A 57,671-nucleotide genomic window follows, 5' to 3' on the forward strand; every position below is an offset into this window, starting at 1 on the left:
TGGCCCGGCTATATCGAACGGGGCGAGACCGATCCGAAATTCGACTGGGTGACCAAGTTCGAGGAGCAGAGCGGCTGCAAGGTCAACGTCAAGACCGCCAACACGTCCGACGAGATGGTGGCGCTGATGAACGAAGGCGGGTTCGACCTCGTGACGGCTTCGGGTGACGCCTCGCTGCGCCTCGTCGCGGGCAAACGCGTCCAGCCGATCAATCCCGAACTGATCCCGTCGTGGAAGGATATCGACCCCCGGCTGGAGAGCGCGCCTTGGCACACGGTCGACGGCGTGCATTACGGCACGCCCTACATGTGGGGGCCCAACGTGCTGATGTACAATACGGAGGTCTTCAAGGAGGCGCCGACTTCGTGGAACGTCGTGTTCGAGGAGATGGACCTGCCGGACGGCAAGCCCAACAAGGGCCGCATCCAGGCCTATGACGGGCCGATCCACATCGCCGACGCGGCGCTCTACCTGATGACCCACAAGCCGGACCTGGGCATCAAGACGCCGTACGAGCTCAACGAGGATCAGTACAAGGCGGCGCTCGACCTGCTGCGCGTGCAGCGCACGCTGGCCGGCCGCTACTGGCACGACGCGTTCATCCAGATCGACGACTTCAAGAACGAGGGCGTGGTGGCGTCGGGCTCCTGGCCTTTCCAGGTAAACCTCCTGCAGGCGGACGGCGCGCCGGTGGCGTCGGTGATCCCGCAGGAAGGCGTGACGGGTTGGGCCGACACGACCATGATGCACGCCGATTCCGCCAATCCCAACTGCGCCTATATGTGGATGGAGCACACGCTGTCGTCCAACCTGCCGTCGGACCTGTCGGTGTGGTTCGGTGCCAACCCGCCGGTTCTGGCCGCCTGCACGGACGGGCGGGGCATGCAGACGGCGGAAGGCTGCACAAAGAACGGCCTCGACGATTTCGAGAAGGTCCGGTTCTGGACGACGCCCGTCACCAACTGCGCAAGCCAGGGCGAATGCGTGCCCTACTATCGATGGGTGTCGGACTATATCGGCGTGATCGGCGGGCGCTGAGCGAGCGCCTGATCCGGGTCCGTATTTCTTCGCGACACGCCTATCCTCTCCCCCGCAGCAGGGGAGAGGATGCCCGCGGGCGGGCGAGGATGAGCGCGCCCGCTTCATTCGGAAAAACATGACGCACCACATGACAGCCGTTTCTTTCCAGAAAGTCTCGCGCCATTTCGGTGCGGTTCGCGCGGTCGACGAGGTCGATCTCGAAATCCGCCCCGGTGAGTTCTTCGCCATGCTGGGGCCGTCCGGTTCGGGCAAGACCACCTGCCTGAGGCTGATCGCGGGCTTCGACCAGCCGACGGCGGGCCACATCGAAATCTTCGGCGAGACGGCGGAGGGCGTGCCGCCCTACCGGCGCAACGTGAACACCGTGTTTCAGGACTACGCGCTGTTTCCGCATCTGAATGTGGCGGACAATGTCGCCTACGGGCTGATGGTGCGCGGCGTGCCGAGGGCCGAACGGATGCGCGAGGCCGCGTCTGCGCTGGAACTGGTGAAACTGCCGGGCTACGGCGCGCGCAAGCCGAGCCAGCTTTCGGGCGGACAGCGCCAGCGCGTCGCGCTGGCACGCGCGCTGGTCAACCGGCCGAAGGTGCTGCTGCTCGACGAGCCGCTGGGGGCGCTCGATCTGAAACTGCGCGAGCAGATGCAGGAAGAGCTGAAATCGCTGCAAAAGGCGCTGGGCGTCACCTTCGTCTTCGTCACCCACGACCAGGGCGAGGCGCTGTCGATGGCCGACCGGATCGCCGTCTTCAGCGAGGGCAGGGTGATGCAGGTCGGCACGCCCGAGGAAATCTACAAGCGGCCGCGCTCGCGCTTCGTGGCCGATTTCGTCGGCTCCTCCAACGTGCTGCCCCCGGATTTCGTGGCGCGGCACGGCGGGGCCGTGGGGTGGGCCAGCCTGCGGCCCGAAGCGGTGCGGTTGAGCGAGCATGAGGGCATCGGCGCCACCATCGTATCGCGCAGCTTCCTCGGCGCCTCGACCCGCCTTTCGCTGATGGTGGGCGGCCAGCGGCTTCACGCGACGGTGCCTGCCGGCACATCGCTTCCCGACGACGGCAGCCCGGTGCGGCTCGCCTTCGACCGGGCCGATCTTCACCTGCTGGACGATCAGCCATGACGATGGCCGCGACCACCGTTACGATGCGGCCCTCTCGCGGCGGCGTGTTCGGCCACCTTTCGGACGTGCTGTGGCGCAACCCGCGCCTGACGCTTTTCCTGATGCTCACGCCTCCGCTTCTATGGCTAGGCATCATCTATCTGGGCTCGCTGTTCGCGCTGCTGCTCCAGAGCTTCTTTTCGATCGACGAGTATTCCGGCCTCATCAACCGCGAGTTCACGCTCAAGACCTACGCCGAACTGCTGCATCCCTCCAACCTCGACATTATCCTGCGCACGCTGGTGATGTCGGCGACGGTGACGGTGGGGGCGGCCGTCGTCGCATTTCCGATCGCCTACTACGCAGCGCGCTACGCGCGCGGCAAATGGAAGGCGTTGTTCTATCTCGGCATCATGCTGCCCCTATGGTCGAGCTATCTCGTCAAGGTCTATGCCTGGAAGCTGATCCTCGCGCGCGAGGGCATCCTCAACTGGCTGTTCGCCAAGGCGCATCTGACGTGGCTCCTTGATGCGTGGCTCGCGCTGCCGATCGTTGGCGGCAACTCGCTTTCCGTCAGCCATACAGGCACGTTTCTCGTCTTCCTCTATGTGTGGCTGCCTTACATGATCCTGCCGATACAGGCCGCGCTGGAGCGCGTACCGGCCAATCTGGTCGAGGCGTCGGCCGATCTTGGCGCATCGCCGCGCCAGACCTTTACGAAGGTGTTGCTGCCGCTGGCTCTGCCGGGCGTGATCGCCGGCTCGATCTTCACCTTCTCGCTCACAATGGGCGATTACATCATCCCGCAGATCGTCGGCACGTCCCGCCGCTTCATCGGGCAAGCGGTCTACGCGCATCAGGGAACGGCCGGCAACATCCCGCTGGCGGCCGCCTTCACCGTGGTGCCCATCGTCGTCATGGGCTTCTACCTGTGGTTCGCCAAGCGCAGGGGAGCGTTCGATGCGGTCTGATCGCAACCAGAGCGCCCCGGTGGGGCTGAAGATCGCAGCAGCGGCGGGGCTCCTGTTCCTGCACCTGCCGATCCTGCTGATTTTCGTCTACGCGTTCACCACGGAGGAGCGCACCTATCAGTGGCCGCCGCCCGGCTTTACACTCAAATGGTTCGCGGTGACGTGGAACCGGCCCGACGTGTGGGAAGCGCTTATCCTGTCAGTCAAGGTCGCCTCGATCTCGACCGTGATCGCGCTGGTGCTGGGAACGCTTTGCGCGGCGGCGGTCTCGGGCTCGCGCTTCTTCGGCCGCGAGGCGATATCGCTGCTGGTGATACTGCCCATCGCGCTGCCCGGCATCATCACCGGCATCGCGCTGCGCTCCGCCTTCAGCCTTGCCGAAATCCCGTTCTCGTTCTGGACGATCATATTGGGGCACGCGACGTTCTGCGTGGTGATCGTCTACAACAACGCCATCGCTCGCTTCAGGCGCACGTCCGGTTCGTTGATGGAGGCGTCGATGGACCTTGGCGCCGACGGGTTCCAGACCTTCCGCTATGTGATACTGCCCAATATCGGCACGGCTCTTCTGGCCGGGGGGATGCTCGCCTTCGCGCTGTCGTTCGACGAGGTCATCGTCACGACGTTTACCGCGGGCCAGCAGCAGACGCTGCCGATCTGGATGCTGGAGGAACTCGTTCGCCCGCGCCAACGGCCGGTCACCAACGTCGTCGCGATGGTGGTGGTGATCGTGACCTTCCTGCCCATCCTCGTGGCCTACTACCTCACCCGTGACGGCGATCAGGTCGCCGGTGGCGGCAAATGAATCTTCAGGAGGAAACCATGCATACCGACATGCTGATCGGCTCGAAATTCGACAGGGGAACGGAAGCCGAAGAGGCGATCCTCAATCCGAGGACGGGTAAAAAAATCCTCGACCTGCCCGAGGCCTCCCATGGCCAGATCGAGGCGGCCGTGAATGCGGCGAGCACCGCCTTCGGTTCGTGGTCGAGAACGACGCCCGGCGAGCGTTCCGGCTACCTGCTGAAGATCGCCGAGCGCATCGAGGCCGAAGCGGAAGAATTCGCCCGGCTGGAGGCTCTGAACTGCGGCAAGCCGATCAACGCCGTGTTGAACGACGAAATCCCCGCCATCGTCGATTGCTACCGATTCTTCGCCGGTGCGGTGCGCACCATGCCGGGCGCCATCGCCGGCGAATATCTGGCGGGCCACACGTCGATGATCCGCCGCGACCCCATCGGCGTGGTGGCCTCGATCGCGCCCTGGAACTATCCGCTGATGATGATGGCGTGGAAGCTCGCGCCGGCCATCGCCGGCGGCAATACGGTCGTGTTCAAGCCCTCCGAACAGACGCCGTTGACCGCGCTGAAGCTGGCGCGCATTCTTGCCGACGTGCTGCCTGAAGGTGTGGTGAACGTCGTGCTCGGTCGTGGCGAGACGGTGGGCAATGCGCTCATCAACCATCCCGCCGTCAACATGATCTCGATCACAGGCGACGTGGCGACCGGCAAGAAGGTGTTGCAGGCGGCCGCCAAGTCGGTGAAGCGCACGCATCTCGAACTTGGCGGCAAGGCTCCCGTTGTGGTTTTCGACGACGCCGACCTGGACGCCGTGGTCAACGGGCTTCGCGCTTTCGGCTACTACAACGCAGGACAGGATTGCACTGCTGCGTGCCGCATCTATGCCGGGCCCAAAATCTACGAGAAGCTGGTGGCCGACCTGACCTCGGCCGTCTCGACCATCAAATATGCGCAGGCCGACGACACCGAGAACGAGATCGGCCCGCTGATCTCGCGCCGTCAGCAGGAACGTGTCGCAAGTTTCGTGGAACGCGCGGCCGAGCAGAAGCACATCGAGATTACCACCGGCGGCAAGCCGGGGGAGGGCGGCGGTTTCTACTATCAGCCAACGGTCGTGGCCGGGGCCTTGCAGGAAGACGAGATCGTACGGCGCGAAGTGTTCGGCCCGGTCGTCTCCGTCACGCGATTCTCCGATGTCGACGAAGCCGTCAGCTGGGCCAACGACAGCGACTACGGCCTCGCCTCTTCAGTGTGGACCAAAGACGTCGGCCGGGCGATGGCGACGGCAGCGCGGCTTCAATATGGCTGCACGTGGATCAATACCCATTTCATGCTGGTCAACGAGATGCCGCATGGCGGGCTCAAGCAGTCGGGCTATGGCAAGGACATGTCGCTCTACGCGCTGGAGGATTACACGGCCGTACGCCATGTGATGATCGCGCACGGATAGGCAATGGGCCGCTTTGCTTTCGGTGAGGCATCGGGCAAAGTCCCCCGGCTTGCCGGGAGGAATCGAGAACTTTGCCGATGCCGGAGGAAATCGAGGAATTCGACCACATCGTGATCGGTGCGGGGTCGGCCGGCTGCGTGCTGGCCAACCGTCTCTCCGCCGATCCTCGGGTGCGGGTTCTGTTGATCGAAGCGGGCGGATCGGACCGCTATCACTGGATCCACATTCCCGTCGGCTACCTCTATTGCATCGGAAATCCGCGCACCGACTGGATGTACCGCACGATCGAGGAAAAGGGTCTGGGCGGCCGCTCCATCGCCTATCCCCGCGGCAAGGTGATGGGCGGGTGCTCATCCATCAACGGCATGATCTACATGCGAGGCCAGGCGGCAGACTATGACGGCTGGGCGCAGATGGGTGCGACCGGCTGGAGCTGGGACGAGGTGCTGCCCGTCTTCATGCGCTCCGAACGCTACCACACCGAGGCCGACGCCCACGGGCGCGACGGCGAGATGCTGGTGGAGCGCCAGCGCCTGCACTGGCCCATCCTCGACGCGGTGCGCGAGGCGGCCGAAGAGATAGGCATTCCCAAGACGGACGACTTCAACCGGGGCGACAATGAGGGTTCAGGCTATTTCGAGGTGACGCAGAAGGGCGGCCTGCGCTGGAGCGCCGCGCGCGCGTTCCTGCCCGCTGCGGTAAGACGACGGCCCAACCTGCGCATCCTGACCCACGCGCAGGTGACGCGACTGGCTATCGACGGTGCGCGGGTCGGCCAGGTCGAGATCGAGCAGCAAGGGCGGCGGATACTCGCCAGCGCGCTAGGCGAGGTCGTGCTGGCAGCCGGCGCGATCGGCACACCGCAGATCATGATGCTGTCTGGCCTCGGGCCGGGGCAGCATCTGCGCGACATGGGCATCAAGGTCGAACGCGACCTGCCGGGCGTCGGCGGCAATTTGCAGGACCATCTCCAGATACGCACGTCGTTTCGCATCACCGGCGCGCGCACGCTCAACGACATGCAGGCCAGCATGTTGGGCAAGCTGCGGATCGGGGCGGAGTATGCCCTGCGCCGCTCGGGGCCGATGGCCATGGCGCCCAGCCAACTCGGCATCTTCACGCGGTCTCATTCGCGCTACGAGACGCCCAATATCGAGTTCCACGTCCAGCCGCTTTCGCTGGACGCTTTCGGGCAGCCGCTGCATGCCTATCCGGCCGTTACCGTGTCGGTGTGCAATCTGCGGCCCAACAGCCGAGGGACGATAAGGCTCGCCTCGCGCAACCATCGCGATGCGCCGCTGATCGCGCCAAACTACCTTTCGGACACGGAGGACCGCGACGTGGCTGTGGCATCCATAAGGCTGGCGCGCAGGCTGATGGCGAGCCGGCGCATGGCGGGCTACGGGCCGAGCGAGGTTGCGCCCGGCACGCATATCGACAGCGATCAGGAGTTGGAGAACGCGGCAGGGCGCATCGCCACGACGATCTTCCATCCCGTGGGGACCGCGCGGATGGGGCGTGCCGACGACCGCGCCGCCGTCGTCGATGCGCGGCTGAAGGTGCGCGGCTTCGACAACCTCACGATTGCAGACGCGTCGGTGATGCCGAAGATCGTTTCGGGAAATACCCACGCGCCGGTGGTGATGATCGCGGAGCGCGCCGTGGGGTTCATACGCTCCTGATCGTCAGACGTTCGCCCAGCCGTCCTGTTCGCCGGCGCGGAAGACGGCGTCGATTGCGCGCTGGTTCAGCACCGAATCCTCGAGCGTGAAGACGCGGTCGTCGCCCCCGCGCGCAGCCCGCACGAAGGCCTCGGCTTCGAGCCTGTATTGCTGGGTGCCGGGAAAGCGGAACGACGTCACCTCGCTGTGGGCTGCATTGTGCAGGTCGATGCGGTGATCGTCGTAGAGGCCTGCATTGAACGGTGCGCGCACCTCGATGAAGCCCTTGTCGCCGTGAAAGACCATCGACTGGCGGTTGGCCAGTTGGGTGGAGACGTAGAAAGTGAGGTCGAACGCACCGAAATCGGCATGGATGGTGGAGTATGTGTCCGTGCCGAAAGTCGGGTCACGCTGCACGTTCGCCTGGATGCGCTGCGGCTCCATACCGCTAACGAAGCGCGTGGCCACGGTGGGATAGACGCCGATGTCGGGCAGGGCACCGCCGCCGAGCTCGGGGATGTTGCGCATGTTGGCCGGATCGACATTGTAATAGGAAAACGCGCCCTGCACGTGGCGCAGCGTGCCGATCGCGCCCGCCTGGACAAGCTCGCGCACCTTGATCCACTGCGGATGATAGACGACCATGAACGCTTCGCAGACCAGCACGCCATTGCGGTCGCGCGCTGCAATCACGGGGTGGATATCCTCGGCCTTCAGCGCCAGCGGCTTTTCCACCAAAACGTGCTTGCCGGCGTCGGCGGCAGCGATCGCCCATTCCACGTGCTGCGAGGTGGGCAGCGGGATGTAGACGCCGTCGATGGCGTCGCTCGCGAGCATCGCTTCGTACGATCCGAAAGCCAGCGGTGCGCCGCAGCGCTCGGCCAGATCGCGCGCCCTGGCCTCGTCGCGGCTTGCGATCGCGTGAACCAGGCCGTTGTCGGACTGCTGGATCGCGGGGATCATCTGCTCGCGTGCGATCTTGGCGGTAGAGAGGATTCCCCAACGAAACATGCTCTGCTTCTCCTACAAAATTCCCGTGGTAACCGGGTCAGTGGCCTATCGAAGCGACCATAGCTTGCGCGGCAGGGAAAAGTGAAGCTGGGACGCCAATGCTGCGATCTGAGCGGGCCACGTGTCGAGCGTAGGCATGACGAAACCACGACATGTCACCGCGCTTGCCAAGGCCGTGTGGTTGTCGTGTGGTTGCTAAAATCGGCTTGGACCGGTCTTTGCTCATCGAATGGCGTGAAATTTTCAGATAGGTCTAAGTCAGTGCCGCTCGAAGTCCAAGCTATGCCAGCGCAATCTGAATCTTGACCTCGCCTTTTGGCGCTTGGCTGGCCAGTTCGAAGGCCTCTACGCTCTGCGCGAACGGGAAGGTGCGGGTTATCAATGGCTTGACGTCGATCGTGCCCGAACTCATCAGCCGCAGGCACGCCGGGAAGACGTGGGCGTAGCGGAAGACGTGTTCGATGCGCGCTTCGCGCATCTGGGCGAGAGCCACGTCGTAGCGGATCGGCGCGCCGGGGATGCCGACCATGACGATAGTGCCGCCCGGGCATACCAGCGAGAAGACTCCCTCGGCCGCACGGTCGTTGCCTGAGCATTCGTAGACCACATCCGCGCCCCATCCGCCGGTCTCTGCCGCGATTGCCGTCGGTAAATCGATGGAGCGGACATTGACCGTTGCAATGGGGCCGAGACGCACTGCGAGGGCGAGCTTGGCGTCATCGACATCCGCGACGATCACCTTGCCTGCGCCGACCGCAATCGCGGCAAGGGCGGTGACCAGACCGATCGGCCCGGCGCCGATGATGACGGCGACGTGGCCGGCGGCGGCTCTGGCCTTGTTGACCGCATGGACGCCGACCGCCAGCGGTTCGACCATCGAGGCCTCGGCAAAGCTGACATTGTCGGGCACTTTGAAGGTGAAGGCTGCGGGATGCACCACGGTGCGGCGCAGCACGCCGTGCACCGGGGGCGTCGCCCAGAAGCGCACTGCCGGATCGAGATTGTACAGTCCGAGACGGGTGGCGTGCGAATCGGCACGCGGTATGCCGGGTTCCATGCAGACGCGGTCGCCGACGGCGAGGTCATCGACTTCACTGCCCGTTTCAATGACGACGCCGGACGCCTCGTGACCAAGGATCATCGGTTGCCTCACCACGAACTGGCCGATGGCGCCATGGGTGAAGTAGTGAACATCCGAGCCACAGATGCCCACGGTATGGATCGCCACGCGAACGTCGCGCGGGCCGAGCGGCTCGGTCACGTCTAAATCGCGCAGCGAGAGCCGGCCCTTCTCCTCAAGTACAAGCGCACGGCGGTCGAGCATGAGATCCTTGGCTGCGGCGTTCAAGGGTGCGGCTCCCGTTTGGCGGCCGGCCCAGCATATCCATTCCGGTCGCCGCTGGGGAGTGCCACAACGTTCACCGCGGCAGCCTGTAGGCGATTATGGCATCGCCCGCCTTGGTGCCGAGCGAGCCGTGCCCTCCGGCAACGACCACGACGTACTGCGCACCGTCTTCTCCAAGATAGCTCATCGGCGTGGCCTGCCCGCCTGCCGGCAGGCGCGATTCCCAGAGCGTCGTGCCGCTGGTGAGATCATAGGCGCGGACGAAATAGTCGATGGTGCCGGACAGGAAGGCGACGCCACCTGCCGTCACAAGCGGACCGCCCAGATTGGGCACGCCCATGGTGAACGGCAGCGGCACGGGGGCGCGATCGCGCACGGTGCCGTTCTTGTGCTGCCATGCGACTTCGCCGGTGCGCAGGTCGGCTCCCGCGACGTAGCCCCATGGCGGAGCGTTGCACGGCATGCCAAGCGGCGATGTGAACGGTCCCATCTCGACCGCGTAGGGCGCGCCGAAATTTTCATTGAGGCCGATGGTGTCGGGCTCCGAGACAAGGTGGGTCTCGTCATCCTCACGCGGCACCATGGTGACGGTGAAGGCCATGTAGGTGGGCGTGGCGAAGACGGCCTGCCGGACCGGATCGACTGCGACACCGCCCCAGTTGAACACGCCGAAATTGCCGGGATGGATGAGCGTGCCTTCGACGGAAGGCGGCGTGTAGATGCCTTCATGTCGATAGGAGTGGAACGCGACGCGGCACCAGAGCTGGTCGAATAGGGTTGCGCCCCACATGTCGGCTGGCCGCAGCCGGGGCGGTCGGAAGCTGAGGGCCGAGCGCGGCTGCGTTTCCGCCGTCCAGTCGCCCGGCACGGCGCCCTGCGGGGCGGGCACCTCGGCGACAGGCAGGACGGGCTCGCCGGTGCGACGATCCAGAACGAAGATGTCGCCCTGTTTGGTAGGCGCGACGAGAGCCGGAACACTGCCTTCCGGCATGTCGAGATCGATCAGGCTAGGCTGGGCAGGGACATCATAGTCCCACAGATCGTGATTGACCGTGCGAAACACCCAGGCGAGTTCGCCCGTCGCGATATCGAGCGCGATGACGGAAGCCGAGAACCGCTCGACGTTTTCGTCACGGTCGCCGCCGTACTGGTCGGGCGGCTGGTTGCCGATGGGCGCGTAGACGAGGCCGAGTTCCGGATCGGCCGACAGGATCGACCAGGCATTGGGCGAGTTGGGCGTGTAGGTTTCGTCCGGCCCGATCGGCTCGGTGCGGTCGGGATTGCCGGTGTCGAAGTTCCACAGGAGGTTGCCGGTGTTGACATCATATCCACGGATGACGCCGGACGGGTCCTGCGTCGAGACATTGTCGTTCACAGCGCCGCCCACGACGATGACGTCGTTGGCAATCACCACAGGGGATGTGGAATAGTAGAAACCTTCCTGCACGTTGGGCATGTTGCGCCACAGGCTGATCGCCCCGTTGTCAGCGAAGTCGGTGCAAATCTGGCCGCTTTCGGCATCGAGCGCGATGAGGCGTGCATCGGCGGTGGGGATGAATATGCGACGCGCGCAAGTGTCGCCTGCCTGCGCGTTCGGGTTTTCATGGAATGAGACCCCGCGGCACGTCTGGTGCTGCCTGCTCTGGCTCAGCGGTATTTCGGGGTCGAAGACCCAGCGTTCCTCCCCGGTGGTAGCGTCGAGCGCGATGACCCAGTGATGCGGGGTGCACAGGTAGAGCGTGTCATCGATCTTCAGCGGCGTGACCTGATAGGTCGTCTCTTCAGGATCGCCCTCGCGGCGCATGTCGCCCGTGTTGTACTGCCAGGCGACTTCGAGGTTGGCGACGTTCTGCGGGGTGATCTGGTCGAGAGGTGAATAGCGCTGGCCGGCCAGCGAATTGCCGTAATGATGCCACTCGCCCTCCGGCACTCCGAAGTCAGGGGCTGCCACCTCGGCGACATCGGCGTTGAGGCTTCCGTTTCGATAATGCGGGTCGTTGAAAACGGCGTAGAGCGCCACGCCACCAGCCAGCACTAGCGTCAGCGCGAGAGGGCCGGCCGTAGCAAGCCATCGAGGCCTTATGCCGCCTCGGTCCAGCGTCAGCGCGACCCAGGGAACGAGCAGCCATGCACCGGCGGCGACGATGATCCAGCCGCGAGGGGCGAGTTGCCACCAGTCAAACCCGACTTCCCACCACGCCCATCCCATCGCAGCCACAACGAGAACGGCATAGGCCCAGAGTGCTGCAGGGTTTCGCAAGAGCAGGAGGGCTGCGACAAGCCCGTAGGCGAGCCCGATCAGCGCATAGGCCCATGTGTCGCCCTCCACGATCAGCCAGACGCCGCCGAAGACCAACACTGTTGCGAAAAGCAGAAACACTGCAGCCGTGATGACGCGAGCCATGACCCCTCCGGAATGTTGCATCGAGGGCGCAACGGGAGAGCGGCGCGAAGGTTCCTGTATGCGCGGCTCGCTTCGGAACGATCAGTTGCGCGGCACGTTGCTGCTGTTTCAACGGACGACTACAGATGGCGCCCCGCAGTTTCTGGAAAGGCTATCTTCGGCTTTCGCTTGTCACCTGCCGGGTGGCGATGATGCCGGCCACTTCCACACGCAAGAAGGTGCGGTTTCACACGATCAATCGTGCGACCGGAAACCGTATCGAAAGCCGCTACGTCGACGAGACGACCGGAAAGCCGGTGCGTGAACAGGACCAGCGAAAAGGCTACCCGATCGCCGAAGACAGGCTGATCGTGCTGGAAGACGAGGAACTGGACGCGGTGGCGCTGGAAAGCACCCGTACGATCGACATCGACATGTTCGTGCCGCGCGACGACATCGCGTGGATATGGCTCGACAAGCCTCACTACCTGACGCCCGACGACAAGATCGCGGAGGAAGCGTTTTCGGTAATCCGCGATGCGATGGCTGCGACCGGCACGGTTGGGATCGCGCGGCTCGTGCTCTACCGTCGTGAGCGGGCAGTGATGCTGGAGCCGCGTGGCAACGGTATAGTCGTCTGGACGCTGCGCTACGGCGACGAAGTGCGGGAAGCGGAGGACTATTTCGGTGGCATCGACGATGCCAGGCCGGACAGCAAGGCGCTGTCGCTCGTCGGCAAGCTCATCGATGAGCGCACGACCGACTGGAAACCTTCCATGGTGGAAGATCCGGTGCAGAAGCGGCTCAAGGCGATCATCGCCGCCAAGAAGCGCAAGCAGAAGCCCGCGCAGTCGCGCGCCAAGGCGAAGGACGAGGGGCCGAGCGACACGCCGGACAATGTGGTTTCGATCATGGATGCGCTGCGCAAGAGCGTCGAGGCTGAAAAGAAGGGCGGCAAGTCGCGATAGCGAGGCCTAGCGCTTCTTGCGGCCGTTGTTCGCCGTCGCGACTTTCAGCGGTGCCTCGGCCTTGCGAAAATCTCCCCACGGATCGGCCTTGAGATTGTCGAGCCGAGTCATCGCGTTTGCGACCGTGAAATGGCTGGACTCGATCGACGGGTCGAGCTCATCCCACGCAAGCGGCATGGCTACCGTCGCGCCCTTGCGAGCGCGGGTGGAGTAGGGGGCAATCGCAGTGTTGTTGCGCCCGTTGCGCAGGTAGTCGACGTATATCCGGCCTTTGCGCTCGGCCTTCGTCGCCTTGGCGATGAAGAGACCAGGGTCATCGCCCTCCATCGCATCGGCAATGGCGCGCGCGAATGCCTTCACCTCATCCCAGCCAGCTTTGGGCTTGAGTGGGGCCACGACGTGCAGGCCTTTGCCGCCCGTCGTCTTGACGAAAGGTTCGAGACCCGCGTCGGCGAGGCGCCGGCGAACCTCGCGCGCGGCCTCCAGCATCGTTGCCCACTTCACGCCATCGCCCGGGTCGAGGTCGATCACGACCTGATCGGGCTTCTCCAGATCATCGAGCGATGCCTGCCACGGGTGGATTTCGAGCGCCGCGCCCTGCACCAGCCCGATCAAGCCGTCGAGCGTGTCGATGGCTATCAGGGTGTTATCGTCCTCGTCCTGCGGATCGACGACCGTCAAAATTTCGTCGCTCATCCCCTTCCACCCATGTTTCTGGAAGAAGCATTGCTGCGCGGTCCCGCCCGGGCAGCGCATCAACGCGAGCGGGCGAGACACGACATGTGGCGCCATTAAGCGCCAGACTTGCGTGTAGTAGTTGGCGAGGCCTTCCTTGGTGACCCCGGCATCCTTCCAGTAGACGCGGTCCGGGTGCGTCAGCTTGACCTTGCTCGCAGTCGTGCCCGCCATGGATTTCGGGGCCTTTGCAGCTTCGCCCGCGTCGCCTTCGCGCACCACCTCCCTGGCGGGCTTATCTTCTCGAAGGCCACGGAATGCAGCATGGCGCAACAGCCCCTCACCGGTCCAGGCGCGAAACTCGACCTCGGCGACCAGTTCTGGTTTGACGAAATGGACGCCGCGCCGCGCGGTGGCATCCAGCCTGCCGTCGAAAGGCGAGGTCTTGCGCTCAAGCTTTTGCAATCGCTCGAAAAGGTCTTCGGCAACCATGCGACTGAAACCAGTTCCGACACGACCGACGTGGCGGAGCTTGCCATCCTCGAACACGCCGAGAACGAGAGAGCCTATGGAATCACGAGCTGTAGACGACGGGACATATCCGCCAATGACGAATTCCTGCCGGTCCGCGCACTTGGATTTGATCCAGTCGCGGTTTCGCCCGGATTGGTATTTTGCGTTGGCTTTCTTCGAGATGACGCCTTCGAGGCTGAGCCGGCATGCGTGCCGCAGCACCATCTCGCCGTCTTCTTCGAAATGCTCGCTGTAGCGCAACGGGCCGCCGCCATCGCGCACCAGCGTCTCCAGCGCCGCCTTGCGCTCGAGCAGCCCAACGTTTCGCATGTCCTTGCCGTCGAGATGGAGGAGGTCGAATGCGAAGAAGACGAAGCGGTCCGAGCGGCCTTCGCTGAGATCGGCTTGCAGTGCGGAGAAGTCGGACGCGCCGCTCGATCCTTCGACAACCAGCTCGCCGTCGATAACGGCTTCCTTCGCGGGGAGTGCGGCGAGGGCCTTGGGCACCTCGGTGCCGAACTTATGGGTCCAGTCCAGCCCGCTGCGTGTCAGCAGTTTCACCTTGCCATCTGCAAGATGCGCCTGCAGGCGATAGCCGTCGAACTTGATTTCGTGGATCCAGCCGGAGCCCGTCGGAGCCTGCGGCTTCAGGGTAGCCAGCTGAGGCGGGATGAAATCGGGCATCGCGGCCTTCTTTGCACCCTTGGGAGCGGAGACGGACTTCTTCTCGATCTTGCCGGTTTTGGACGACCAGCCAGGCTCCTCTCCCGCCACGTCCTTTATATGTCGCCCTGTCTTTACGGATTCGGGCCGCTCTTCGAGGATGTCCGGGTCGTCTTCCTCGCGGGCGTGTTCGTCGTCACCCTTGATCAGGAGCCAGTTGTCCCGCTTTTCCCGGGCCCGCCTAGCCATGCGAATGAGATGCCAGCGCCCCGACAGCTTCTCTCCGACCAGTTCGAACTCGAGGTGGCCTTTCGCAAGGCCCTTCTTTACGTCGCCTAACGGCGTCCACGTCCCGCGATCCCAAACGATGACGGTGCCGCCGCCATACTCGCCCTTGGGGATGGTGCCCTCGAAGTCGCCGTAGTCGAGGGGATGATCCTCGACATGGACCGCCAGCCGCTTTTCCGACGGCACGAGGCTCGGCCCGCGGGTGACGGCCCAGCTTTTCAGTAGGCCATCCATCTCCAGCCGGAAGTCGTAGTGCAGCCGGGTGGCATCGTGCTTCTGGATAACGAAGCTGTTGCCGGAGGCCTTTTTTCGAGTCGTTCCCTTGGGTTCGGGCGTCTTCTTGAAGTCTCGCTTGCGGTGATATGTCTCGAGTGCCATCGCGTCAGCCCGCCTCGCGTTTTGGCGAACCTGAGGAGGACGGCTTCTTTGCCTTGCCGCGCCTCGACTTCGCTTCGGCGGCCGCACTCTCGCGCAGCGCCTCCATGAGGTCGATCACCTTGCCGGTGCGCTGCTTCTTCGGCTTTTCGATCTCGCGGCCCTCGGCCTTGGCCTTGACCAGTTCTGCCAGAGCGGCGTCGTAGCGGTCGTCGAAGGCTGCCGGATCGAAATCGCCCTTCTTGGTGTCGATGATGTGCTTGGCTAGATCGAGCATCTCGCCCTTGATCTTCATCTTCGGCACGTTGGCGAACGCATCCTCGGCGGAGCGAACCTCGTAGTCGAAGTTCAGCGTGTTCGCCAGGAGACCACAGCCGCGTGGGCGGATGAGCACGCTGCGCACCCGACGAAACAGAACTGCTCGCGCCAGTGCGGCCACCTTCTTCTTGCGCATCCCCTCGCGGATCACCGCGAACGCGGCCTCGGCGGCCTCGTCGGCCGGCGTCAGGAAATAGGGTTTGTCGAAATAGGCGGTGTCGATCTCGTTGCAGGGGACGAAATTCTCGATCGACAGCGTCTTGTCGCCCTCCGGCACGGCGGCGGCGATCTCGTCCGGCTCGAGGATCACATAGCTGTTCTTCGCCGTTTCGTAACCCTTCACCTGATCGTCGCGATCGACGGGCTTGCCCGTCTGCTCATCGACATATTCGCGCCGGACGCGGTTTCCCGTCTTTCGGTTGACGATGTGGAAGGAGACACGCTCGGACGTGGTAGCCGCCGAATATAGCGCTACCGCACATGACAGTTCCCCCACGCTGAGGTGACCCTTCCAGATTGCACGTGTCGCCACCGATGGCTCCTACATCCGATCGCTTCAGCAGTCGGTTCCGTCCTGCTCGTCTTCTTCAGGCGCGGTCGCCACGGTTGCGGCATCTTCGTCCGGCTCGGCCGCCGGGGCCTGCGGACCTTCGATGGCGGTCTCACCGCTGATCGGGTCGAGGCCCGAAGCGACTTGCGGATGGTCATGCTGCGGCGATGAATCAAGCTCCTCGGACTGGCTGGTGCCGATGTTCGAGCCGCCGAGGCCTCCGGTGAAGCCGGTCGATCCAGATCCGCCGGGAGCCGTGCCGGCATCCGGGCCTGCAACAGGCTGGGTCTCGGACGTCGATTGCGACGCGGATTCTCCTGCGCCGGCATTTTGCGCAGCGTTGGCATCGTCGGCGTCCTCGCCGGACAGCGCGGCCTGCATATCGTCGGTATCGCCGGAAGGGGCTACGCCCGACAAGTCCACACAGTCGCCTCGCTCGGGCTGCACCTCGTCCTGTTGGGTCGGGGCCGCCTGTGCAGGCTGCTCCGTCGCTACTGGGGGTGGCGTCTGGGCGTAGACGAGTGGCGCCGTCATCATCGCTCCCGCCAGCGGGAGCGCAAACAGAATGCGTTTCATGTCATCCTCCGGTCGGTGGAGGCTAGAACACCTGAGACGCGGATTCGTTGCTAGACAACCTCGACCCGTGCGGCGCCAGCCTCGACCGAACCGACGATGGACGCCCGCGGATAGCCCGCCTGCCGGATGCGCGCCAGGAGAGTTTCGGCGTTGGCGGCATCGACCGACACAAGCAGCCCGCCCGAGGTCTGCGGGTCGGTGAGCAGGTGACGCTGCCACTCGGGCATATCAGCGGGCTGCTTGACGCCGTCCCCGTAGCTCTTCCAGTTGCGATGAGACGCGCCGGTGACAAAACCCGCCTGCGACAGGCTGGCCGCTTCGGTCAACAACGGCAGGGCGTCGAGTTGAAGCCGGATGGTCGCGCCAGCACCACGCGCCATCTCAAGCGAGTGCCCGAGAATGCCAAATCCGGTGACGTCCGTGAGCGCGCCGACGCTGGCATCCGCGCCGAGGTCCGAGCCGATGCGGTTGAGCTGCGTCGTCGAAGCGATCATTTCGTCATAGGCGGCTTCGGAAAGCTGGCCCTTCTTGATCGCAGCCGAATATATGCCGATACCGATGCCCTTCGTCAGAATGAGCCGGTCGCCGGGGCGGGCCACCGAGTTGCGCTTCACTTGGTTGGTCGGGCAGGTGCCTATGACGGCGAGGCCGTAGACCGGCTCGGGGCAGTCTATCGAATGGCCGCCGGCAACCGGTATCCCCGCCTGCGCGCAAATTGCAGCGCCACCGGCCAAAATTTGCCTTATGTCGGCCGGGTCCATCTTGTCGATGGGCATGCCCACGATGGCGAGCGCGAAAATGGGCGTTCCACCCATGGCATATACATCCGAGATCGCATTGGTCGCCGCGATGCGCCCGAAGGTTTCCGGGTCGTCCACCATGGGCATGAAGAAGTCGGTGGTGGCGATGATGGAGGTCTTGCCGTCGAGGTCCCATACGGCCGCATCGTCGGCCGTTTCCGTGCCGACGAGCAGGTTGGCGAACGGACCGGCCTTGGGCATCTCGCTCAAAAGATCGTGAAGGACGGCCGGCGCAAGCTTGCAGCCGCAGCCTCCGCCATGGGCAAGACTCGTCAGACGAGGCTTTTCAACGGGCGCGTGCATTGGAATCTCCCTTGTCAGGTCCGGCTTTGGCAATAGTTACCCGCATCAGCAACAACGTACAGTCGAATGCGGCGTTTCTTAAACTTGATTATGAGCGTCATCTTTTTGATCTTGTTTAATATAACATGAAATAAAGACTCATGTTTTACTTCTTTGACAGCGTATGGGTGCAACTGTAGCATTGCCTGCGAGTCCGATCAGGCGTGAGCGGGCAAGATGGTCAGAGGGAGGTCTCTGGATGAATATGGAAATCTCTCGGCGAAGCTTCCTGAAAGGAGCGGGCGCGGGCGTCGCAGTGACGACGATCGGCGCTTTCGGCTTCGGGGAAGCGGAAGCCGCTTTCGTGGAAGGGCTCAGGCCCTACAAGCTTGCCGGCACAACCGAGACGCGCAACACCTGCCCTTACTGCTCGGTGGCCTGCGGCGTCGTGATCTATTCGAAGGGCGACATCGAGCAGGGGACGGCCGAGGCCATCCACCTCGAAGGCGATGTCGATCATCCGACGAATCGCGGCACGCTTTGCCCGAAGGGTTCGGCGTTGCTCGACTTCATCAAGGCCGATACCCGCCTGATGAAGCCCAAAGTTCGCCGCGCCGGCTCCAACACCTTCGAGGAAATCTCCTGGGATGAGGCGCTGGACGGCATCGTGCGTCACATGAAGGACGATCGCGACGCCAACTTCATCGAGCGCAACATGGATGGCGTTCCGGTGAATCGCTGGACGACGACGGGCTTCCTGGCCGCGTCGGCCACGACCAACGAAACCGCGTTTCTGACTTACAAGGCCGTTCGTTCGGCCGGCATGGTGGCTTTCGACAACCAAGCGAGAGTCTGACACGGCCCCACGGTGTCCAGTCTGGGCCCAACATTCGGTCGTGGTGCAATGACAAATTCGTGGACCGACATTCGGAACACGGACCTGGTCGTAATCATGGGCGGCAATGCCGCCGAAGCGCATCCTTGCGGCTTCAAATGGGTCACGGAGGCGAAAGCCAATCGTGGCGCAAAGCTCATCGTCGTCGATCCGCGCTATACGCGCTCGGCCTCGGTGGCGGATTATTACGCGCCGATCCGGCAGGGCTCGGACATCGCGTTCCTTCTGGGCGTCATCAAATACTGCATCGACAACGACAAGGTGCAGTGGGACTACGTCAACGCGTTCACCAATGCCGCCTACCTCGTGAAGGAAGGCTTCACCTATCAGGACGGCCTGTTTACCGGTTACGACGCCGAAAAGCGTGAGTACGACCGCGCCACCTGGGACTACCAGATCGGCGAGGACGGCTACGTCCTCATGGACGAGACGCTTCAGGACCCGCGTTGCGTCTGGAACCTGCTGAAAGAGCATATCGCCATCTACACGCCTGAGATGGTGGAGCGAATCTGTGGCACCCCCAAGGACAAGTTCCTGAAGGTCGCCGAGATGATCTCGGAATGCTCGACGCCGACGAAGACGATGACGTCGATGTATGCGCTAGGCTGGACCCAACACTCCAAGGGCTCGCAGAACATCCGCTCCATGGCGATGCTGCAGCTCATTCTGGGCAACATCGGCGTGCGCGGCGGCGGCATGAATGCGCTGCGTGGGCACTCCAATATCCAGGGCCTGACCGACATCGGACTGATGTCGAACCTGATTCCCGGATATCTCAACATCCCGACGGAGCGTGAGGTCGATTATGCGACCTACATAGGCTCGCGCGGCTTCAAGCCGCTCCGGCCCAATCAGGTGAGCTACTGGCAGAACTATCCGAAGTTCTTCATCTCCTTCATGAAAGCGATGTGGGGCTCGGCGGCGACGCCGCAAAACGAGTTCGCCTACCACTACCTGCCGAAACTCGACCTGCCGGCCTATGACGTGCTGCGGGCTTTCGAGATGATGGATCAGGGGCAGATGCACGGTTATTTCTGCCAGGGCTTCAACCCGCTCCTGTCCTTCCCCGATCGCGGCAAGATCACCCGGTCGCTGTCGAAGCTGAAGTATCTGGTGGTCATGGACCCGCTGGAGACGGAGACGGCACGGTTCTGGGAGAACCACGGCGAGTTCAACGACGTGGATTCGGCATCGATCCAGACAGAGGTGTATCAGCTGCCGACGAGCTGCTTTGCAGAGGATGAAGGCGCGCTCGTCAACTCGGGCCGCTGGCTGCAATGGCACTGGCCGGCGCAGAACCTGCCGGGCGAGGCCAAGCACGACACCTGGATCATGGCGCAAATTCACCTGCGTCTGAAGAAGCTCTACCAGGAGGAGGGTGGCAAGTTCGCCGACCCGATCCTGAACCTGCACTGGCCCTATGCCGATCCAGGTGAGCCGACGGCGGACGAGATCGCACGCGAACTCAACGGTTACGCCGTGGAGACGCTGCGTGATCCCAACGACCCGACCAAGGTGCTCGTGGAAGCGGGGCAGCAGGTTCCGGGCTTTGCCGCCCTGCGTGACGACGGATCTACGGCTGCCGGCTGCTGGATTTATTCCGGCTGCTACAACCAGAATGGCAACAACATGGCGCGGCGGGACAATTCCGACCCCGACGCGACCGGCGCCTATCTCAACTGGGCGTTCTCTTGGCCGGCAAACAGGCGCATCCTGTACAACCGCGCGTCCGCCGATCTGGATGGCAAGGCGTGGGATCCCGAGCGCAAGCTGATCGAGTGGGACGGAGAGAAGTGGGCTGGCTATGACGTGCCGGATATCCCGCCGACCTCCAACCCACGCGAGGTAGGGCCGTTCATCATGAACCCGGAGGGGCAGTCGCGGCTGTTCAGCCGAGGCATGATGCGGGACGGGCCATTCCCTGCGCACTACGAGCCGTTCGAGTCGCCGGTCGTGAACGTTGTCGCGCCGGCGATCCGGGGCAATCCCGTTGCCCGCGTGTTCGAAAGCGACCGGGAGAGCTTCGGCGACGCAGACGAATTCCCCTATGCGGCGACCTCCTACCGGCTGACCGAGCACTTCCACTACTGGACGAAGCACGTCTGGGTGAACGCCGTTCTCCAGCCGGAATTCTTCGTCGAGATCTCGGAAGCGCTCGCAGAAGAGAAGGGCATCGAGAAGGGAGGCTGGTGCCGGGTCTGGAACAAGCGCGGCTCGGTCCATGCCAAGGCGGTGGTGACCAAGCGTATCCAAACGCTGATGTGCGACGGCAAGCCGGTGCATATCGTCGGCATTCCACTGCACTGGGGCTTCACGGGCGCGGCCAAGAACGGCATGGGCCCTAACTCGCTGACCCCGTTCGTGGGTGACGCAAACATCGAGACGCCCGAGTTCAAGGCGTTTCTCGTCAACATCGAGCCGTCCAACGGTCCGGCAACGGCATAAGGGAGGATTGAAAGATGACCATCAACGTCAATCCGCCCGTCGCTGCCGACACCACGATGCAGATGGGACCGCAGGACTACATTCGGCGGTCCGCATCCTCGGTGCCGGCCCCTGCGCGACAGCTCGAGCCGGTAGCCAAGCTCATCGACGTGTCGAAATGCATCGGCTGCAAGGCCTGCCAGTCGGCGTGTCTCGAATGGAACGATCTGCGCGAGGAGGTGGGCGTCAATACGGGGGTTTACGACAACCCGCACGACCTGACGCCCAACACCTTCACGCTGATGCGTTTCACCGAGTGGGTGAACCCGGAGACCGACAATCTCGAATGGCTGATCCGCAAGGACGGCTGCATGCATTGCGCCGATCCGGGTTGCCTCAAGGCATGTCCGGCCCCCGGCGCGATCGTGCAGTATTCCAACGGCGTCGTCGACTTCGTGAAGGAGAACTGCATCGGCTGCGGCTATTGCGTGAAGGGGTGCCCGTTCGACATTCCGCGCATCTCCAAGGTCGATAACCGCTCCTACAAGTGTACGCTTTGCTCCGACCGTATCGCGGTGGGCCAGGGGCCGGCCTGTGCCAAGGCATGCCCGACCAAGGCCATCGTGTTCGGCACCAAGGAGGAGATGAAGGCGCATGCGGCGGAGCGCATCGAGGATCTGAAGTCGCGCGGCTACAGCAATGCCGGACTCTACGACCCGCCGGGCGTTGGCGGAACGCATGTGATGTACGTGCTGCATCATGCCGACAAGCCGTCGATCTATGCCGGTCTGCCCGACGATCCGCGCATCTCGCCGCTGGTCGAGGCGTGGAAGGGCGTGACCAAATATGCCGGCCTCGCCCTTATGGGCTTTGCGGCCGCCGCCGGCTTCGTGCATATGGCGGTATCGGGGCGCAACCGCGTCACGGTGGAGGACGACGAGGAGGCGCGCCGGCTGGCGGAGCGGGCTCCGGGTGCAGCTCCGCTTGACCCGAGCAAGGAGCCCTCGGCATGACCGACGGTACCATGCATGGCCACAACCGGCCCGCACCGCACGTGACCAAGGCCGATATCGACCGAGGCGACCGGCTTCATGTCGGTCGCGAGGTTATCGTCGACCGCTATACGAAATGGGCACGCCTCAACCACTGGGTCACGGCGATCAGCCTGATCCTGCTGGCTCTTTCCGGGCTGGCGCTGTTTCACCCATCGCTGTTCTGGCTGACAAACCTGTTCGGCGGCGGGCAAATGACGCGGATGCTTCATCCGTGGTTCGGCGTGGTGCTGTTCTTCTCGTTTGCAGGATTGTTCATCCGGTTCTTCCGTCTCAACCTGCCCGCACGCGAGGATGCACAGTGGGCGGCGCGCATCGGCGACGTGCTCAAGGGCAATGAAGAAAAGCTTCCCGAAGTCGGCAAATACAATGCCGGCCAGAAGTTCGTCTTCTGGGCGATGTCGGTGCTGATCATGATACTGATCGCCTCCGGCCTCGGCATCTGGGAAGAATACTTCACCCAGTACCTCACGATCGAGCAGTTGCGCATCGCCGTGCTGGTTCATTCGATCGCAGCTGTCGCCATCATCTGCGTGTGGATTATCCACGTCTATGCAGCCTTCTGGGTGCAGGGCACGCTCAGCGCGATGACCCGCGGCACCGTCAGCGGCGGCTGGGCATGGCGACATCACCGCAAGTGGCTGCGTGCGCTGGCGGCATACGGCAAGCGGGACGACCGTCCGGACGAACCCAAGAGCTGACCTCAACCCGGGTAGCCTTGCGGCGAGGTCACCCCGAAATTCCCACTTGCGGTGGGCCGGCTTTCCGGCTCACCGCAAAACTGTCTAGAATGCCGCGTGGCCCGTGCGGCTCGTGGAGGAGCGAATGCCCCGCAAAATTCCCGTACCGGGAGATATCACGGCGATCGGCGAAGTCCGCACGCCGCCTTTCGCCCGCGTGCCGGACCCGGTGCGCCTTTTCGAACGGCGGTCAAATCGCTTTCGCCAGCTTTCCGGCCCTGACGGCATCGGACCCTATCTCGGCTTTCTCGCCGGGATCGCAGAGGCGCAGAAGCAGCTTGCCGAGACGTTGCCGGCTCCTGCGACGCTTGACGAAGCCAGGATGGAACGAGCCGCCGAGCACGCGATGCCGCCGCTCGATCGCAATGCCTTCCGGCCAGACGCCGCTTTCGGCTCGCTGAGCGATGAGCTTTTCGGCGCGCTGCAAAAGGTCGGCAAACCGGCCGCCGCGCAGGCTGCACTCTCGGCGGTGAACACTGCTTCGGAAGACCGCATCGCCGCCATGGTCGCCGACCTGATGGCGGATTCCGTGCCTGCCGAGGCGATGGCGGAATATGCGTACGTCGCCGCCGCGCTGCAGCTTCACTTCGTTCGCGCGGCCTCGACGCTGGCGGAACGGCAACTCAAGCCGGTGGGCGACGGAGCCTGCCCGGCATGCGGCGGGCCGCCGGTCAGTTCGCTCATTGTCGGCTGGCCGCAGGCTGGCGGGTCCAGGTTCTGCTCCTGCGCCCTATGCGGCACGCTATGGCATCATGTGCGCATCAAATGCGCCATCTGCTCTTCCACCAAGGGTATCCGCTACAAGGAGATCGAGGACGGGCCGGGCACGATCAAGGCCGAAACATGCGACGAGTGCGGGTGCTACGTCAAAATCATGAACCAGCAAAAGGATGTTTCGCTGGACCCGTTCGCCGACGATGTCGGCAGTCTCGGCATCGACCTTTTGATGCGCGACACCAAATACCGTCGCGGAGCGTTCAACCCGTTCCTCTTGGGATATTGAGGCCGCGACCCCATGAACGAAAGCTTCCGCGCCATCCCTTCGGTCGACACCGTGCTGAAATCGGCAGCCGGGCTGGCGGCGATCGACGCATATGGCCGGACTGAAGCGACCGCGCGCATCCGGCTGGTGCTCGACGCGGAGCGCAAGTCCGCGCGCGAAGGCCGTTCGCTACGCGATGCCGAAGCGGTCGGCGCGCTCGCGCTTTCGCAACTCGAAGCATCTTCGGTCGGTTCGTTGCGGCCCGTCTTCAACCTGACAGGCACGGTGCTGCACACCAATCTGGGACGGGCCTTGCTGGCCGATGCTGCCGTCGAGGCTGCCGCCGAAGCGATGCGCTCCGCCGTAGCGCTGGAGTTCGAGCTCGAAACCGGCAAGCGGGGCGAGCGCGACGACCATCTCCGTTCGCTGATCTGCGACCTCACCGGCGCGGAAGATGCGACGGTGGTCAACAACAACGCCGCGGCCGTTCTGCTGACCCTCAACACGCTTGCGGGCCATGGCGGCGGCGCGATCGTCTCGCGCGGCGAGCTCATCGAGATCGGCGGCGCGTTCCGCATGCCCGACATCATGGCGCGAGCCGGGGCCAAGCTGATGGAGGTCGGCACGACCAACCGGACGCACGAGAAAGACTACAAGGCCGCGCTGTCGCAGGAAGGCGTGGCGCTCGTGCTCAAGGTGCACACTTCCAACTATCGGGTGGAAGGTTTTACCAAGGAGGTAGAGGCCCAGACACTGGCGAAACTTTCGGCTGCTGCGGGCGTGCCGCTGGTCAATGACCTCGGATCGGGCACGCTGGTCGACCTGACCAGATGGGGGTTGCGGCCGGAGCCGACGGTGGGCGAAGCCGTGCGCGAGGAGGCCGATATCGTCACGTTCTCGGGCGACAAGCTGCTCGGCGGTCCGCAGGCCGGTTTCATCGTCGGGCGCAAAGACCTCATCTCTGCGATCAACCGCAACCCGATGAAAAGGGCGCTGCGTGTCGACAAGATCAGGCTTGCCGCGCTGGAGGCGACGCTGAAGCTCTATCGAGACCCGGACCGGCTTGCCGAGCGCCTGCCGACGCTGCGGTTGCTAGCGCGCAAGCGTGACGAGATCGCCGCGATGGCAAATGCGCTCAAGCCTCATGCCGTGCGCGCTGCGGGGGGGCTGTTCCAGGTCGAGGTGGTGGATTGCGCGAGCCAGATAGGGTCGGGTGCGCTGCCGCTCGATACGCTTGCTTCGGTAGGCCTGTCGTTCCGCCCGGTCGATGGCAGCGGTAGCGCCATCGACCGGTTGGCAACCGCTCTGCGTGGTCTGCCGGTTCCGGTCGTGGGGCGCATTGCCGACGGCGCTCTGATCCTCGACCTTCGTTGTCTGGAGGATACCGCGGCGTTCGCCGCCAATCTCGACAGGCTCTCCGATGGGCTGGCTTGATCGGCTCAAACGTGGCGCCGCGCCGGGCGATCCGATGGCGGCGGCGTTGGCCGCTGCGCGTGCCGGCGATTATGCGACCGCGCTGTCGATATGGGAGCCGATGGCGCGGGCCGGCAATGCCCGGGCACAAAACAACATAGCGGCATGTTTTTCGGGCGGGCACGGCGTGAACGAAAATGCCGAACTGGCGGCCCAGTGGCTTGCGCTATCGGCGGCATCCGGCGATCCGGTCGGGCAGCGCAATCTGGCCACCCTGCATTTTCGTGGCGAGGGTGTCGCCCAGGACGATGACGAGGCCATACGGCTCTACAGGCTGGCTGCCGGCCAGGGCGATGCTACCGCGCAGGACATGCTTTCCTGGATGCTGGCGGAGCAGGGGGCATACGAGGAGGCCCGCGCCTTTGCCGAGAAAGCTGCTGCGCAGGGAATAGCTGCGTCGATGACGCGGCTGGGCAATCTCTACTACAATGCCCTCGGTGTGGGCCGGGATGCCGTGCTGGCGGTGCAATGGTGGGAGAAGGCGGCCCCGCTCGGCGATGCCGACGCTCAGGCCATGCTGGGCGCAGCCTACCTGACGAGCGGTGGTGTCGCCGCCGATCCGCTGACGGCGATGACGTGGCTGCTGCGGGCGCGCAAGGGCGGCTCCGTTCTTGCGCACAAGTTCATAGCGGCGGCCACCGCGCAGCTTTCACCGGAGCAGCGCGAAGAGGCGGAAAGGCAAGCTGCCCAGCCGCTGCAGCACGCCGGTCTGCCATGATCGTCGGCACCGCAGGACATATCGATCACGGCAAGAGCGCGCTTGTGCGGGCGCTGACCGGCGTGGAGACCGATCGCCTCAAGGAAGAGAAGGCGCGGGGTATCTCCATCGACCTCGGCTTTGCCTATCGGACGCTGGCCAATGGGGCTCGGGTCGGGTTCATCGACGTGCCTGGCCACGAGCGTTTCATTCACACGATGCTCGCGGGAGCTGGCGGCATCGACTTTGCGCTGCTGGTCGTGGCGGCTGACGATGGGGTGATGCCGCAGACGCGCGAGCATCTGGCAATCCTGGACCTGCTGGGCGTGACGCGTGGTGTCGTCGGCATCACCAAGGCGGACCTGGCAAGCGAAGAAAGACTGCTCGCGGTCGAGATTGAGGTCGAAACGCTGGTGGCCGGCACGTCGCTGGCGGGGGCCGATGTGTTGTGCGTGTCGAGCCTCACCGGAGCGGGCATCGCGGCGCTGGAGGAGAGGCTGGCGGACGAGGCGCTTGCCGTGGGCAGGCATAACGCCGACGGACGGTTCAGGCTGGCGGTCGATCGATCCTTCATCCTGCAGGGTGCCGGCACGGTGGTGACGGGAACGGTGCTGTCGGGCAAGATCGGCATCGGTGATGTAGTGACGATCAGCCCCAGCGGTCTTTCGGCGCGCGTGCGCTCGATCCATGCGCAGAACGAAAAAGCCGAGCGCGGACGGGCGGGCGACCGGTGCGCGCTCAACCTTGCCGGCGAGGCTATCGGCCGTGACGTCATCTCGCGGGGCGACATGGTGGTCGATCCGGCGCTGCATGCACCCACGCAGCGGATCGATGCCGAGCTCGACGTACTGGCGGGTGAGCCGCGCCCTGTCGGGCAATGGTTTCCGGTGCACCTGCATCACGCCGCGGCAGAAGTACCGGCCCGGATCGTGTTGCTTGGCGACCAGCCGTTGCAGCCTGGGGACAAGGCTCTCGTCCAACTTGTGCTCGACCGGCCGATAGCCGCTGCCGTGGGGGACCGGTTCGTAGTGCGCGACACGTCCGCCCAGCGTACCATCGGCGGTGGCCGCTTCCTCGACCTGCGTGCACCGGCACGGCGCAGGCGCTCGCCCGAGCGGCAGGCGCAGTTGCGGGCGCTCGCAATGAGTGGCCCGGCGGATGCGCTTTCCGCCCTTCTTGAAACGCCGCCATTTCACGTCGATCTTGACCGGTTCGCACGCGATCGGGGGCTGAGCGAGGAACAGACGGCGACGCTCGCGCAAAACGTCATACGCATTCCACCCGACACCGGAGCGGTCGCCATGACGCCCGCGCGCTGGTTGCGGCTGCGCCAGCGCATTCTGGCAGACCTTCAGGCCTATCACGACCAAAACCCGGATCAGCCCGGCATCGGCCTCGAAAGGCTGCGCATGATGGGAGAGGTGAGGCCGCCCGCCCCGGTCTTCAAGCTGATGCTTCAGGGGCTGCAACGGCAAGGCGAAGTCTCTCTGGACGGTGCCTGGGTGCGACTGCCGGATCATGTCGTGCGCTTTGCGCCGGACGAGGAAACGATCTGGCAGGAGGTGCAACCGCACCTGACGGGTACGGAGCGGTTTCGCCCTCCGCGAACGCGCGATTTCGCGGTGATGTTCGATCTGGACGAGCAGAAGATGCGCGCGATCCTCAAACGGGCTAGCCGGATGGGGCTGGTTCACGAGGTGGCGCACGACGCGTTCTTTGCCCGGCGCGTGGTTGCCGAGATCGTGGAAATCCTTCGCGACGTGGCTACCCACAAGCCGAAGGGAGAGTTTGTCGCGGCCGATCTGCGTGACCGGTTGGAAAACGGCCGCAAGGTCTCTATTGAGATACTGGAGTTCCTCGATCGCCATGGGGTCACACTGCGGCGGGGCGTCCTGCGGCGGTTGAACCCACACCGTCTGGACCTGTTCGGTGCGTCGGCGGCAACCGATATTGGAAGAGAAGCGTCCCCGGTGGGGCGTCCGGACTTCAAATCCGGGTGGGGCCGTGAGACGGTCCCAGGTGGGTTCGACTCCCACTCTCCTCCGCCAGCTTCACGGAAGAACGCATGAGCGAAGACCATCCCTTCATCGCCGGGCTGTGCGACGACGCGCGCAAGTGCGAGGAAGCCGAGAGCGAGTTTCGCCGCACGATGAACACGCGGGTGGCCGAACTTGCCGAGGCGCGGGCGTTCGCCAACCGCCGCATGAACGTGATGCGGTCGCTGTTCGAGACCGTCTCGCGTGCCGGGGAGGAGGACGTCGCGGTCGCGGATGCCGTTTCTGCGCTCAGAAACCGGCTCGGCTGGCGCGACGACAGCGATGCCCGCACCGAAGTTCTTGCCGAATATTCCAAGGTCGCGCAGGCAGCCTTCGCTGCAACGCATGTGGACGCTGAGGGTGACGGAGAGGGAGAGCCGCGCGACGTCTCGGCAGCATTGGCGGATTTCGAGGCCTGGTATCTCGAAGCGCGTGCAAAGCCGTTCTGGGTGCTGTTCGAGCACTACATGCCGGAGACCCAGCTTGTCGATTTCTGACGCCCGCCCGAGCCGGTTCGATGGATGGTTGCCGGCCGAATATGCCGAACGCGGCGATTTCACGGTGCTGGTCGTGCTCGTCGCCATTCAAGGCGCATCGATCGAACTTCTGCGCTCCACCTTTATGAACGTCATTGGTAATGAAACCCGCTGGCGCGACGTACGCGATCTTTTCGAAAGTGCGGGCGTGAAATGGGACGGGGCAGCCTTCTTCCCGGTCAGCGCGTTCTTTGCCGGGCCGGTTGAGAACGAGATCGCGCGTTCCGAACTGCGCGATCTGGAAGCACGCCTTCGCGAGGATCGGCGCGTCCTCAACGAGGGTCATTTCTTCGACCGAAAGGGGAGGCGCATGAAGGTCGAGGAGATCGTTCACTAACTGGAGCTGCGCCTAAGCGATGGTCGCCTCGATGCGCTCCTTGCCCTCCATGATGACCGCTACGACGGCCTTCGCCGCACCGTCCGGATCGTTACTCTCGATCGCTTCGGCGATCATCAGATGCTTCGCGGCCGCGTTATCCTGCCGCGCACGCTCGCCATAGGGAGAGCTGATGCGGAAGCTGGTTACCAGCGCCGCCTCGATCAGCGCGCCGACAGAATACATGAAGGGGTTCTTCGAGCCTTCGAGCAGCGCCATATGGAAATCCAGATCGGCAAGCGCGAATGCTTCCATCGAGTCCGCCTCGGCCATCTTTCCGGCCTGCAAGCGCATGCGACCGATGTCGTCCCCGGTTGCGCGGGTGCAGGCGAGGCGCGCGGCGAACGGCTCGAACGACATGCGCATCTCGGACAGGTAGCCGAGAAAGTCTCGATCCGCGCCCTTCTCCAAATGCCAGCGCAGCACGTCGGAATCGAAGTAGTTCCAGGTCGAGCGGTCGGTGACGCGCGTGCCGATCCGCGCCTTGGCAACGATGAGGCCCTTGGCAGCGAGCGTCTTCATCGCCTCGCGCAGGACGGTGCGCGAAACGCCGAAGCGCACGGCAAGCTCCGCATCGCCCGGCAGGATCACGCCCTCGCCATAGGTGCCGGAGACGATTGCCGTACCGATGCCGTCCACCACAAGCGCGTGACTGTTGCGGACGGATTGACCCGAGATGGCGGCCTTCAGCATCGCATTCAACGTCCGCCGGCGGTGCCGGCACTACGCCCGGTGAGACCGACCAGACCCTTTTGCAACACGATGAAGCCCAGGAGGAGAGCGCCGATCACGATCTTCGTCCACCAGCTCGAAAGCGTCCCGTCGAAGGTGATGTAGGTCTGGATCAATCCCATGATGAGCACGCCAATCAACGTTCCTGCCACGAAGCCGCTTCCGCCGGTCAGCAGGGTTCCGCCGATCACGACGGCCGCGATCGCATCCAGTTCCACCCCCACGGTGGCCAGGGAGTAGCCCGCGGAGGTGTAGAAGGAGAAGACGATGCCCGAAAGTCCCGCCAGAAGTCCCGAAAGAGCGTAGATGAGGACGGTGGTGCGCGCAACCGGCACGCCCATGAGCCGGGCCGTCTGCACACCGCCGCCGAGCGCGAAGACGTTGGTGCCGAAGCGGGTGCGATGTGCGAGCAGGATGCCGGCGAGGAACACCAGCAGCATCATTCCGCCGATGAGCGTCAGCCTTCCCTTGCCGGGCATCAGCCAGTAGGTGCTCTGGACCCATTCGTAGAACGGGTGGACGATCGGCACGGAATCGACGGACAAGACATAGGCCATCCCGCGCGCCAGGAACATGCCGGCCAGCGTGACGATGAAGGGCGGCATCTGCAAGGCGTGTATGGTGAGCCCCATCGCCGCGCCGAACAGCGTGGTAATCGACAGCAGCAGTGCGAAGACGGGCAGGGGGTGCATGCTCGTGTCGCGCAGCATCACGGCGATGAAGACGCCGGAAAAGGCTATGACGGAGCCTACAGACAGGTCTATGCCGCCTGACAGAATGACGAATGTCATGCCCACGGCCACGATGCCGAGGAAGGCGTTGTCGGTCAGCAGATTTCCGATCACACGCGTCGACAGCATCGCCGGAAACTGGATGTAGCAGATCGCGTAGGCGATGAGGAAAATCACCACCGTTGCATAGAAGGGCAGCATGCGCGCGTTCATGGTGATCGCCTCGCGAAGCTGAACAGCACGCCCGCGCCGTGAATCGCAGGCGACTGCACGACCAGGATGACCAGCACGATCACGGCCTTGATGACGAGGTTGAATTCGGGCGGGAACCCAGCGACCAGAATGCCCGTGTTCACGGACTGTATGATGATCGCGCCGATCAGCGACGCGACCAGGGAGAAGCCGCCGCCCAGAAGCGAGTTGCCGCCGATCACGACGGCGAGAATTGCGTCCAGCTCGAGAAACAGGCCGGCATTGTTGGCATCCGCTCCACGAATGTCTGCCGCGACGATGATGCCGGCCATCGCCGCGCATAGGCCAGAAACCATGTAGACGGTGACGAGCAGCAGCCGTGCGTTCACCCCCGCGAGCATGCTGGCCCGGCGGTTGACGCCGACGGCCTCGATCAGCATTCCGAGTGCGGTGCGCCGCACCAGCAGCGTGACCAGCGCGCCCATCGAGAGCCAGATCACGACCGGCGTCGGCAGACCGAGCAAGTTGCCGGAGCCAAGGAACGCAAGACCGTCATTGGTGAACGTAAGGATGGTGCCTTCCGTGACGAGCTGGGCGATGCCGCGGCCTGCCACCATCAGGATAAGCGTCGCGACGATCGGCTGAATGCCGACGACTGCCACGAGCACGCCGTTCCACAAACCGCAGGCCAGGCCCGCGCCCAGCGCCATCAACAGCGTGGCCGGCAAGCCGTAGCCGGCGGTGATGGCGCTTGCGGCGATTGCTCCGCAGATGGCCATGACCGCGCCGACCGACAGATCGATGCCGCCCGTGGCGATCACCAGCGTCATGCCGATGGCCAGCAGCGCCACCGGCGCGCCGCGATTGAGAATGTCGATAGGGCTGCCGTAAAGACGCCCGTTGGCAAAAGAGAGGTCGAAGAAGCCGGGAAAGACGAAGCCTATCAGCAGGAGCACGACTGCCAGCGTCGCGATCTGGGGCGCCACACGCCTGAGGAACCGCATCGTGCCGTTCATTGCGCAGCCTCTAGGTTTGTCGGCCTTGCGATGGCGCTGACGATACGATCCGTGGTGATGTCCTGCCCCACGAGCGCCGCGACATGCGCGCGGTCGCGAACGACGATGACGCGGTGGCTGTAGGCGACCAGTTCATCGAGCTCCGACGATATCACCAGAAGCGACATGCCGTTGGCACACAGTTCCTCGATCATGCGAATGATCTCGGCATGTGCGCCGACATCAATGCCGCGCGTGGGCTCGTCAAGGATAAGAAATTCGGGATTGGTTGCGAGCCAGCGCGCGAGCAGCACCTTCTGCTGGTTGCCGCCCGACAACTGACCGATGGGCTTTTCCGCATCCGGGGTGCGTATGTCGAGCCTGCGAATGTAGTCGTCGGCCATCTCGCGCTGCCGGCGGCGCGGGATGCGGCGCGACCAGCCGATGCGGGCCTGCAGCGCCAGCACGATGTTCTCGCGCACGCTCATGTCGGCGATAATGCCGCTGGTCTTTCGGTCCTCCGGCGAGAAACCGAAACCGGCGGCGATCGCATCGCGCGGGGAGGCGAGCCGCAGCACCTTGCCGTTCTTCGTTACCGAACCGCTGTCCTTCGGCGCGGCGGCGAACATGAGTTCGGCGGTCTCGGTTCGCCCCGATCCCAGCAAGCCCGCCACGCCGACGACCTCGCCACGATGAACGTCCAGATCGAACGGCGCGATGGCGCCGCTGCGCCCTGTGCCCGAGAAACGGATACGCGGCTCGGCGGCATAGTCGATCCCGGTGCGACCGTGGTCTCGCGTCTCTTCGGCAAGCTCGCGACCCAGCATCATGTTGACGAGTTGCAGACGGTCGAGCCCTGCGACATCGCGCACGCCGACAAGCCGGCCGTTGCGCAGGACCGTGAGGCGGTCCGAGATCTCAAAAACCTGATCCAGGAAGTGGGAGATGAAGACGATCCCGAGGCCCTCCCGCCTCAGGCCGCGTATCACGTCGAACAGCATTCGAACCTCGTCGCGATCGAGGCTGGCGGTCGGTTCGTCGAGGATCAGCACCTTGCCGGACAGGGAGACGGCGCGGGCTATGGCCACGATCTGCTGGATGGCGACGGAGTAGGTGTCGAGGTTGCGGGCGACGTCGATGTCCAGCCCGTAGCGGCTGAGCATTTCGCGCCCCTCACCATTCATGGCCTTGCGGGCAATGAAGCCGAACCGCCGTGGCTGACGACCGAGCAACAGGTTTTCGGCGACCGTCAAGTTGGGAAGCAGGTTCACTTCCTGATAGACGGTCCCGATGCCGAGGCTCTGCGCGTCCAGCGTGTTGTGCGGATCGATGCTTGCGCCGTCGAGTCGGATATCGCCCGCATCGCGACGATAGGCGCCGGTAAGGCACTTTATGAGTGTCGACTTGCCAGCGCCGTTTTCGCCAAGCAGCGCGTGGACCTCGCCGGCGTGCAGCTCGAAATCAACGCCGTCCAGCGCCCTTGTGCCCGGGAATGTCTTTGTGAGCCCGCTGGCGGTCAGCAGGGTGGAGGCTTGGCCTGACGTCACGATCCCGCCCGGTGTTTCATTGTGAGGGCCGCCGAAGCAGCATCAACACGGCCGGCAGCGGTCGCTGCCGGCCACGTCGTGAATGTCAGTAGCCGAGGCCCTTCTTCTCCTCGTAGACCTTCATCGGATCATCCTTCTGGGTGTAGAGCTTGGACTCCGTCTGGATGAATTTCGGCGGCACGGTGCCTCCGTCCATGAAGGCCGCGAGCGCGTCGAAGGCCGGGCCGGCCATGTTGGGGGTCAGTTCCACGGTGGCGTTGGCTTCGCCTGCGGCCATGGCCTGGAAGATGTCCGGCACGGCGTCGATCGACACGACGAGAATGTCCGAACCAGGCTTGAGGCCCGCTTCCTTGATAGCCTGGATGGCGCCCACCGCCATGTCGTCGTTGTGGGCATAAAGCGCGCAGATGTTCTTGCCGCCGTTCTCGGCCTTCAGGAAGCTTTCCATGACTTCCTTGCCTTTGGCGCGGGTGAAGTCGCCCGTCTGGCTGCGCACGATCTTGATGTTGTCGTGCCCGGCAATGCCTTCCTCGAATCCGGCCTTGCGCTTGATGGCGGGAGACGAACCGGTAGTGCCCTGAAGTTCGACGACATTGCATTCCTTGTCGCCCACCTCACCCACCAGCCACTCGCCTGCAACGACGCCTTCGTGGTGGAGGTCGGATCCGACCGCGGTGAGATAGAGGTCGTCGGATGAATCGACCTGACGGTCGAGCAGCACGACGGGAATGTCGGATTCCTGCGCTTCCTTGAGCACGGCGTCCCAGCCGGTCGCGACGACCGGCGCGAGAAGGATCGCGTCGACGCCCTGCGCGATGAAGGAGCGGATCGCGCGGATCTGGTTTTCCTGTTTCTGCTGGGCGTCGGCGAATTTTAGGTCGATGCCGCGCTTTTCCGCCTCCTGGCGGGTGAGCGTGGTCTCGGCGGCACGCCAGCCGGATTCCGAGCCGATCTGCGAGAACCCGATGGTCTGGGCCACAACGGCGGACGAAAAGAAGGTCATGGACGCGAGAATGCTCGCGCCAAGCAGCGTCTTGGCAAACATGAATTCCTCCCAAATGAGGGCGATGGAGCCCATGAATTAAAAAATCATACTATATGACTTTTGTAAACGGGGTTGTGGCATGAGGATCAACCCCGGGTTGCCTGCTCCCGCGGCAGGCGCGCCGCAATCTGCTGGTGGACGATGCGCGCGGTGGGCGACAGGTCGCGTCCGGAAGGGCGAAGAAGCGAGTAGGGCGCGACGACCATGTCGTCGGCCACCGGCAGCTTTACGATCCGCCCGTCGAGCCCTTCCTCGCTGCCGAAGAAGGTCGCGGCAGACCGTGCGATCGGTGCGATGGCGTTCGACTGAGCGATCAGGGCGAGCGTCATCAGCGTGGAGGACGTGCTGATGACGCGGGCGGGCAGCGATACCCGCCGGCTCATCAGGTAGGATTCCACCGTCTGGCGCATCAGCCCGCCCAGCGGCTGGAGCACCCAGTCGAACTCGACGCATTCCTCGATGCTGGGGCTCTTGCGGCGGGTGAGGGGATGTCCCGCACGAACGATCAGCGCAACCGGTTCCGGGCCGATCGGCTCGGGGACAAAAGCGCTCGCGTCGATCGTGCCGGGGATGCGGCCGATATAGAAGTCGAGCTCGTCGGCCAGCATCAGCGGCGCGAGCTTGTCGCTGGTATCGACCACGACGTTGACATTGATATGCGGGTGGGTGAGCCGTGTCTGCCGCAGCACCGGAAGTACGTGTTCGAGGGCTGCGCCTGTCACCGCGCCGATGGAAACGAAGCCGCGCCTGCCAGCGTCGAGTTCTTCGACCTCGCGGGATGCGGCGTCCAGATCGCCCAGCATGCGCCGCGCAAGCGTCGCCAGATGGCTACCCGCCTCGGTAAAGACGATGCCGCGGGCATGCCGTCGGTAAAGCTCAGCTCCCGCAATGCGCTCGACCTCGGCCAGCAGACGGGACGCCGCCGGCTGCGATATGGCGAGGTGGGCGGCGGCGGCGCTGATTTGTCCGGTGACGTCGAGGGCTGACAGAAGCCGCAGGTGGCTGAGCTTGAGCCCGCGCCGGATGAAGCGGTCGCGTGCCGTTTCCTTCAATCCCGCCATTCTGAAGGTTCCTCCTTCGTTCGTATACCATTATTGATATGTCGTTCGGCCGAATGTCAATTTGACTGTCATATCGCAGCGGGCCTACCCCTAAGGAATGCCGGCGGAGGAGATGTCGGTCTTCAGGGAGGATTTTCATGCGAATGCTCAAGCTTGCTATGGGCGCGGCTGCGCTTGGCGCCATGCTGCTCACTTCGTCCGCCTTTGCGCAGGATAAGGGTACCGTCGGCATCGCCATGCCGACCAAATCGTCGGCGCGCTGGATTTCAGACGGCAACTCGATGGTCGAGCAGTTCGAGGCGGCCGGCTACGGCACCGATCTGCAGTATGCGGAAGACGATATCCCCAACCAGCTCGCCCAGATCGAGAACATGATCACCAAGGGCGTCAACGTGCTGGTGATCGCCGCCATCGACGGGACGACGCTGTCGAACGCGCTCGCCAATGCGGCAGCCGCCGACATCAAGGTCATCGCCTACGACCGCCTCATCCGCGACAGCGAGAACGTCGACTACTATGCCACCTTCGACAACTTCAAGGTTGGCGTGCAGCAGGCCGAGACGCTGGTGGACGGGCTCAAGGAACGCTTCGGCGACGTGAAGCCGTGGAACGTGGAACTGTTCGGCGGCTCGCCCGACGACAACAACGCCTTCTTCTTCTACGACGGCGCGATGTCGGTGCTGCAGCCGATGATCGACGCAGGCGACATCGTCATCAAGTCGGGCCAGACCGGCATGGACAAGGTCGGCACGCTTCGCTGGGACGGCTCCGTGGCGCAGGCGCGCATGGATAACCTCCTGTCCGCCAACTACACCGATGATCAGGTGCACGGCGTACTGTCGCCCTATGACGGCCTGTCGATAGGCATCATCTCGTCGCTCAAGGGCGTAGGCTACGGTTCCGGCGATCTGGAAATGCCGATCGTGAGCGGCCAGGATGCCGAAGTTCCGTCGGTCAAGGCGATCCTGCGCGGAGACCAGTACTCCACCATCTTCAAGGACACCCGCGAACTGGCCCGCGTCACGGTCGGCATGGTGGACGCCGTGCTGGGCGGCGGCGAGCCGGAGATCAACGACACCGAAACCTACGACAACGGCGTCAAGGTCATCCCGTCCTACCTGCTCGAGCCGGTCAAGGTGACCGAGGCGAACTGGAAGGAAGTGCTGGTCGACAGCGGCTACTACAAGGCGGAAGAGATCGAATAGCTCCTCCCGAGCGGGCCGGCATCGCCAATGGTGCCGGCCTCTTTCGAAACTCGCCTCACAGCGAACAGGCCCGGGATATTTCCGTGGACACGATTCTGGAGATGCGCGGCATCACCAAGGCTTTTCCCGGCGTGAAGGCGCTGGACAATGTGAGCCTTGCGGTGCGGCGCGGCGAAATTCACGCGCTCGTCGGCGAGAACGGCGCCGGCAAGTCGACGTTGATGAAGGTGCTCTCAGGGGTCTATCCGGCAGGCCAGTACGAGGGCGACATCATCTTCGAAGGCGAGACGAAAGCCTTCTACGGGATCGAGGATTCCGAGCGCGACGGCATCATCATCATCCATCAGGAGCTGGCGCTGGTTCCGCTGCTTTCGATCGCCGAGAACATCTTCCTCGGCAATGAGCGGGCCAGGGGTGGCGTCATCGACTGGGAGGAAACCAGCCGGCGCACCGCCGAGTTGCTCGCCCGCGTCGGCCTGAAGGAGCGCCCCGAAACCAAGGTCGCACATCTGGGCATCGGCAAACAGCAACTGGTCGAGATCGCCAAGGCGCTCAGCAAGGAAGTGCGGTTGCTTATTCTCGACGAGCCGACGTCCTCGCTCAACGAAAGCGACAGCGACGTGCTGCTCGACCTGCTCAAGGAATTTCGTGCCGCCGGCATCTCGTCGATCCTGATTTCGCACAAGCTCAATGAAATCGCGAAGGTGGCCGACACGATCACGGTTCTGCGCGACGGAACGTCGGTCTCGACGATGGACTGCTCGGGCGGTGTTCAGGAGGACGATGTCATCCGAGACATGGTCGGCAGGCCGCTTGCCGACCGCTATCCGCCACGCAAGCCCAAGGTCGGGGATACGATCTTCGAGGTTCGCAACTGGACCGTTCGTCATCCGATCGACACCCACCGCAACGTCGTCGATCGCGCCAGCCTGACGCTGCGCGAGGGCGAGGTGCTGGGTATTGCCGGTCTCATGGGAGCTGGGCGCACGGAACTGGCGATGAGCCTGTTCGGGCGTTCCTATGGAACATGGGTCGATGGAGAAGCCATCCTGCGCGGCCAGAAGGTCGATCTCTCGACCGTTCCGCGCGCCATCGATGCCGGGCTGGCCTATGCGACGGAGGACCGCAAGTCCTACGGGCTGGTGCTCGACCAGTCGATCCGCCGAAACGTGCCTCTCGCCAATCTGGAGGCGATAGCCGATCGCGGAGTGGTGGACCGGCGGCGCGAGAGCGAGGTGGCGGAAGATTACCGCCAGCGCATCCGCATCCGCTCGTCATCCATCGAGCAGCCCACGGTCAATCTGTCGGGCGGCAACCAGCAGAAGGTCGTTCTGTCCAAGTGGCTTTTCGCAGGGCCGGACATTCTCATCCTCGACGAGCCCACGCGCGGCATCGATGTGGGCGCGAAGTTCGAGATCTACACGATCATCCGCGACCTCGCGGCAGCGGGAAAATCGCTGATCGTCATTTCGTCCGAGCTTCCGGAGCTGCTGGGGATCACCGACCGGCTCTACGTCATGAACCGTGGCCGCATCGTCGGCGAACTGCCAACGGCGGATGCAACGCAGGAGAAGATCATGTCGATGATTATCAGGTCCGACAGGAAGGCCGAAGGTGCGACCCATGGCTGACGCGGCCGCCGAAATCGACAGGGCGGGAGGGGGCCAGTCGGTCGTGACCTTCCTGCGCAACAATCTGCGCGAATATGGAATCCTGATCGCTCTGGTGGCCATCATGGCGTTCTTCCAGTTTGCGACGGGGGGCATCCTGCTGCGGCCGGTGAACCTCACAAACCTGATCCTCCAGAACAGCTACATCGTCATCATGGCGGTCGGCATGCTGCTGGTCATCGTTTCCGGCCATATCGACCTGTCGGTCGGCTCCGTGATGGGGTTCGTGGGCGCGGTGGCGGCCGTGATGATCGTGCAGTGGCAGATGAACTTCGTGCTTGCCGCCATCCTCTGCCTAGCGGTCGGGGCGGTCATCGGCGCGGCGCAGGGGTACTGGATCGCCTATCACAAGATACCGTCGTTCATCGTCACGCTGGCCGGCATGCTGGTCTTCAAGGGGCTGAGCCTGTGGCTTCTGGCCGGCCAGTCGGTCGGGCCGTTTCCGCCGACGTTCCAGCTCATAGCGTCGGGGTTCGTCCCGGATTTCCTAGGCTCGGGCAAGCCGAACATGCTGTCCCTCGTCGCTGGGGTGGCACTCGCTTGCCTCATCCTCTTTCTTGCAATCCGCACGCGTCGGCGGGAGCAGGCCAAGGGAACCGTTGAAGAGCCGTTCGCGTTCTTCGCCGTCAAGCACGGCGCTATCTTCATCGCACTGGTCTACATGAGCTGGCTGATGGCGTCGTTCCGCGGCCTGCCGAACGTGTTCATCGTGATGGCGCTGCTCATCGCGATCTACTCCTTCGTCGCCAACCGGATGACGATCGGCCGCCGCATCTATGCCATTGGCGGCAATGAAAAGGCGGCAAAGCTCTCGGGCATCCGCACCGAGCGTCTCGTATTCCTCACCTTCGCCAATATGGGCATGCTGGCTGCGCTGGCCGGCCTCATCTTCGCGGCGCGATTGAACACCGCCACCCCCAAGGCCGGGCTGGGCTTCGAGCTCGACGTCATCGCAGCCGTCTTCATCGGCGGTGCGTCGATGGCCGGCGGGGTCGGCACCATCGTGGGCGCAGTCATCGGCGCCTTCATCATGGGCGTGATGAACAACGGCATGTCGATCCTGGGCATCGGCATCGACTACCAGCAGGTCATCAAAGGGCTGGTGCTGCTCGCCGCGGTCATCTTCGACGTCTACAACAAAAACAAGGTATGACGATGCTTCTTTCGCAAATCCGCAATCAGGACGGTTCGATTACCGTTGTCGCCCGTGAAGGCAAGGAAGCCTATGCCGTGCGCGGCGCAACCAGCGTCTACGACCTCGCGCTCGACTGCATCCGCTCGGGCCGCAACGACCTGGCCGCGCATGTGACGGCGCTCGGCCTCGGGCCGGCGCTCGATCTGGACGGCGCCTATGACGAGGGGCGGCTGCTGCCGCCTATCACGCATCCGGACCCTGCCCATCTGCACCTTACCGGCACAGGCCTGACCCATCTGGGTTCGGCGGCGACGCGCGACGCGATGCACCAGAAGGCCGCCGCGCAGGAGGAGGAAAAGCTGACCGATTCCATGCGCATGTTCCGCATGGGGCTCGATGGTGGCAAGCCTGCCAACGGTGCGCCGGGTGTCCAGCCCGAGTGGTTCTACAAGGGTAACGGCTACAGCGTGGCCGCGCCAGGTGGCGTGCTGAAATCGCCGGTCTTCGCAGATGATGCCGGCGAAGAGCCCGAAATAGCCGGGGTCTACGTCATCGGCGATGACGGAACACCCTTCCGTCTTGGCTTTGCATTGTCCAACGAGTTCTCCGACCACGTGATGGAACGGCAGAACTATCTTTACCTGGCCCATTCAAAGCTGCGCCCGGCCTCCTTCGGGCCGGAACTACGCATCGGTGCGCTGCCCGACGATATCAGGGGCACGTCGCGTATCCGGCGCGATGGCGAAACCATCTTCGAAAAGCCGTTCCTTTCGGGCGAAGCGAACATGTCTCATTCCATCGCCAATCTCGAACATCACCATTTCAAGTATGAGGTGTTCCGGCAGGCGGGCGACGTGCATGTGCACATGTTCGGCACGGCCACGCTTTCCTTTGCCGACGGCGTAAGCACGCGTCCGGGCGACGAATTCGAGATCGAAGCTGCCGCCTTCGGCCTCCCGCTGCGCAACCGGCTGGCGGTAGACGGTGGCGCGCGAGATCGTCGGGTGCAGATCCACGCCCTCTGAGAAAGACCATAGCATGTCGTTCCGCAAGGCCGAGTGGCCAAGAAAGCTTCGTTCCCACGAGTGGTACGGAGGGTCATCACGCGACCACATCTATCACCGCTCCTGGATGAAAAATCAGGGCCTGCCGGCCGACCTGTTCGACGGGCGGCCAGTGATCGGCATCTGCAACACGTGGTCGGAGTTGACGCCGTGCAATGCGCATCTGCGCGACCTCGCCCAGCGCGTGAAGCACGGCATCTACGAGGCGGGCGGCCTGCCGGTGGAGTTTCCGGTTTTCTCGACCGGCGAAAGCTCGCTGCGGCCAACGGCGATGATGTATCGCAACCTCGCCGCCATGGAGGTGGAGGAAGCGCTGCGCGCCAATCCGCTCGACGGCGTGGTGCTGCTGGTCGGCTGCGACAAGACCACGCCGGCGCTGCTGATGGGGGCGGCCAGCGTCGATATCCCGGCCATCGCGGTTTCGGGCGGCCCTATGCTGAACGGCTGGTTCCGCGGCCGGCGGGTGGGGTCCGGCACGGCGCTGTGGCAGATGTCGGAGGAGATCAAGGCCGGCACGATGACGGGGGAGGAGTTCCTCGATGCCGAGCAGGCCATGTCGCGCAGTCCCGGCTCGTGCAACACGATGGGTACGGCGTCGACAATGGCGTCGATGGCCGAGGCGCTGGGCATGGCGCTTTCGGGCAACGCGGCAATCCCGGCTGTCGATTCGCGCCGACGCGTGATGGCGCACCTGACGGGGCGGCGGATCGTGCAGATGGTGAAGGACGACCTCAAGCCATCCGACATCCTCACGCGGGAGGCGTTCGAGAACGCGATCCGCGTCAACGGCGCCATCGGCGGTTCCACCAACGCCGTGATCCATCTGCTGGCGATTGCGGGCCGCGCCGGCGTCGATCTGACGCTCGACGACTGGGACAGGCTGGGGCGCGACGTGCCGACCATCGTCAACCTGATGCCGTCGGGCAAATATCTGATGGAGGAGTTCTTCTACGCGGGTGGTTTGCCGGTGGTCATCAAGCGGCTGGGCGAAGCAGGCATGTTGCATCGCGATGCGCTGACCGCGTCCGGCGAAAGCCAGTGGGATGAGGTCAAGGATGCGGTCAACTGGAACGAAGAGGTCATACTGCCGGTTGAAAAGGCGCTGACGCGACAGGGCGGCGTTGCCGTGCTCAAGGGAAACCTGGCACCCAAGGGTGCGGTGCTGAAGCCTTCTGCGGCCAGCCCGCATCTGCTGAAACATCGCGGCCGCGCCGTCGTGTTCGAAGACATCGACGACTACAAGCGCAAGATCAACGACGATGCGCTCGACATCGACGAGACCTGCATCATGGTGATGAAGAACTGCGGTCCGCGCGGCTATCCCGGCATGGCCGAGGTCGGCAATATGGGCCTGCCGCCAAAAGTGCTGAAGAAGGGCATCAACGACATGATCCGCATTTCGGATGCACGCATGTCGGGCACCGCCTACGGCACGGTGCTGCTTCACGTGTCGCCGGAGGCGGCTGTCGGCGGGCCGTTGGCGATCGTACGCGACGGCGACATGATCGAACTGGACGTCGAGGCGCGCCGGCTGCATCTCGACGTGCCCGATGACGAGATCATGCAAAGGCTTGCGGCCTGGAAGCCGCCCGTCGCCGTGCCTGCAAGCGGCTATGCGAGGCTCTTCGCCACCCATGTCGAGGGAGCCGATACCGGCGCGGATTTCGACTTCCTCAAAGGTTCTCGTGGAAAGGCAGTTCCTCGTGACAGTCACTGAGCCGGTCGCCATCGCCATTGTCGGTGTCGGCAAGATCGCGCGAGACCAGCATCTGCCGTCCATCGCGTCCAACGCCCGTTTCCGGCTGGCTGCGACCGCGAGCCGGCACGGCGGCGTCGATGGCGTGGAGAATTTCGAGACCATAGATACGCTGCTTTCCGCGCGAAGCGACGTCCAGGCTGTCGCGCTTTGTCAGCCCCCGCAGGTGCGGTTCGAGGCGGCGGCCAAGGCCATTCGTGCCGGGCGCCACGTGCTGCTGGAGAAGCCGCCGGGCGCGACGATTGCCGAAGTCGAGACGCTGGTTGCGATGGCTCGATCGCAGGGCGTTTCGCTGTTTGCCACTTGGCATTCGCGCTTTGCAACTGGGGTGGAGCCTACGCGCGAGTGGCTGAAGGGCAAGACCGTCCGCCGCGTTGCCGTCACGTGGAAGGAGGATGTGCGCCGCTGGCATCCAGGACAGGCATGGATATGGGAGCCCGGTGGGCTTGGCGTTTTCGATCCGGGCATCAACGCGTTGTCCATCGTCACAGCCATCCTGCCACCCGTGCACGTCACACGCGCCACGCTGGAATTTCCCGAAGGCCGCGATGCGCCGATTGCCGCTCAACTGACGTTCGCAGGCGAGAGTGGGTTCTCGGCGACCGCCGATTTCGACTGGCGACAGACCGGCCCGCAAACGTGGGATATCGAGGTCGAGACCGACGAGGGCAGACTTGTCCTGTCGAAGGGCGGGGCGGAAATGTTGGTGGACGGCAAGGCCGTGCTGGCCGACTCCGACCAGGAATATGCCGGCATATATCGCCGCTTTGCGGAACTGATCGAGGCGGGCGAAAGCGACATCGATCTTTCGCCGCTCGTCCATGTGGCCGATGCCTTCATGCTGGGACGACGCAGCGTGGTGGAGCCTTTCGAGGACTGAGCTGGCACTCACCTCGCCATTTCGGTTGAACTTTTGTCATCCTGCTGTCATACGGATCGGCAATATACAGCCTGATATCCGGATTGGCAGATATATGGACAAGAGATCGTCACTCGCAGCGCTCGCCGCACTGGGCCAGGAAACCCGGCTCGACATATTCAGGTTGCTGGTGCGCGCTGGCGCGGAAGGTGTGCCCGCCGGCGAGGTCGCAACAAGACTTGGCGCAGTTCAGAACACTGTCTCGTCGCATCTCAAAGTGCTGTCGCAAGCGGGGCTCATAAGGCCGGAGCGCGACGGCAGGGTCGTGCGCTACGTCGCTGACATGACCGGTTTCCGAGATCTGCTCGCCTACCTGATGGAAGATTGCTGCAACGGCGCGCCGGAGCTTTGCCGCCCGGTGATCGACGCCGTGACCTGCCGCTGCTGAGCACGCAGCCGCGATATCAGAGGCTATGGAGAAGATGTCGATGAGCGACCGCACCTATAATGCCCTGTTCCTTTGCACGGGAAATTCCGCCCGATCGATACTTGCCGAAGCGATCCTGAACCGGATGGGACAGGGACGTTTCCGGGCCTATTCGGCCGGGTCGCAGCCGAAGGGTGAAGTGCATCCCTTTGCGCTTGACCTCCTGAAAAGCCTCAACCACGACACGTCATTCGCGCGCTCCAAGAGCTGGGAAGAGTTCGCCGCTGAGAACGCGCCGGTTATGGATTTCGTGTTCACCGTTTGCGACAGCGCAGCCAACGAAGCCTGCCCCGTGTGGCCCGGCCAACCGATGACCGCGCACTGGGGCGTACCCGACCCTGCGGCGGCGCAAGGCACAGATGCCGAGAAGCATTTGGCCTTCGCCGAAGCCTACCGGATGCTCAACAACCGGATTTCGATCTTCACCGCATTGCCCATCGCGTCACTGGACCGGCTGACGCTGCAGTCCCGCCTGCGCGACATAGGCCGCGACATGCCGAAGGCGGGCTGAGCATGCAGGTTGATCGGCCGCGCCGGCTCGTCGCCGAGGCTCTCGGTACCTGTATCTTGGTTGCCACCGTTGTCGGCTCGGGCATCATGGCCGACCGTCTCACCGACGACATGGCCTTGGCTCTGCTGGGCAATACGCTCCCGACGGGCGCAATACTCGTCGTGCTCATCACCATCCTCGGGCCGTTGTCGGGTGCGCATTTCAACCCCGCTGTCACGCTGGCGTTTGTGCTCAGGCGCGAGATCGAGGCGGGTGACGCGGTTTCCTATACGGTCGTACAAGTCGCCGGCGGCATCTGCGGCGCCCTGTTGGCGCACGCCATGTTCGAACTGCCGATCTTGCAGGCTTCCACGACAGTACGGACCGGGGCGGCCCAGTGGTTGGCTGAGGCGGTCGCCGCATTCGGGCTGGTCTTCACCATTCTTGCGGGGCTGCGGTTCCGGGGCGATGCCATCCCGTGGCTGGTGGGACTCTACATTACCGCCGCCTACTGGTTCACCGCTTCGACCTCGTTTGCAAACCCTGCAGTAGCCATCGCACGCGCCTTCACCGACACATTTGCCGGTATCCGCCCGACCGACCTTCCGGGCTTCATCGCCGCTGAACTGATCGGCGCGATCGTAGCGGTAGCGCTGGCGGGGTGGTTGCTTGCAGAGCCCAGAAACACACTCGAGACGAGACCTGCCGAATGACCATCACCATCTACCACAATCCCGACTGCGGAACGTCGCGCAACACGCTCGCCATGATCCGCCAATCCGGTGAAGAGCCTCAGGTTATCGAGTACCTGAAGAACCCGCCATCCCGGCAGCGACTGGTTGCGTTGATCGAGGCGATGGGAATTTCGCCTTGCGCTTTGTTGCGCGAGAAGGGCACGCCCTATGCGGAACTGGGGTTAGGAGACGGCAAATGGAGCGATGACGAGATCGTCGATCTCATGCTGGCGCATCCGATCCTCATCAATCGCCCGATTGTCGAGACCCCGCTTGGCACCAAGCTTTGCCGTCCGTCCGAAGCGGTGCTCGATATTCTGCCCAACCCGGAAATCGGCCCGTTCACCAAGGACGACGGCGAAGTGGTGATCGACGCGGACGGACGGCGGGTTCGTTAAATTCGACAATCGTCGAAATAATGTTGACTCGTCCGCCGGCGCCTAATATCCATATTTCCAACAAAGTGGAATAAAAACTAGGCAGCGACGGGAACTGGAAGACCATGACCGACAGAACCTCCACTTTCGACGCATTGCCCAACATCGACGGTACCCAGTTCCGTTCGGTCGATGAGGGCGCTCTCTTCGATGCTCCCCGTGCGTCACACCCCCCGCGCATCCTGATGCTCTACGGCTCACTGCGCGAACGGTCCTATTCGCGCCTGGCGACAGAGGAAGCGGCGAGGATATTGCGCCGGCTCGGCGCCGAGGTCCGCATTTTCAACCCCGCCGGCCTGCCGCTGCCGGACTCGACTTCTGCCGATGATCCCAAGGTCAAGGAACTGCGGGAACTTTCAATGTGGTCGGAGGGGCAGGTCTGGTGCTCGCCGGAGCGCCACGGTTCGATGACCGGGATCATGAAGGCGCAGATCGATTGGCTGCCGCTGTCGCTTGGCGGCGTGCGACCGACGCAAGGACGAACGCTGGCCGTGATGCAGGTCTCTGGTGGCTCGCAAAGCTTCAACGCCGTCAACCAGCTGCGCGTGCTTGGCCGCTGGATGCGGATGTTCACCATTCCCAACCAGTCATCCGTTGCGAAAGCTTTCAACGAATTCGATGCCGAGGGGCGGATGAGGCCGTCGTCCTATTACAACCGCATAGTCGATGTGATGGAGGAACTGATGAAGTTCACGCTTCTCCTTCGCGATCGGGCCGACTACTTGACCGACCGCTATTCCGAGCGTGTGGAAAGTGCCGAACAGGTTTCGCGGCGGGTCAACCAGAAATCACAGTGAGTTTTGGGCGCATTCCCAATTTCGATGATTATCGAATTTGATTGACCGCATTTCTCGGGCCCAATACCATTTTGGAATGAAACTCGAACAGGCAGCGCTGCAGCTTGAAGCGCTCGGCAATCCGACGCGGCTCAACATCTATCGCATTCTGGTGCGGGCGGGCGCGGCGGGATTGCCGGTCGGCAGCATTCAGGAAAGGCTTGGCGTTCCTGCATCCACGCTGTCGCACCATTGCAAGCGGCTCATCGAGACGGGGCTGGTCAGTCAGCAGCGACGGGCGACGACGCTCATCTGCCGGGCCGAATATCCCACCATGCAGGCCCTGATCGGCTACCTTGCCGATGAGTGCTGCACGGAGGCGAGGGCGGCTCCCGACTAGATATGGCGCTTCACCGACACAGGGTCGCGCGAGGTGCCGTGTAGATGGCGTTATAGAGTGCCCTTCCAGGCCAGAAGGTCGAATATCACTCCGACGTCTTCCGTCTTTTCCAGCGACCATACGAGGTCGAAGACGGCTTGTGACCGGGCTTCGTCGATAAGGCCTTCCGCGCAGTCGCGGAACTTGTCTTCGAGTTCGCGATCTGACAGCGGGTTGTGGGGGCTGCCACGGTAGTTCTCGTCGGCCCACCGTTCGATGAGGCGACCGTCAGTCGTCGTGACCTCGATGCGCGAGCGGATGCGGTCCCAGCCCATGTCCTCGATAGATTGGTCGAACTCTGTCTCGATGCGCGCCTGCATCTCTTGGGACGCGGTGGAAGAGACAAACTCGTCGGTAAACTCCGCCTTGCCGGCACGCCCCGCTAGGATGATTGCGGTTAGCAGGAAGGCGAAGGAGAACTTGCCTTCAAGCTCCGTGCGCGCGATCCGGAAGCGAATGGGGCCGAGCACGTTGCTGCCGGCCTTGAGCTTGACCGCCTTGATGTCCCCCGGCTTCAGTCCGTTCTCGCGCATCAGGAACAGCATCGCGTCCATGCTTGGATGAGTGAGCACGCCGGACGGGTAGGGCTTGATGGAGACGCCTGGGCTTTCCATCGTATGCGGCCTGCCGAACCTGTCGCGGACAAGCGCGGGTTCTCCGCCCGGTCCGGCGATGGCGAGGTAACCCCAGCGGCCGTCCAGCGCTTCCGCATTGGCGGAAAAGCCGTGGCGAACGAGGAGTGCTGCCGTGATGCCGTTTTCGGCTGCGCGGCCGACATGCATCGGCTTCGTCATCGTGCCGAAGCCCGCCCGAATGCCGGATGCCATCGAGGCCGCCACGCCAAGCGTGCGGGCAACGCCTTCCTCGTCCATGCCCAGCATCTTTGCCGCCGCGGCGGCGGCGGCGAACGTCCCTATCGTCCCGGAAGTGTGGAAGCCGCGCATGTAGTGCTCGGGGTTGATGGCCTCCGCAACCTTGCAGCCAACCTCGAAACCGGCGGTGAAGGCGGTGAGAAATTGCCTGCCGTCGACCGCCCTGCCAGTCTCGCCTGATACAAGGTTGGATAGGGTGAGCGCCGCGACCAAAGGGGGCATGGTAGGATGCATCAGAAGGCCATAGGGGCGTCCCGGACCTTCGGCCAGCTGCGTGTCGTCCCAATCCATTGCGTGGCCGGCGGTTGCGCTCCAAAGTGCCGCGAGATGGGCCGGTACTTTTTGGTCTGCCACGCCGATCAGCCTTGCCTGCGGCGTCCCGCCCAGACTGTCGATGTAGCTTGCCAGCGGTGCCATGCCGGGCTGCTCGGAGCCCGCAAGCGCCACCGCCAGCCCGTCAAGAACGCAGCGTTTTGCAATACGCAGCGTCTCATCGTTCAGGTCCTCGAAGCGCAGTCCTGCGACGAAGGCGGATGCAGACCTTGTGAGGCCTGCGAGATGGGCGAACGGGTCTTCAGGCTTTCGTGCGGTCTCGGTCAAGGTTTCCTCCCTCGTTGATTTTGAGGCCGACCGCAGCGACCTCAGGTCGCGGTGGCTTCACGCATGGCCTTGATGAGCGCGGAGTTCTGCTCGAAACCGATGCCCGGTGCGTCTGGCAGGCCTACCCGGCCGTTTTCGACCCTGATACCGTCGGCGAAACCGCAGAACGGCTTGAAGACCTCCGGGTAGGATTCGTTGCCGCCGAGCTTGAGGCCGGCCGCGATGTTCAGCGAAAGCTGATGGCCTCCATGCGGCACGCAGTTGCGGCTCGAGAAGCCTTCCTTGCCGATGGCCTCCAGCGTGCGCAGATACTCGACGAGGCCGTAGGAAAGCGCGCAATCGAATTGGAGCCAGTCGCGGTCAGGCCGCATGCCGCCGTAGCGCGCGAGGTTGCGGGCGTCCTGATGCGAGAACAGGTTTTCGCCTGTCGCCATCGGGCCAGGATAGACTTTCGAGAGTTCCGCCTGGATGTGATAGTCGAGCGGGTCGCCCGCCTCCTCGTACCAGAACAGGTTGTACTGCTTCATCGCCTCGGCATAGGCCAGTGCGGTGTCGAGGTCGAAGCGGCCATTGGCGTCGACGGCGAGATATTTGCCGTCGCCTACGACCTCCAGCACGGCCTCGATCCGCCTGATGTCCTCAGCGAGCGGCGCGCCGCCGATCTTCATCTTGACGACCTCGTAGCCTATCGCGCGATAGCGGCGCATCTCGTCCTGAAGTTGGCTGTCATCCTTGCCGGGGTAGTAGTATCCGCCAGCGGCATAGACGAAGACGGAATCGTCATGCGTCCCGTCGCCATAGGTGTCGGCGAGATATTTGTAGAGCGGGACGCCGGCGATCTTCGCCACTGCATCCCACACCGCCATGTCGACCACGCCGACGGCAACCGAGCGCTCCCCGTGGCCACCGGGCTTCTCGTTGACCATCATGGCGGCCCAGATCTTGTGCGGGTCGAGATTGGCCCCGTCATCGCGTACGAGGCTCTCCGGCTTCGCCTCGCGCAGCCTTGGCAGGAAGCGTTCGTTGAGCAGGCCGCTGGCAGCATAGCGCCCGTTGGAGTTGAACCCGTAGCCGATGACGGGCTTGCCATCCCTGACCTGATCGGTGACCACCGCGACGACGCTGGCCGTCATCTTCGAGAAGTCGATGAAGGCATTCCGGATGGGTGACGAGATGGACACCACCGCCTCGCGTATGTCGACGATCTTCATGTTTTCGGGCCTTTCGAGCTGGCGGCAAAGCGGACGAGTAGCGGCGGCGCAATGACGTTGGTGAGGAAGGAGCGGGTGAACTGGAAGCCCGCCACGACCGCCGACGCAGCGCCGAGCGCCTTTGCGGATGCAATCATCTCGCCGAGACCTCCGGGCGCGACGCCAAGCGCCAGCGAGGTCGGGCTTTCATTTACGAACAGGGCCAGCAGCGGGGTGAAGCCGAAAACCATGATGGCGATGAGTCCGCCGCTGCAGATCACGGCCGCCAGCGCGGCGCGCGGCACGCGCTGGAAGTCTTCCTTCTTCAGTCGCGCGCCCAGCGAGAACCCAATCAGGATTTGCGCGACGACGAGCACCCACCACGGCATGAGGGCTATCGATACGTTGAAAGAAGCAAGGGCTATGCCAACGGCCATCGGCATGATGACCCACGGATTGAGGACGCCAAGCTTTGAGGTGACGATGGAAAGGACAAGCCCGCCTATGAGGCAGGCAGCGAGCGCAACATGGCTGGCAGCCGGATTGACGACCGCTTCCACGATGCTGCGATCGATCCCGAAGAAGAAGGGTACGAGGACGACGATCATCACCACGCGCAGCGTGTGCACCACCATCACGACATCGGCCTGCGCGCCGGTTTCCCGCGCCAGCGAGGCCATCTCGGACATGCCGGCCGGCAGGGTCGAGAGAAGGGCGGTCTTGTTGTCGACCCGAGCGATCCTGGCAAGGGGGAAGGCAAGCAGCACGCCGAGCGCGTTGGCCACGAACGCAGCCACAACCATCGCGGGCAGATAGGAGATGAGCTGGCCCAGAATGTCGGGGGTAAGCACCGCGGCCGTCGCCGCCCCGATCAGCAACTGGCCGAGACGGCGCATATATTTGGTCTTGCCGCCCAGCCCGACCGCGTTCGCATAGATTGCACTGCCTGCCATCGCGCCGAGAATCCACGCCAGCGGTATTCCCGTCAGCGACGCCAGCCACCCGGTGATGGCGGAAACGAGGATGCCCCCGGCGAGCTGGAGGTTCGTGCCGAACGTCATGAAAGGTAGGTGCCGCCGTTCACATGCAATGTCTCGCCAGTGATGTAGCGGCCCGCACGGCCGGCGAGATAAGCAACGGCCTCCGCGACATCCTCGGGCGTGCCGCGCCGACCGACCAGCGTCTTGCGCGTATCGTGATGCTTGGGGGCGGCGCCCTCGTTGGAGATGCGCACCGTCTCGATCAACCCCGGCGCCACGCAGTTCACGGTGATGCCCTTCGGAGACAATTCGTGCGCCATCGCCTTGGTCAGGCCGACCACGCCCGCTTTTGCGGTGATGACGTGGGCGCGGTTGGCCGCGCCGGTATGGCCGGTAAGACCGCCGAGGTTGACGATGGCTGCCTGATCGCTCTTTTCGAGATGCGGCAATGCTGCCTGGCTGACGAGAAAAACCGCGTCCAGCGCGACGCCCATCACCTGCCGCCACTCCTCGAAGCTTATGTCTGCGAACGAGGCTTCCGGACGAATGGCGGCATTGTTGACGACGATGTCGAGCCTGCCGAATACCGCAGCCGCTTCATCGACGACGCGCCTCGCTGTTTCCGGGGCGGAAAGGTCTCCTGAAAGCAGACTGGCCCGGCCGCCGGCGGCCTCTACTGCGGCGACCGTTTCCGCGCCCGCTTTCATGTCGCGCGCAACGTGGACCACCACGTCCGCCCCCCGCGATGCGAGCGCCACGGCGATGGCGCGACCGATATTGCGCGATGCGCCGGTTACAAGGGCTGTACGCCCGGCAAGGTCTCTGTCCGTCATCTGGCAAGCTCCGCGATGAGTTCGTGCCCGTCTTTCATGGAGCCGATCCTGTTGCATGCCGCCAGCAGGGCGTCCGCGCCGTAGTGGCCGCCGAAGGCGACGTTGGCGCGGAATTTCGCGTCTATCTCTTCGCGCGTCAGAGGTTCTTCCGAGCCGCCCCGCATGTGGCCCTGGTCTGCCTCCCGCACGCTGCCGTCCTCATATTCGATCCGGACGTGTCCGGTATAGGCGGCGGGGTAGGGGTTGTCGGGGTCGATCTCGAAATCGACAAGCGCGCACAGTCGCAGCAGCTCCGGATCTGCGATCGCCTCGTCGGTGAAGTCGCCCAGATCGGCATGGCCGCGAGCCAGGCCGAGGGCGACGCCGAAAGGCGTCGAGAACTTCGCCGCATATGCCGTGGGTGGGCGGCGCTTCAGCTCGATCGGCTCCCACAGGCGATGGACGATGCCTTCCGCCGTCTTGCAAACGATACGCCGGATACCCTCGAGGCGGACGCCGCTGGCGCGCAGCTTCAGCGCCGCGTCGATGTAAGGCTGGACCATCGTGCCGCACGGGTAGGGCTTGAAGGTGATGGTATCCATCACGAAGGTTTTGCCCAGCTCGTCGAACAGCTTGTCGGTCTTCGGTTCGATCGAGGGGGCGAAGGTCTTGAACGCGCCGTGAACGCCTTCGAAGACCATACGCGGGCCGACGAAGCCCGCTTCCGCCATGGCGAAGGAACGCAGCGCGGACTGTGCCGACCAGCCCGGATGCATGCGCTTCGTCCAGCTGCCGTCGCCGAGATATTCGATGATGCCGGATGCGGTCGATCCCGCAATGCCGAGCGCCCGCACGATCGTTTTCCGATCGGCGCCGCGAGCAACCGCAATGCCGAACGTGGCGGAGAAGGTGCCGAGCACGGCGGTGGGGTGGAATCCTGCCTTGTGAACGGCCTTCGGCAGGGTGAGGGCCAGCCGGCACAGAAGCTCGGTACCCGCTGCGATGCCCAGCATGACTCTATCGTTGGTCAGTTGATACTTCTGGGCGGCCGCAAGCAGGGCCGGCACGATCACGACGCCGGAGTGCACCGGCCCGCCCTCGAACGTGTCGTCGAAGTCCTCACCATGGGCCGCCGTGCCGTTGATGAGCGCTGCGCTCGACGCCGATACGCGCTCGCCATGGCCGATGACGATGTGATCGCCGGGCTCGGACGCTGCCTTGGCGGCGGCGACATAGTCGGTGTGGCGCGCGGCAACGCACAGCCCGACGATATCGACCAGGATATCTCGGCTCTTGGCACGCGTCGCATCGGAAAGCCCTTCCGGTGTCAGCGACACGCCCCATTCGGCGAGCCTTTCGGAGACGGACTGGGTGGGGGTCTCATGCTTCATGAAATCAGCTTTCAGTGATTGTCTCAGGCTTGCGCACGAAGGTGTCGTATAGCCGCTTGGCGATCGAGCCACCGATGAAAAGGAACGCCAGCACCAGCAGGCTCAGCGAGATGCGGTCGTCTACGAAGATCATGTAGTCATCGCCCGACAGCACCAGCGAACGGCGGAAGTTGCTCTCGACCAGGTAGCCGAGCACCAGTCCCAGCACCGTCGGCAGGAAGGGGAAGCGCAGCATGCGCATGAAGAAGCCCAGCACGCCTGCCGCCATCATCAGCCCGACATCGAAGGTCTCGTTGTGGATCGAGTAGATGCCGGACAGGATGAGCGCCAAGATGAAGGCGTTGAGGTAGGGGCGCGGACGGTTGACCAGCCAGATGCACACCGGAAGCATCAGAATACCCATGATGACCATGCCGATCGTTGCCGTGAACAGGCCGGCGTAAAGCCCGTGCACGACCTCGCCCGAGCGCTGGAAAAGCATCGGGCCCGGCACGATGCCGTGGATGAGGAAGCCGCCTAAGAGGATCGCGGTCGAGTTGGAACCCGGGATGCCGAACGAAAGGAGTGGCACGAGGGCGGTTCCGGCGACCGTGTTGTTGGCGGTCTCGGGCGCGGCGATGCCTTCGGGGGAGCCCTTGCCGAACTCTTCGGGGTGACGAGACCAACGCCGCGCCTCGTTGTAGGACATGAAGGAGGCGATGGTGCCACCGGCGCCGGGCATGACGCCTTCGAACGTGCCGATGCCGTTGCCAATCATCTGAGAGGGTATGAGCCGCTTGGCGAGCTTGAAGTCGGGAAACTGGATGCGTGGACGGGAGCGGACGCGCTCGTCGCTGCCGCGCTTCGAGGCCTGCATGAGCAGTTCGCTCATCGCGAAAAGGCCGACCATTATCATCACCGGCTCGATGCCGCCGAGCAACTCCGAGGAACCGAAGGTGAAGCGTGTGCCGCCTGTCACGGGGTCGCTGCCGACGGTGGCGATCATCAGGCCCAATATCGCGGCGATGAAGCCCTTGACGAGGTTCTCGCCGGAAAGCGTTGCGATGACCGAGAGGCCGAGAATGCCGAGTGCGAAATAGGCCATCGGCGTGAAATTGAGAGCGACGAGGGCGAGCGGGCCGGACAGGGCGATCAGCATGATGAGGCCAAACATGCTGCCGATGAAGCCGGAGTAGAGCGAGATGCCAAGCGCGAGACCAGCCTTGCCCTGCTTGTTCATCTCATAACCGTCGATCACCGTGGCGGCCGCAGCATTGGTGCCCGGTGTGCGGATGAGAATGGCCGGAACGGAGCCGCCATACTCCGCACCCACATAGGTGGAAGCCAGCAGCACGATCGCAGCCGTCGGGTCCATCGTGTAGGTGAAGGGCAAAAGCAGCGCCATGGTGATGGATGGCGAAATGCCGGGCAGCGCACCGCCCATGATGCCCCAGGTAACGCCGGCGAGTGCAGCGAGCAGGATGTGCCAGTCCAGAAGGAATGAGGCGGCGTGCAGGATCGTTTCCATGTTCAGTCGTCCCTTTTCGCCTCAGAGTCCCAGAACCGCGAGGATGCCCGCAGGCATCCGAACGCCAAGGATCGCCACGAACATGGCGTAGAGAAAGACCGCGCCGCCAATGCCAATGGCGATCAGACGGCCACTGAAGCCAGCCCCGAGATAGAGTGCGGTGGTGGTGATAAGCAGTGCGATGGAAATCAGGTAGCCGAAGGTCTCAAGGATGAAGAGATAGGCGATGCCGATCGCAAGCAATCCGAACGCATAGACCACCTTGCGGCCCTGGCCTTCCCATTCGCCCTTCGCTTCCTCCCCTGAAGCCGTAACCACCGCTGTCGTGCGGGAGGCGAGCGCCGCCTGCATAATCAGGATCGATCCCAGCGCCACCAGCAACCATCCATAGATGCGGGGCAGGCCGCCCGGACCCATGCTGTCATCCAGCGCGCTGGTGCGCAGCTGATAGGAAAAGTAGAGGTAGACGGCGCCGATGGCGATGGTTGCGACACCACCGACAAAATCCCGGGTAAACATGAAGGCCTCACTTGTGGAAGCGACAGTTGGAAAGAGGGCGGCGCCCCGAAAGGCGCCGCCTTCAGGCATGAAGTCTATTCAATGATGCCGGTCTCTTTCAGGAACCCGGCTGTCTCCGAGCCGAACTGCTCGATGAACGTGGCATACTCGTCGTGCGGGATGAATTCGGCGCGCAGGTTGCCCGCCTCATAGGACGCCTTGTACTGTTCGTCGGCCAGAACGGCCTGCGTGGCCTTTTCCCACGCCGCGATCACATCGTCGGGCAGGCCCTTGGGACCGGCCAGGCCGCGGAACTTGCGCACCACGACGTCGTAACCGCTTTCCGCAACCGTAGGCAGGTCCGGGAAGGCGTCGAGACGCTCGCCGCTGAAGGTGGCCAGCAGGCGCAGTTCTCCGGCCTCGAGTTGGGACTGGATTTCCTGCACTTCGCCCACACCGATCTGCAAGGTGCCGTTCAGCACGTTGATCATCAGGTCGCCGCCGCCTTCGTGGGTGACGACGGCCGCGTTCACGCCGGCGGCAGCTTTCAACTGTTCCAGCGCCTGCCGCTCGAGCGATGCAGGGTTTGCCGCGCCCCACTGGCCGCGTCCGTCACGAGCGTACTGGATGACGTCTTCCAGCGACTGGAACTGGCTGTTCGCCGCGGTGTAGATGACCTCGGGGTCGATGAAGAAGTTCACCAGCGGCTCGAGGTCGGTATATTTGTACTGCGGATCTGACAGCAGCGAGGTGTAGATGAAGGTCGGTGTCGTGGCGTAGAAGATGGACCCGTCGGCGGGCGCCGTAGCCAGACGCGCCATGGCCGATGCGCCGGAGCCGCCGCTCACGTTTTCGACGATCACGTTCGCACCGAGATAGGGGCTCAGATGGCGCGACAGTTCGCGCAGGAACACGTCGCTGCCGCCGCCGGGGCTGGAATGAGTTACAAGCGTCACCGTATCGACAGGATATTCCTGTGCCTGAGCGAAGGCGCTGCTGAAGAAAAGCGCCGCGGTTGCGGCCGCATAAAGTGGCAGTCTTGTCATTGAGTTCCTCCCAGAGTGCCGGCGGACCGGTCGTCGGCCGGGCGATGCCTTATTCGGCTGGCTCTATGGCGCCGGGTCTACTGAAGCGGCCCCCGCAACAGCCTGACCGAACGTTAGGCCCCGCAATTGTCAAGTGTCAACAATTTTTTGCCTTAGCCGCAGTTCAGTCGAGGGTCACCCGCGTCTCGCGAAACGCGTCGTTGTCGAGGGTCAGGCCAAGGCCCGGACGGTCTGGAATGGTTATCATCCCGCCTTGAGGTTTGGGCGCGTCGGTGAACAGGGTTTCACCCACCGCGACCATGCCGAGATGCCACTCCACGATCCACCCGTTCATCATTCCGGCAAGCAGGTGCATGTTGAAGAGCGGCCAGCCGCCGCCATTGGCTATAGGCATGTTGTAGATCTGGGCAAGGTGCGCGATCTTGCGGGCCTCTGTGTAGCCCCCGCAATAGGTTACGTTGGGCTGCAATATGTCGAGCGACTGATGTTCCACGAACTCGCGCATTCGCCAGCGGTGGCCCTCCATCTGGCCGGCTGCCAGAGGGATTTTGGTGTGGCGGCGCAGGTCGCCGAGTGCTCGAGCGTCGTTCTGGGTCAGAGGTTCCTCGAACCAGGTAATGCCGCAATCCTCGATCTCGCGGCACAGATATTTGGCCTCGACAGGGTTGAAGAGGTAGTTGGCGTCGATCATCAGATCGACCTCCGAGCCCACTGCGTCGCGGATCGCCTTCACCCTGTGGGCATCTTCGCGCCAGCCGCCCTTGTCCACGGCCACAACGGATTTGAGCGCGCGGAAGCCATTGGAAACATGCAGCTTTGCCGCTTCTCCGAGCAAGTCGATGTCGTATTGCGGGAAGCCGAAGGTGACATAGCAGGGGACCTGCGTTCGCGCGCCGCCCAGCATGGCAGCGATGGAGCGGTTCTCGGCTTTGCCGATGATGTCCCAAAGGGCGATGTCCAGGCATGATAGGGCCATGGAAATCGTGCCGCTCATCGCGCGCGGATTGAGCTTCTGCCAAACGCGCTGATGGATCTTCTCCAGATCGCGTACATCCATGCCCTTTACGCAAGGCAGGATGTGCTTTTCAAGCGCGACGATCACCGAGCGGGCGAGGAAATGCCCTGTCAGACCGTAGCCGACGATGCCTTCGTCGGTCTCCACCTGGCAGAAGACGAAGTGGGTCTGCTCCTCGCGTCCATAACCCTGCACACGGCCTTCGAGCAGCGGTATCTCGATGGAGAAGCCGTGCAGGCTCGCTCTGATGTCCTGAATAATCATGGCATCCCTCCCTGGTGGTGTGCGCCATTGTCTAGCGGACTTCACTATTGTAGACAATCTACAAAGTTGGAGGAAATCGTGATGAATCAGCAAAAAATGCCGACGCTCTTCCAGGCGAGGAGTTTGATGGAAGGGTTTCGGTACGAAACGGTAAAAACCGGCGGCGCGGAGATTCGAGTAGCCATCGCGGGTGACGGCCCTCCGCTGCTTCTGATCCACGGCAACCCGCTAACCCATGTCAGCTGGCACAAGATCGCGCCGACCCTCGCCAAATCCTTCACGGTCGTAGCCCCCGACCTTCGCGGCTACGGCGACAGCTCGAAGCCCGACGGCGGCGAGGATCATTCCGCCTACACGTTCCGGGCGATGGGAGAGGATAATTTCAACGTCATGGATCATTTCGGCTTCGAGCGGTTCCAGATCGCCGGCCATGACCGCGGGGCCCGCGTCGGTTTCCGCATGGCGCTAGATCGGCCGGAGCGGGTAGAGCGGCTCTGTGCACTGGACATCGTGCCGACCCATCACGTGCTCAACAACGTCTCGCTCGGGTGGGGCCTCGAGAGCTATCACTGGTTCTTCATGGCCCAGAAGGCACCGTTTCCCGAGCGCCTGATCTGCGCCGACCTCGACTATTACATCCACTACAAGCTGAACAAGAAGGGTGTCGGCCTGGAGATTTTCACCCGGGACGCGATGGCCGAATATGTGCGCTGTACGACGCCGGAACAGATCCACGCCGTGTGCGAAGACTATCGCGCGACCGTGACGCTAGACCTGGCGATGGACACGGCCGATTATGGAAAGCGCAAGATCGAATGTCCGGTAATGGTCATATGGGGCACGAACAGCCATTGCGGTCGCCATTTCAAGCCGGTCGAAGCGTGGCGCGAATGGTCGGACGACGTTACCGGTTTCGGCGTGCCGACCGGCCACTACCCGGCCGAACATCGACCGGACATCATCTATCCGCTCTTCTTCGATTTCTTCACCGGCTACGAGCCGCGTCTTCCGGAGAATATGCAGTGACGGACCGCGGCGTTGTCGGCATAGATGCGTGTGAGGCGCGCAGACGAGTGCATGCCGACCGTGAAATCGCGTTTCTCGACGTCCGCGAGGCCGGCCAGTTCGGGGAGGGGCATGCGCTGTTTGCCGTTCCCTGCGCTTATT

General features: G+C 63.7%; 51 protein-coding genes, 1 tRNA gene and 1 pseudogene (2 of these 53 cut by a window edge). 31 read left to right on the forward strand and 22 right to left on the reverse strand.

Features of this window, described 5'->3' with window-relative positions; translation table 11 throughout:
• From FY036_RS18465 to FY036_RS18490, 6 genes are all read left to right on the forward strand, one after another.
• Positions 1-1,038, forward strand: the 3' portion of a protein-coding gene (locus tag FY036_RS18465) for an ABC transporter substrate-binding protein (protein ID WP_148916229.1). Its footprint begins 123 nt before the window's first position; only the last 1,038 of its 1,161 coding nucleotides appear in the window; its start codon lies beyond the left edge, outside the window; the stop codon is at positions 1,036-1,038.
• A gap of 130 nt (positions 1,039-1,168) precedes the next feature.
• Positions 1,169-2,155, forward strand: coding sequence for an ABC transporter ATP-binding protein (locus tag FY036_RS18470; protein WP_148916230.1), 987 nt, complete (start codon positions 1,169-1,171; stop codon positions 2,153-2,155).
• Positions 2,152-3,105 (forward strand): ABC transporter permease, encoded by a 954-nt coding sequence (locus FY036_RS18475; RefSeq protein ID WP_148916231.1) that lies wholly within the window; start codon positions 2,152-2,154, stop codon positions 3,103-3,105. Before FY036_RS18470 ends, FY036_RS18475 begins: the two co-directional genes overlap by 4 nt.
• Complete coding sequence (locus tag FY036_RS18480) at positions 3,095-3,910, forward strand: ABC transporter permease (protein ID WP_148916232.1); 816 nt, start codon at positions 3,095-3,097, stop codon at positions 3,908-3,910. Before FY036_RS18475 ends, FY036_RS18480 begins: the two co-directional genes overlap by 11 nt.
• A gap of 17 nt (positions 3,911-3,927) precedes the next feature.
• Positions 3,928-5,355: a gamma-aminobutyraldehyde dehydrogenase gene (locus FY036_RS18485; RefSeq protein WP_148916233.1), complete on the forward strand. Its 1,428-nt coding sequence runs from the start codon at positions 3,928-3,930 to the stop codon at positions 5,353-5,355.
• 77 nt (positions 5,356-5,432) lie between these two features.
• Positions 5,433-7,037: a GMC family oxidoreductase gene (locus tag FY036_RS18490; RefSeq protein WP_148916234.1), complete on the forward strand. Its 1,605-nt coding sequence runs from the start codon at positions 5,433-5,435 to the stop codon at positions 7,035-7,037.
• Between the two features lie 3 nt (positions 7,038-7,040).
• Here the strand turns inward: FY036_RS18490 and FY036_RS18495 are convergent, their stop codons facing one another.
• From FY036_RS18495 to FY036_RS18505, 3 genes are all read right to left on the reverse strand, one after another.
• The gene (locus FY036_RS18495) at positions 7,041-8,027 is read right to left on the reverse strand and encodes a Gfo/Idh/MocA family protein (protein WP_148916235.1); all 987 of its coding nucleotides are present in this window, start codon (positions 8,025-8,027) and stop codon (positions 7,041-7,043) included.
• A 280-nt stretch (positions 8,028-8,307) separates the two neighbouring features.
• Positions 8,308-9,351, reverse strand: a complete 1,044-nt coding sequence (locus FY036_RS18500; protein ID WP_148916304.1) for an NAD(P)-dependent alcohol dehydrogenase — start codon at positions 9,349-9,351, stop codon at positions 8,308-8,310.
• A 94-nt stretch (positions 9,352-9,445) separates the two neighbouring features.
• The gene (locus FY036_RS18505; protein ID WP_148916236.1) at positions 9,446-11,776 is read right to left on the reverse strand and encodes a glucose/quinate/shikimate family membrane-bound PQQ-dependent dehydrogenase; all 2,331 of its coding nucleotides are present in this window, start codon (positions 11,774-11,776) and stop codon (positions 9,446-9,448) included.
• A 125-nt stretch (positions 11,777-11,901) separates the two neighbouring features.
• Here FY036_RS18505 and ku (FY036_RS18510) point away from each other — a divergent pair, with 125 nt between their 5' ends.
• Positions 11,902-12,723 carry a non-homologous end joining protein Ku gene (gene ku / locus FY036_RS18510; protein ID WP_148916237.1) on the forward strand — a complete coding sequence of 274 codons (822 nt, stop codon included), beginning with the start codon at positions 11,902-11,904 and terminating at the stop codon, positions 12,721-12,723.
• A gap of 6 nt (positions 12,724-12,729) precedes the next feature.
• Here the strand turns inward: ku (FY036_RS18510) and ligD are convergent, their stop codons facing one another.
• The 4 genes from ligD to selD are packed head-to-tail and all read right to left on the reverse strand — an operon-like array spanning position 12,730 to position 17,784.
• The gene (gene ligD, locus FY036_RS18515) at positions 12,730-15,240 is read right to left on the reverse strand and encodes a DNA ligase D (protein WP_148916238.1); all 2,511 of its coding nucleotides are present in this window, start codon (positions 15,238-15,240) and stop codon (positions 12,730-12,732) included.
• 4 nt (positions 15,241-15,244) lie between these two features.
• Positions 15,245-16,087 (reverse strand): non-homologous end joining protein Ku, encoded by an 843-nt coding sequence (gene ku, locus FY036_RS18520; protein ID WP_148916239.1) that lies wholly within the window; start codon positions 16,085-16,087, stop codon positions 15,245-15,247.
• A 24-nt stretch (positions 16,088-16,111) separates the two neighbouring features.
• Positions 16,112-16,681, reverse strand: coding sequence for a hypothetical protein (locus FY036_RS18525; RefSeq protein ID WP_148916240.1), 570 nt, complete (start codon positions 16,679-16,681; stop codon positions 16,112-16,114).
• A 50-nt stretch (positions 16,682-16,731) separates the two neighbouring features.
• Positions 16,732-17,784 (reverse strand): selenide, water dikinase SelD, encoded by a 1,053-nt coding sequence (gene selD / locus FY036_RS18530; protein WP_148916241.1) that lies wholly within the window; start codon positions 17,782-17,784, stop codon positions 16,732-16,734.
• 238 nt (positions 17,785-18,022) lie between these two features.
• Here selD and fdnG point away from each other — a divergent pair, with 238 nt between their 5' ends.
• The 10 genes and pseudogenes from fdnG (at position 18,023) to FY036_RS18580 (ending at position 28,935) form a co-directional block, all read left to right on the forward strand.
• Positions 18,023-21,103 (forward strand): formate dehydrogenase-N subunit alpha, encoded by a 3,081-nt coding sequence (gene fdnG, locus FY036_RS18535; protein ID WP_148916242.1) that lies wholly within the window; start codon positions 18,023-18,025, stop codon positions 21,101-21,103.
• 14 nt (positions 21,104-21,117) lie between these two features.
• The gene (fdxH, locus tag FY036_RS18540; protein WP_148916243.1) at positions 21,118-22,095 is read left to right on the forward strand and encodes a formate dehydrogenase subunit beta; all 978 of its coding nucleotides are present in this window, start codon (positions 21,118-21,120) and stop codon (positions 22,093-22,095) included.
• Between the two features lie 41 nt (positions 22,096-22,136).
• Positions 22,137-22,835: a formate dehydrogenase subunit gamma gene (locus tag FY036_RS18545; protein ID WP_148916305.1), complete on the forward strand. Its 699-nt coding sequence runs from the start codon at positions 22,137-22,139 to the stop codon at positions 22,833-22,835.
• Positions 22,836-22,959: 124 nt separating this feature from the next.
• Entirely contained in the window at positions 22,960-23,877 is a 918-nt protein-coding gene (gene fdhE, locus FY036_RS18550; protein ID WP_148916244.1) for a formate dehydrogenase accessory protein FdhE, read from the forward strand.
• Between the two features lie 12 nt (positions 23,878-23,889).
• The gene (selA, locus tag FY036_RS18555) at positions 23,890-25,290 is read left to right on the forward strand and encodes an L-seryl-tRNA(Sec) selenium transferase (RefSeq protein WP_148916245.1); all 1,401 of its coding nucleotides are present in this window, start codon (positions 23,890-23,892) and stop codon (positions 25,288-25,290) included.
• Positions 25,277-26,047 carry a tetratricopeptide repeat protein gene (locus FY036_RS18560; protein WP_148916246.1) on the forward strand — a complete coding sequence of 257 codons (771 nt, stop codon included), beginning with the start codon at positions 25,277-25,279 and terminating at the stop codon, positions 26,045-26,047. The genes selA and FY036_RS18560 overlap by 14 nt, the downstream gene beginning before the upstream one ends.
• Positions 26,044-27,870, forward strand: a pseudogene (gene selB / locus FY036_RS18565) (selenocysteine-specific translation elongation factor); the annotation flags it as partial. The gene FY036_RS18560 and the pseudogene selB, both read left to right, overlap by 4 nt.
• 108 nt (positions 27,871-27,978) lie before the next feature.
• Positions 27,979-28,074: transfer RNA gene (locus FY036_RS18570), tRNA-Sec, on the forward strand.
• Positions 28,075-28,091: 17 nt separating this feature from the next.
• On the forward strand, positions 28,092-28,559 hold the full coding sequence (locus FY036_RS18575) for a hypothetical protein (protein ID WP_148916247.1): 468 nt from the start codon (positions 28,092-28,094) through the stop codon (positions 28,557-28,559).
• Positions 28,546-28,935: a hypothetical protein gene (locus FY036_RS18580; protein ID WP_148916248.1), complete on the forward strand. Its 390-nt coding sequence runs from the start codon at positions 28,546-28,548 to the stop codon at positions 28,933-28,935. Before FY036_RS18575 ends, FY036_RS18580 begins: the two co-directional genes overlap by 14 nt.
• Positions 28,936-28,947: 12 nt before the next feature.
• On the opposite strand, the gene FY036_RS18585 is transcribed toward FY036_RS18580, so the two are convergent.
• From FY036_RS18585 to FY036_RS18610, 6 genes are all read right to left on the reverse strand, one after another.
• The gene (locus tag FY036_RS18585) at positions 28,948-29,667 is read right to left on the reverse strand and encodes a FadR/GntR family transcriptional regulator (RefSeq protein ID WP_148916249.1); all 720 of its coding nucleotides are present in this window, start codon (positions 29,665-29,667) and stop codon (positions 28,948-28,950) included.
• 5 nt (positions 29,668-29,672) lie between these two features.
• On the reverse strand, positions 29,673-30,650 hold the full coding sequence (gene yjfF / locus FY036_RS18590; protein WP_148916250.1) for a galactofuranose ABC transporter, permease protein YjfF: 978 nt from the start codon (positions 30,648-30,650) through the stop codon (positions 29,673-29,675).
• Entirely contained in the window at positions 30,647-31,645 is a 999-nt protein-coding gene (locus FY036_RS18595; protein ID WP_148916251.1) for an ABC transporter permease, read from the reverse strand. Before FY036_RS18595 ends, yjfF begins: the two co-directional genes overlap by 4 nt.
• Positions 31,642-33,171 (reverse strand): sugar ABC transporter ATP-binding protein, encoded by a 1,530-nt coding sequence (locus tag FY036_RS18600; RefSeq protein ID WP_148916252.1) that lies wholly within the window; start codon positions 33,169-33,171, stop codon positions 31,642-31,644. Before FY036_RS18600 ends, FY036_RS18595 begins: the two co-directional genes overlap by 4 nt.
• An 85-nt stretch (positions 33,172-33,256) precedes the next feature.
• Entirely contained in the window at positions 33,257-34,216 is a 960-nt protein-coding gene (gene ytfQ, locus FY036_RS18605; protein WP_148916253.1) for a galactofuranose ABC transporter, galactofuranose-binding protein YtfQ, read from the reverse strand.
• A gap of 86 nt (positions 34,217-34,302) precedes the next feature.
• Complete coding sequence (locus FY036_RS18610) at positions 34,303-35,277, reverse strand: LysR family transcriptional regulator (protein ID WP_148916254.1); 975 nt, start codon at positions 35,275-35,277, stop codon at positions 34,303-34,305.
• Positions 35,278-35,420: 143 nt separating this feature from the next.
• Between FY036_RS18610 and chvE the strand changes: the two genes are divergently transcribed.
• The 12 genes from chvE (at position 35,421) to FY036_RS18670 (ending at position 46,290) form a co-directional block, all read left to right on the forward strand.
• Entirely contained in the window at positions 35,421-36,482 is a 1,062-nt protein-coding gene (gene chvE / locus FY036_RS18615; protein WP_407941193.1) for a multiple monosaccharide ABC transporter substrate-binding protein, read from the forward strand.
• A 101-nt stretch (positions 36,483-36,583) separates the two neighbouring features.
• A complete protein-coding gene (gene mmsA, locus FY036_RS18620; RefSeq protein ID WP_201744807.1) occupies positions 36,584-38,113 on the forward strand; it encodes a multiple monosaccharide ABC transporter ATP-binding protein in 1,530 nt (509 codons plus the stop codon).
• The gene (gene mmsB / locus FY036_RS18625; RefSeq protein ID WP_148916257.1) at positions 38,106-39,305 is read left to right on the forward strand and encodes a multiple monosaccharide ABC transporter permease; all 1,200 of its coding nucleotides are present in this window, start codon (positions 38,106-38,108) and stop codon (positions 39,303-39,305) included. Before mmsA ends, mmsB begins: the two co-directional genes overlap by 8 nt.
• Before the next feature lie 2 nt (positions 39,306-39,307).
• Positions 39,308-40,312 (forward strand): AraD1 family protein, encoded by a 1,005-nt coding sequence (araD1, locus tag FY036_RS18630; protein ID WP_148916306.1) that lies wholly within the window; start codon positions 39,308-39,310, stop codon positions 40,310-40,312.
• Positions 40,313-40,325: 13 nt separating this feature from the next.
• Positions 40,326-42,068, forward strand: coding sequence for an L-arabinonate dehydratase (gene araD / locus FY036_RS18635; RefSeq protein WP_148916258.1), 1,743 nt, complete (start codon positions 40,326-40,328; stop codon positions 42,066-42,068).
• Complete coding sequence (locus FY036_RS18640; protein WP_235897712.1) at positions 42,055-42,987, forward strand: Gfo/Idh/MocA family protein; 933 nt, start codon at positions 42,055-42,057, stop codon at positions 42,985-42,987. The genes araD and FY036_RS18640 overlap by 14 nt, the downstream gene beginning before the upstream one ends.
• A 94-nt stretch (positions 42,988-43,081) precedes the next feature.
• A complete protein-coding gene (locus tag FY036_RS18645) occupies positions 43,082-43,414 on the forward strand; it encodes an ArsR/SmtB family transcription factor (RefSeq protein ID WP_148916260.1) in 333 nt (110 codons plus the stop codon).
• 40 nt (positions 43,415-43,454) lie between these two features.
• A complete protein-coding gene (locus FY036_RS18650; RefSeq protein WP_148916261.1) occupies positions 43,455-43,964 on the forward strand; it encodes an arsenate reductase ArsC in 510 nt (169 codons plus the stop codon).
• A gap of 2 nt (positions 43,965-43,966) precedes the next feature.
• The gene (locus FY036_RS18655; protein WP_148916262.1) at positions 43,967-44,656 is read left to right on the forward strand and encodes an aquaporin; all 690 of its coding nucleotides are present in this window, start codon (positions 43,967-43,969) and stop codon (positions 44,654-44,656) included.
• Positions 44,653-45,075 (forward strand): arsenate reductase (glutaredoxin), encoded by a 423-nt coding sequence (arsC, locus tag FY036_RS18660; protein ID WP_148916263.1) that lies wholly within the window; start codon positions 44,653-44,655, stop codon positions 45,073-45,075. The genes FY036_RS18655 and arsC overlap by 4 nt, the downstream gene beginning before the upstream one ends.
• A 104-nt stretch (positions 45,076-45,179) precedes the next feature.
• Complete coding sequence (gene arsH, locus FY036_RS18665) at positions 45,180-45,911, forward strand: arsenical resistance protein ArsH (RefSeq protein ID WP_148916264.1); 732 nt, start codon at positions 45,180-45,182, stop codon at positions 45,909-45,911.
• A 76-nt stretch (positions 45,912-45,987) separates the two neighbouring features.
• On the forward strand, positions 45,988-46,290 hold the full coding sequence (locus FY036_RS18670; protein WP_148916265.1) for an ArsR/SmtB family transcription factor: 303 nt from the start codon (positions 45,988-45,990) through the stop codon (positions 46,288-46,290).
• A gap of 50 nt (positions 46,291-46,340) precedes the next feature.
• Here the strand turns inward: FY036_RS18670 and FY036_RS18675 are convergent, their stop codons facing one another.
• The 9 genes from FY036_RS18675 to FY036_RS18715 form a co-directional block, all read right to left on the reverse strand.
• Complete coding sequence (locus tag FY036_RS18675; RefSeq protein ID WP_148916266.1) at positions 46,341-47,801, reverse strand: MmgE/PrpD family protein; 1,461 nt, start codon at positions 47,799-47,801, stop codon at positions 46,341-46,343.
• A 41-nt stretch (positions 47,802-47,842) separates the two neighbouring features.
• Positions 47,843-49,012 (reverse strand): mandelate racemase/muconate lactonizing enzyme family protein, encoded by a 1,170-nt coding sequence (locus FY036_RS18680; RefSeq protein ID WP_148916267.1) that lies wholly within the window; start codon positions 49,010-49,012, stop codon positions 47,843-47,845.
• Positions 49,009-50,052: an AbrB family transcriptional regulator gene (locus FY036_RS18685; RefSeq protein WP_148916268.1), complete on the reverse strand. Its 1,044-nt coding sequence runs from the start codon at positions 50,050-50,052 to the stop codon at positions 49,009-49,011. Before FY036_RS18685 ends, FY036_RS18680 begins: the two co-directional genes overlap by 4 nt.
• Positions 50,049-50,804, reverse strand: coding sequence for an SDR family oxidoreductase (locus FY036_RS18690; protein WP_148916269.1), 756 nt, complete (start codon positions 50,802-50,804; stop codon positions 50,049-50,051). Before FY036_RS18690 ends, FY036_RS18685 begins: the two co-directional genes overlap by 4 nt.
• Entirely contained in the window at positions 50,801-52,174 is a 1,374-nt protein-coding gene (locus FY036_RS18695; RefSeq protein WP_148916270.1) for an MmgE/PrpD family protein, read from the reverse strand. The genes FY036_RS18690 and FY036_RS18695 overlap by 4 nt, the downstream gene beginning before the upstream one ends.
• Positions 52,175-52,178: 4 nt before the next feature.
• Entirely contained in the window at positions 52,179-53,681 is a 1,503-nt protein-coding gene (locus FY036_RS18700) for a tripartite tricarboxylate transporter permease (RefSeq protein ID WP_148916271.1), read from the reverse strand.
• A gap of 21 nt (positions 53,682-53,702) precedes the next feature.
• Positions 53,703-54,269 carry a tripartite tricarboxylate transporter TctB family protein gene (locus tag FY036_RS18705; protein ID WP_148916272.1) on the reverse strand — a complete coding sequence of 189 codons (567 nt, stop codon included), beginning with the start codon at positions 54,267-54,269 and terminating at the stop codon, positions 53,703-53,705.
• Positions 54,270-54,274: 5 nt separating this feature from the next.
• Positions 54,275-55,225 carry a Bug family tripartite tricarboxylate transporter substrate binding protein gene (locus FY036_RS18710; protein ID WP_148916273.1) on the reverse strand — a complete coding sequence of 317 codons (951 nt, stop codon included), beginning with the start codon at positions 55,223-55,225 and terminating at the stop codon, positions 54,275-54,277.
• Between the two features lie 163 nt (positions 55,226-55,388).
• The gene (locus FY036_RS18715; RefSeq protein WP_148916274.1) at positions 55,389-56,504 is read right to left on the reverse strand and encodes a mandelate racemase/muconate lactonizing enzyme family protein; all 1,116 of its coding nucleotides are present in this window, start codon (positions 56,502-56,504) and stop codon (positions 55,389-55,391) included.
• A gap of 126 nt (positions 56,505-56,630) precedes the next feature.
• Between FY036_RS18715 and FY036_RS18720 the strand changes: the two genes are divergently transcribed.
• Complete coding sequence (locus tag FY036_RS18720; protein ID WP_235897713.1) at positions 56,631-57,530, forward strand: alpha/beta fold hydrolase; 900 nt, start codon at positions 56,631-56,633, stop codon at positions 57,528-57,530.
• A protein-coding gene (locus tag FY036_RS18725; protein WP_161601168.1) for a rhodanese-like domain-containing protein crosses the window boundary here: on the forward strand, positions 57,527-57,671 show its start. It continues 1,466 nt past the right edge of the window; the window shows 145 of its 1,611 coding nt (coding positions 1-145); the start codon lies at positions 57,527-57,529; the stop codon falls past the right edge of the window. Before FY036_RS18720 ends, FY036_RS18725 begins: the two co-directional genes overlap by 4 nt.

Origin of the sequence: Neoaquamicrobium microcysteis, assembly GCF_008180155.1 — a bacterium.
In the GTDB taxonomy this organism is placed as follows: Bacteria; Pseudomonadota; Alphaproteobacteria; order Rhizobiales; family Rhizobiaceae; genus Aerobium; species Aerobium microcysteis.

Coding starts and splice junctions, on each gene's coding strand:
- selA (WP_148916245.1), top strand. CDS start 23,890: ATGAACGAAAGCTTCCGCGCCATCCCTTCGGTCGACACCGTGCTGAAA.
- FY036_RS18470 (WP_148916230.1), top strand. CDS start 1,169: ATGACAGCCGTTTCTTTCCAGAAAGTCTCGCGCCATTTCGGTGCGGTT.
- arsC (WP_148916263.1), top strand. CDS start 44,653: ATGACCATCACCATCTACCACAATCCCGACTGCGGAACGTCGCGCAAC.
- FY036_RS18700 (WP_148916271.1), bottom strand. CDS start 53,681: ATGGAAACGATCCTGCACGCCGCCTCATTCCTTCTGGACTGGCACATC.
- araD1 (WP_148916306.1), top strand. CDS start 39,308: ATGCTTCTTTCGCAAATCCGCAATCAGGACGGTTCGATTACCGTTGTC.
- FY036_RS18505 (WP_148916236.1), bottom strand. CDS start 11,776: ATGGCTCGCGTCATCACGGCTGCAGTGTTTCTGCTTTTCGCAACAGTG.
- FY036_RS18715 (WP_148916274.1), bottom strand. CDS start 56,504: ATGATTATTCAGGACATCAGAGCGAGCCTGCACGGCTTCTCCATCGAG.
- arsH (WP_148916264.1), top strand. CDS start 45,180: ATGACCGACAGAACCTCCACTTTCGACGCATTGCCCAACATCGACGGT.
- FY036_RS18585 (WP_148916249.1), bottom strand. CDS start 29,667: ATGCTGAAGGCCGCCATCTCGGGTCAATCCGTCCGCAACAGTCACGCG.
- FY036_RS18525 (WP_148916240.1), bottom strand. CDS start 16,681: ATGAAACGCATTCTGTTTGCGCTCCCGCTGGCGGGAGCGATGATGACG.
- FY036_RS18495 (WP_148916235.1), bottom strand. CDS start 8,027: ATGTTTCGTTGGGGAATCCTCTCTACCGCCAAGATCGCACGCGAGCAG.
- fdhE (WP_148916244.1), top strand. CDS start 22,960: ATGCCCCGCAAAATTCCCGTACCGGGAGATATCACGGCGATCGGCGAA.
- ytfQ (WP_148916253.1), bottom strand. CDS start 34,216: ATGTTTGCCAAGACGCTGCTTGGCGCGAGCATTCTCGCGTCCATGACC.
- FY036_RS18650 (WP_148916261.1), top strand. CDS start 43,455: ATGAGCGACCGCACCTATAATGCCCTGTTCCTTTGCACGGGAAATTCC.
- ligD (WP_148916238.1), bottom strand. CDS start 15,240: ATGGCACTCGAGACATATCACCGCAAGCGAGACTTCAAGAAGACGCCC.
- FY036_RS18690 (WP_148916269.1), bottom strand. CDS start 50,804: ATGACGGACAGAGACCTTGCCGGGCGTACAGCCCTTGTAACCGGCGCA.
- FY036_RS18710 (WP_148916273.1), bottom strand. CDS start 55,225: ATGACAAGACTGCCACTTTATGCGGCCGCAACCGCGGCGCTTTTCTTC.
- FY036_RS18595 (WP_148916251.1), bottom strand. CDS start 31,645: ATGAACGGCACGATGCGGTTCCTCAGGCGTGTGGCGCCCCAGATCGCG.
- FY036_RS18575 (WP_148916247.1), top strand. CDS start 28,092: ATGAGCGAAGACCATCCCTTCATCGCCGGGCTGTGCGACGACGCGCGC.
- FY036_RS18670 (WP_148916265.1), top strand. CDS start 45,988: ATGAAACTCGAACAGGCAGCGCTGCAGCTTGAAGCGCTCGGCAATCCG.
- FY036_RS18475 (WP_148916231.1), top strand. CDS start 2,152: ATGACGATGGCCGCGACCACCGTTACGATGCGGCCCTCTCGCGGCGGC.
- FY036_RS18705 (WP_148916272.1), bottom strand. CDS start 54,269: ATGCCTGAAGGCGGCGCCTTTCGGGGCGCCGCCCTCTTTCCAACTGTC.
- FY036_RS18680 (WP_148916267.1), bottom strand. CDS start 49,012: ATGAAGATCGTCGACATACGCGAGGCGGTGGTGTCCATCTCGTCACCC.
- FY036_RS18610 (WP_148916254.1), bottom strand. CDS start 35,277: ATGGCGGGATTGAAGGAAACGGCACGCGACCGCTTCATCCGGCGCGGG.
- FY036_RS18560 (WP_148916246.1), top strand. CDS start 25,277: ATGGGCTGGCTTGATCGGCTCAAACGTGGCGCCGCGCCGGGCGATCCG.
- FY036_RS18480 (WP_148916232.1), top strand. CDS start 3,095: ATGCGGTCTGATCGCAACCAGAGCGCCCCGGTGGGGCTGAAGATCGCA.
- ku (WP_148916237.1), top strand. CDS start 11,902: ATGGCGCCCCGCAGTTTCTGGAAAGGCTATCTTCGGCTTTCGCTTGTC.
- FY036_RS18500 (WP_148916304.1), bottom strand. CDS start 9,351: ATGCTCGACCGCCGTGCGCTTGTACTTGAGGAGAAGGGCCGGCTCTCG.
- chvE (WP_407941193.1), top strand. CDS start 35,421: ATGCTCAAGCTTGCTATGGGCGCGGCTGCGCTTGGCGCCATGCTGCTC.
- FY036_RS18645 (WP_148916260.1), top strand. CDS start 43,082: ATGGACAAGAGATCGTCACTCGCAGCGCTCGCCGCACTGGGCCAGGAA.
- FY036_RS18655 (WP_148916262.1), top strand. CDS start 43,967: ATGCAGGTTGATCGGCCGCGCCGGCTCGTCGCCGAGGCTCTCGGTACC.
- mmsB (WP_148916257.1), top strand. CDS start 38,106: ATGGCTGACGCGGCCGCCGAAATCGACAGGGCGGGAGGGGGCCAGTCG.
- FY036_RS18695 (WP_148916270.1), bottom strand. CDS start 52,174: ATGAAGCATGAGACCCCCACCCAGTCCGTCTCCGAAAGGCTCGCCGAA.
- FY036_RS18685 (WP_148916268.1), bottom strand. CDS start 50,052: ATGACGTTCGGCACGAACCTCCAGCTCGCCGGGGGCATCCTCGTTTCC.
- araD (WP_148916258.1), top strand. CDS start 40,326: ATGTCGTTCCGCAAGGCCGAGTGGCCAAGAAAGCTTCGTTCCCACGAG.
- FY036_RS18720 (WP_235897713.1), top strand. CDS start 56,631: ATGGAAGGGTTTCGGTACGAAACGGTAAAAACCGGCGGCGCGGAGATT.
- yjfF (WP_148916250.1), bottom strand. CDS start 30,650: ATGAACGCGCGCATGCTGCCCTTCTATGCAACGGTGGTGATTTTCCTC.
- fdxH (WP_148916243.1), top strand. CDS start 21,118: ATGACCATCAACGTCAATCCGCCCGTCGCTGCCGACACCACGATGCAG.
- FY036_RS18485 (WP_148916233.1), top strand. CDS start 3,928: ATGCATACCGACATGCTGATCGGCTCGAAATTCGACAGGGGAACGGAA.
- mmsA (WP_201744807.1), top strand. CDS start 36,584: ATGCGCGGCATCACCAAGGCTTTTCCCGGCGTGAAGGCGCTGGACAAT.
- FY036_RS18490 (WP_148916234.1), top strand. CDS start 5,433: ATGCCGGAGGAAATCGAGGAATTCGACCACATCGTGATCGGTGCGGGG.
- selD (WP_148916241.1), bottom strand. CDS start 17,784: ATGCACGCGCCCGTTGAAAAGCCTCGTCTGACGAGTCTTGCCCATGGC.